The following is a 55,642-nucleotide window of genomic DNA, read 5'->3' as shown; positions in this document are numbered from 1 at the left end:
TGTCGCGCTTCTCGGGCTGCAACCGGGCGCCGAGCCACGCGGTGTCGGATACCGGGAGATCGCCGTCGATCATCACGTCGCGGTGCTCCCGCGTGCCCACCGACTCGCGGCGCGCACCCGACTGAGACTCGGCGATCTCGCCGAGGACGTCTTCGTGGACTTCCCGGCCGGGACGTCGGGGCGAGCCCAGAGCGACGTCGCCTTCCGGGCGGCGGGCGTCGATCGCGACGTCGCATTCGAAGTCGACACGGCCGGAGTCATGCTCGGCCTGGTCGCCGAGGGACTCGCGGTAGCGCTCCTCACTCCGGGGGCGGTTCCCGCGGGTGTGGCCGGGGTGAGCACGGTGCCCGTCGTCGACGGCCCGAGGCGAGCGGAGTACGTCGCCTGGGATCTCGACTCGCCTCGGCGTGTCGCTCGTGCGTTGCTGACGGTGCTCGATGGGGAGGCATCCGTCTGACAACGGCGAAGGGGCGGGCCCGGAGTTCCCTCCGGACCCGCCCCTCGCGGTGATCGGTCGTTACTTGACGTCCTCGTCGACCCAGTCCATCGACTTGGTGACGGCCTTGCGCCACAGGCGCAGCTGACGGTCGCGCTCGTCGCTCTCCATGGAGGGCTCCCAGCGACGGTCTTCCTGCCAGTTTGCGGAGAGCTCGTCCAGGCCGCTCCAGAACCCGACGGCGAGGCCGGCGGCGTAGGCGGCGCCGAGGGCGGTCGTCTCCGCGACGACCGGTCGCACCACCGGCACACCCAGGACATCGGCCTGGAACTGCATCAGAGCGTCATTGGCGACCATGCCGCCGTCGACCTTGAGCTCCGTGAGGTCGACGCCCGCGTCCGCGTTGACCGCGTCGAGCACGTCGCGGGTCTGGAAGGCCACGGCCTCCAGTGCGGCGCGCGCGATGTGGTTCTTGTTCGCGTAGCGGGTGAGGCCCACGATCGCGCCACGCGCATCCGGTCGCCAGTACGGTGCGAACAGGCCCGAGAACGCCGGGACGATGTACACGCCGCCGTTGTCCTCGACCTTGTCGGCCAGTTCCTCGACCTCGGGGGCCGAGGAGATGATGCCGAGCTGGTCGCGCAGCCACTGGATCAGCGATCCGGTGACGGCGATCGAACCCTCGAGCGCGTAGTGCGCCGGAGCGTCGCCGAGCTTGTAGCCGACGGTGGTGAGCAGACCGTTCTTCGAGTGGACGATCTCCTCGCCGGTGTTGAAGATGAGGAAGCAGCCGGTTCCGTAGGTGTTCTTGCTCTCACCTGTCTGGAAGGCGGCCTGTCCGAACGTCGCGGCCTGCTGGTCGCCGAGGATGCCGGCGATCGGCGTCTCGCGAAGCAGCGAGGAGTCCTCCGCCGCACCGTAGACCTCGGAGGAGGAGCGGATCTCCGGCATCATCGAGCGCGGCACGCCGAACGCCTCGAGGATGTCGTCGCGCCACTCGAGCGTCTCGAGGTCCATGAACATCGTGCGCGAGGCGTTCGTGACATCGGTCACGTGCACGCCGCCGTCGACGCCGCCGGTGAGGTTCCACAGCACCCAGCTGTCGGTGGTGCCGAAGATGAGGTCCCCGGCTTCCGCCTTCGCGCGCGCACCCTCGACGTTCTCGAGGATCCACGCGATCTTCGTCCCCGAGAAGTACGTCGCCAGCGGGAGTCCGACGATCGGCTTGAAGCGCTCGACTCCGCCGTCGGCCGCGAGGCGGTCGACGATGTCCTGCGTGCGGGTGTCCTGCCAGACGATCGCGTTGTAGGCGGGCTTGCCGGTCGTCTTGTCCCAGACGACGGCCGTCTCGCGCTGGTTGGTGATGCCCACCGCTGCGATGTCGTGACGGGTGAGGTCGGCGCGGCTCAGTGCGAGGCCGATGACCTCCTGCACGTTGCGCCAGATCTCGGAGGCGTCGTGCTCCACCCAGCCGGCCTTCGGCAGGATCTGCTCGTGCTCCTTCTGGCCCGTCGCGATGATGCTGCCCTTCTTGTCGAAGATGATCGCGCGGCTGGAGGTGGTTCCCTGATCGATGGCGAGGATGTAGTCAGCCATGGTGTGTTCTCCTTTGAAGTGGGATTCGGGTGGCGTCAGGCTGCGAGGCCGAGCAGGGCGGGGGCGGCGAAGGCCGCGATCGCACCACCGATGAGCGGTCCGACGACCGGCACCCACGAGTAGCTCCAGTCGCTCGAGCCCTTGCCCTTGATCGGGAGGATCGCGTGGGCGATACGGGGGCCGAGGTCACGGGCCGGGTTGATCGCGTAGCCGGTCGGCCCACCGAGCGAGGCGCCGATGGCGACCACGAGCAGCGCGACGGGCAGCGCGGTGAGCGGTCCGAGGCCTCCGGGCACGCCGACCTCGATGTCGCCGTAGTCGGCGAATCCGAAGATCACGAACACGAGGACGAACGTACCGATGATCTCCGTGACGAGGTTCCAGCCGTAGGAGCGAATCGCGGGGCCGGTCGAGAAGACGCCGAGCTTGTTGGCGGCCTCCGGCTCCTCATCGAAGTGCTGCTTGTAGGCGAGCCAGACGACGATCGCACCAAGGATCGCACCGAGCAGTTCTGCGGCGGTGGCGACGAGGAACATCGTGAAGGTGATCTTGCCGGCGATCGCCAGGCCGATACCCACGGCCGGGTTGAGGATCGCACCCGAGTACGCCGAGACGATGACACCCGCGAACACCGCGAGGCCCCATCCCCAGTTGACCATCAGGAAGCCGCCGCCGAAGCCCTTGTTCTTCGCGAGGGCGACGTTGGCGACGACACCGCATCCGAGAAGGACCAGCATCGCCGTGCCGACGAACTCCGACAGGAAATAGAGACCGAGATTGACATCAGGCATGTCTTCTTTGACCTTTCTTACGTGTCACGTCATCCCTGCCGTGACACTTCTTGGGTTACGCCGCGGGGAGGCGGCGGTTCCGTCTCGTCAGCCGCGGGTGCGGGACGAGATGTCGAGGCCGTGCCGCTCGTTCAGCAGCTGGCGGGTCTGTTCGAGTTCAGCATCGTGCCTCGAACGGTCCCAGTCCAGTAGGGGAGCGAGCGCGTCGGCGATCTCATCGAGGACCTCGGCATCGGCATGACCGGTGAACGCGATGCTCGTGCGACGCAGGATGACGTCCTGCAGGCGCGCGACGAGCTCGTTCTGCACCATCCACTCGAGCTCCCGGGTCGAGAGGTCGCCGCCGGCGAGCGGGGCGTCCGCTCCCTGCTCGACGTACTCCCAGACCTGGGCGGCGCGGGTGCCGTAGCGGGCGAGGAGCTTCTCGGCGCGGTCTCCGGCGCCCGCGAGGTTCTCCTGGATCCAGATGCGCTTCGACTTCTCGGTGCGCGGGAAGTCGCGGCCGCCTCCGATGGCGCGGCCGGCGGTCGAGACCGTGCGGGTGCGGTTCAGCAGGCCGAGCACGACGTCGGAGAGCGACTCGCCGAGCGCACGGAAGGTCGTCCACTTGCCGCCGACCAGGCTCACGAGCGGGACGGCGCCCTTCTCGTCGACCTCGATGCGGTAGTCGCGCGAGACGAAACCGGGTGCGGTGTCCTCGTGACGGGGGAGCGGACGGATGCCGGAGAACCGGTACACGATCTGCTCACGGTCGACCGCGATCTGCGGGAAGACGTGGTGGATCAGGTCGAAGAAGTAGTCGACCTCCTCCTCGGTGCAGACGGCGACCTCGCGGGGATCCGCGTCGATGTCGGTCGTTCCGACGAGCACCTTGCCCTTGAGCGGGTAGATCAGCACGATACGACCGTCGGAGTGCTCGAAGAAGATCTCGCGTCCACGCGTGGCGGCGAGCAGCTCCGGGTGGTCGAGCACGATGTGCGACCCCTTGGTGCCGCCCATGAATCGCGTGTCGGTGCCGAGGGCGTCGTTCGTCAGGTCGGTCCAGGGGCCGGAGGTGTTGACGACCACGTCGGCCTTCACCGGGAACTCCGTGCCGCTCTCGCGGTCACGGAGGACGATGTTCTCGCCGTCGCGGGCGATCGCCTCGACGTAGTTGAGCGCGTGCGCGCCCGGGTGCGCGGAACGGCCGTCCTGCAGGACGTCGAGGGCCAGGCGCTCCGGGTCGTGCATGGACGCGTCGTAGTACGTGGCGGTGTACTTGATGTTCGGGTCGAGCGCGGGCAGTTCGGCCAGCGAACGCTTGCGGCCGAGGAAGCGGTGGCGCGGCACGCTACCGCCGTCACGGGAGAACGTGTCGTAGATCGTCAGACCGATCTTGATGAGGAACGCACCGCGCTCCTGCGGCTTGCCGCTCTTGTGCGTGAGAAAACGCAGGGGCGCCGAAAGGATGCCCGAGAACGTCGAGTAGATCGGGATCGTCGTCTGCAGCGGCTTCACGTAGTGCGGAGCGATGCGCAGGAGGCCGTTGCGCTCCTCGACCGACTCGCGAACGAGACGGAACTCGCCGTTCTCGAGATAGCGGATGCCGCCGTGGATCATGTGGCTGGACGCCGACGATGCCCCGGAGGCGAAATCGCCGCGTTCGACGAGGACGACGTCGACGCCCTGGAGGGCGAGGTCACGGAATGTCGATATTCCGTTGATGCCGCCGCCGATGAGCAGCACCGTCGTACGTCCGGATTCGCGGAGCGCGCGTACGTCGTCGCGCTCGGCCGATGAGTGTGTCGATTCGATCATTCTCGAGCTCGCTTCCTTGCTTGCCCCCCAGCATCGACCTCTCGTCCGCTGCGCGCAAGCCCAGTGCACATATGTGCAAGGATCGAGGGCAAGGAGGCGGTCTTGGCTGATCACAGTGCACATCCGCGTGACGGGAAGCTGGTCGCCGCGCTCACCGCGGCCCAGCTCTACTACATGCAGGACAAGACGATGGAGGTCATCGCCCGCGAGCTCGGCACCTCCCGCTCGTCGGTATCTCGTCTTCTGAGCTATGCCCGGGAGAGCGGTCTGGTCGACATCCGCATCAACTCGCCTCTCGAGCGGCTCGGCATGCTCGAGCAGCGGATCCGCGATCGTCATCGCATCGTGGCGCACGTCGTTCCCATGCCCGAGATCGTCAGCGAGGTCGAGCGCCTGGAACGGGTGGCGTTGACCGCGGGACGACTGCTGTCGCAGTTCGTCGACTCGAACATGATCATCGGCGTGGCGTGGGGGTCGACCATCAGTGCGGTCAGTCGCGGCCTCACGCAGAAGGAGACGCACAACACGACATTCGTGCAGTTGAACGGTGCGGGCAACACCCAGACCAGCGGTGTCGAGTACTCGAGCGACATCCTCCAGCGCTTCGGCAGCGCGTTCGGTGCGCAGGTGCAGCAGTTCCCGGTGCCGGCGTTCTTCGACGACCCGGCGACGCGCGAGGCGATGTGGCGGGAGCGGAGCACACGGCGTGTGCTCGACCTGCAGTCAAAAATGGACATCGCGGTCTTCAGCCTCGGATCGCCCGCGGCCGAGGTACCGAGCCGGGTGTACGTCGGCGGATACCTCGGGCGCGACGACTATCGGAGCCTGCGCGAGGACCATGCGATCGGAGACGTCGCGACCGTCTTCTTCCGCGCCGACGGCTCCTGGAAGGACATCCGTCTCAATGCGCGGGCGACCGGCCCGACACTCGATCGCCTGCGACGCGTACCCCGACGGGTCTGCGTCGTGTCCGGCATCCCCAAGCTCGCCAGCGTCCGTGCGGCGATCGCCGCGGATCTGATCACCGATGTGGTCCTCGACGAGGGACTGGCGCGCCGCCTGGCGGAGGACTGAGGGTCAGGCTTCGTGCGTCGAGGCCTCAGGGCCGGAGCGGAACTCGCGGATGAGGTGCTGCACGACCTCTCCGAGGTCGCCCTCGGCGGCGTCCGCCACTGCCACCTGCCGCGCATAACTGGCTCCGTCGCGCAGGATCGTGCCGACGCTGCCGAACTCCCGTTCGCATCCGAGCGCTCGTGCCACGGGCGCGAGTTCCTCGAGGGTCTCGGCGAGGTGATCCCGCACGTCGCGCTGCGCGCCGGAGTCGTCGACGATCACCCGCGCGTCGAGTCCGTAGCGGGCCGCGCGCCATTTGTTCTCGCGGTGGAACCAGGAGGGCAGGGCGGGGAGCGGGCGTCCCTCGTCGAGTTCTCGCGAGAAGTGCTCGACGAGGACCTGCACGAGCGAGGCTACCGCGGCGAGTTCGGGGAGCGTCGACATCCCGTCGCAGGCGCGCACCTCGATCGTTCCCCAGCGGGGTGCGGGGCGGATGTCCCACCGGACCTCGGAGGCATCCTTCATCACGCCGGTGCGCACCATGTCGTCCATGTACGACTCGAACTGCGCCCAATCGTGCAGAGGCCAGGGGAGCCCGGCGGTCGGCAGCTGCTGGAACACCAGCGCGCGATTGGAGGCGTACCCGGTGCGCTCTCCGGCCCAGAACGGACTCGATGCCGCGAGTGCCTGCAGGTGGGGGAGGTACGCGGTGAGCGCGTTGATGATCGGGAACACCTTGCGATGGTCATCGACGCCGACGTGCACGTGAATGCCCCAGATCATCATGTTGCGACCCCACCACTGCGTGCGCTCGATCAGCGTGTGGTACCGCGTCTTATCGGTGACCTGCTGGTCGTACCACTGCGCGAACGGGTGGCTGCCGGCCGACAGCAGCTCGATCCCGATCGGGTCGGTGGCCTCGCGCACCGCGGAGATCGCCCGGGCGATGTCGTCGACGGCGTGGGCGACGGACTCGCCGACGCCGCTCGTGACCTCGATCGTGTTGGTGAGGAGCTCACCGGTGACGGTGTGGCGTTCGCTGGCGCTCTGTTCCTCGAGCACAGCGAGGAGTTCGGGCGCTCGTCCGGCCAGATCACCGGACGCCGGATCGGCGAGCATGATCTCCCACTCCAAGCCGACGGTGGAGCGGGCTGAGGGGGCGAACTCGAGCGTCACGTGCACATTCTGGCACGCGGCCGACGCGACACGGCAAAGCCGGAGTCCTCACGTTTCGCGCCCGGGCTCGGCATCTGGCAGAATAGAAGGTCGGACGGCATGCTCGACCCTCTATCCAGCTTCCGTCCTCCTCTTTGAGCTTCCGCCGGATGTGCACCCCACTCTCCAGGCGACCAGTTCGTTTCCTTCCACACAATTCAGGAGAATCGTGGCTGTCAAGATTCGTCTCAAGCGCCTGGGCAAGATCCGTGCGCCGTACTACCGCATCGTCGTCGCCGACTCGCGCACCAAGCGCGATGGTCGCGTGATCGAGGAGATCGGCAAGTACCACCCCACCGAGGAGCCCTCGTTCATCGAGGTCGACTCCGAGCGTGCGCAGTACTGGCTCTCCGTCGGCGCGCAGCCGACCGAGCAGGTCGCCGCGATCCTCAAGATCACGGGCGACTGGGGCAAGTTCAAGGGCGACGCCGACGCGAAGTCGACCCTCAAGGTCGCCGAGCCGAAGGCCGCCTTCGAGGTCGACTCCTCGAAGAAGTCCGTCGTCAAGCCCAAGGCGGAGAAGAAGGTGGAGGCTCCCGCTGAGGAGGCTCCCGCCGCCGACGCCGACGCGGAGGCCGCCGAGGCTCCCGCCGCTGACGCAGAGTAATCCGTCGTGCTCGCCGCCGCGCTCGAACACATCGTCAAGGGGATCGTCGATCACCCGGAAGATGTGCGCATCACCGCATCCACGTCGCCGCGAGGCGATCTCCTCGAGGTGCGCGTGCACCCCGATGACCGTGGACGCGTGATCGGGCGCGGCGGCCGCACCGCCAAGGCACTCCGTACGCTCGTCGCCGCCCTGGCCGACGGCCGTCGCGTGCGCGTCGATGTCGCGGACGACTGACGTGGTGCCGCAGGACACCCCACAGGGCAAGAACCAGCTCCGGGTGGGGCGCCTCGTGAAGGCCCATGGCCTCAAGGGCGGGCTCAAGCTCGAGCTGTACACCGACAACCCGGAGCGTCGCTTCGTCACGGGAGCCGAGTTCACGTTGCAGGTGCCCGAGGCATCTCCGTGGCACGGCAAGACGATCACCGTGCGCGAGTACCGGGTGATGAACGGCAACCCGGTCGCCTTCTTCGACGACGTCGACGACCGCACCGCCGCCGAAGGCCTCGTGCGGGCCATCCTCTGGATCGACCAGGACGTCGACGAGACCGAGGACGACGCGTGGTTCGACCACCAGCTCGTGGGCCTCGATGTCGTCCGTGACGGCGCCGTGGTCGGACGCGTCCAGCGCATCGAGCATTTCCCGGCGCAGGATCTCCTCATCGTCAAGTCCGGTGAGAAGGAGATCATGGTGCCGTTCGTCTCGGCGATCGTTCCGACCGTCGACGTGGCTGCCGGTCGAGTGATCGTCACCCCGCCGCCCGGGCTCTTCGAGGAGCTTCCGGATGCCGACGACGACTCGGCGGCGGCCGAGGAACCGCTCGCAGCCGAGGATTCCCCGGCGGCCGAGTAGCCGCTGAGAGGTCACTCCCGTGCGCATCGACGTCCTCTCCATCTTTCCGTCGTACTTCGACGGTCTCACGCTCTCCCTGCTCGGCAAGGCGCGCGATGCGGGCATCCTCGACCTGAACGTCCACGACCTCCGAGACTGGACGTCGGATCGTCACCGCACCGTCGACGACACCCCGTACGGCGGGGGTGCAGGAATGGTGATGAAGCCGGAGCCCTGGGGGCTCGCGCTCGACGAGGTCGCCGCGGCCACCGAACGTCCGACGATCATCTTCCCTTCGCCGGCTGGTGAGGTCTTCACGCAGGCCACCGCGCGCGATCTCGCGACGCGCGAGCACATCGTCTTCGGCTGCGGCCGGTACGAGGGCATCGACGAGCGGGTCTTCGAGTACGCCGCGGCGCTCGGTGAAGTCCGCCTGATCAGTCTCGGCGACTACGTGCTCAACGGCGGCGAGGTGGCGACGATGGCGATGATCGAGGCCATCGGACGCCTGGTGCCGGGAGTCGTCGGCAATCCCGAGAGCCTGGTCGAGGAATCGCACGAGGACGGCCTGCTGGAGTACCCCTCGTACACGAAGCCGGCGGTCTGGCGGGAGCGCGCCGTTCCGGAGGTGCTCCTCAGCGGGAACCATGCGCGCATCGCGCAGTGGCGCCGTGATCAGCAGTTCGAGCGCACGCGAGCGCGTCGACCGGATCTGCTCGCCGACGACGCCGACTGACGGGGACGGATAGACCTCCTCCTTCTCGGTGATAGCGTCCGAGGATGATCGATCGCGCGCTCGCGGATTCCTTCCAGACCATCGGAGCGGACTACGACCGCTATCGACCGGGCTTCCCGGATGCCGCCGCCGACCTGATCCTGCCGGAGCGGGTCGGGGCGGTGCTGGACCTCGATGCCGGAACCGGCAAGTTCACCGAGCTTCTGATCGGTCGCGCGACCTCCGTCCAGGCAGTCGAGCCGTCCGAACCGATGCTCGACGTGCTGCGGGCGAAGCTGGTCGATGTGACGGCGCATCTCGGCACGGCCGAGAGCATCCCCCTCTCCGACGCCTCCGTCGACGCGGTCACGGTGGCACAGGCGTTCCACTGGTTCGAGCGCGAGGCGGCGTGTGCCGAGATCGCTCGCATTCTGGCGCCCGGTGGTGTCCTGGGGCTGGTCTGGAACCACTCCGATCCCGCCTGCACCTGGGACCGCGCTGCTCACCGCATCGCTCATCCGGCAGTGGGGGTCGAGGATCAGACGACCGGGAGTGCCGTCGAGGATCTTCCCGGCTTCGAGTTCGACTCGCGTGCGGTGATCGCGTGGTCCGAGAACATCTCACGTGATGATTACCTGCGTCGGTGGGGCACGATCAGCAGTGTCCTCGTCGCCGACCGCCGATCGAAGACCGAGATGCTAGCGGCGATCGAAACGGTCCTCGACGACGCCCCCGAGACGAGTGGGCGGGCGGAGCTGGTTCTCCCGCAGCTCACCGAGGCGTACAGGTACCGCCGGACGGCGTGACCGCGAGGACGCTCAGTCGACCCCGAGGAACGATCGGTCGGTCAGCACGATGGGTCCGTCCGCGGTGATCGCGACGGTGTGCTCCGAGTGCGCGCCGCGCGAACCGTCGACGCTGCGCAGAGTCCAGCCGTCGGGGTCGGTCACCAGCTCGTCGGTCGTCGCGAGGAACCAGGGCTCGAGTGCGAGCACGAGTCCGTCGCGGAGCGGGAATCCGCGTCCGGCGCGACCGTCGTTCGCGACGTGGGGGTCGCCGTGCATCGTGCGACCCACTCCGTGCCCGCCGAAGTCCGTGTTGATCGAGTACCCCTCGCCATGGGCGACGGCTGCGACGGATGCCGAGATGTCGCCGATCCGGTTGCCGACGACGGCCGCGGCGATGGCAGCATCCAGTGCGCGCTCCGTCGTCTCGATCAGCCGGAGGTCCTCGTCGCGCGGGGTGCCGACCACGAACGACACGGCGGAGTCGGCCACCCATCCGTCGACGGATACGGCGAAGTCGAGCGAGACGAGATCGCCGTCACGCAACGTGTAGTCGTGGGGGAGCCCGTGAAGCACTGCATCGTTCACCGATGTGCAGATGACCTTCCCGAACGGGCTCGCACCGAAGGACGGGTGGTAGTCGATGTAGCAGGACTCGGCACCGCGCTGACGGATCAGGTCATGGGCGCGACGGTCGATGGAGAGGAGGTTGGTCCCGACCTTCGTGTCGGAGCGCAGCGTGGCCAGCGTCTCCGCGACGAAGCGGCCGGCTGCGCGCATCTCGTCGATCTCGGCAGGGGTGCGCAGTTCGATCATTCGGGGGAGTCCTCTCGTCCTCGTCCATTCTCCCCGATCCGGGCGGACGCGGCGTCGCCGCGCTCACAGCGAACAGCCGTGCGAGCCGCCGCCCACCGGCATACCATCGAAGCATGTGGTTGCGACGGGCGTTCTTCCGCTGGCTCCTGCCGGCGGCCTTCCTCCTGCCCCTGTGGCTCCTCGTCGGAGGGGGAGTGTTCCAGGGCGGATGGGCCATCCTCTGGGTGCTGTTCATCGCGATCCCGTCGGTGTTCCTGGGCCAGCTCCTCCTCACCCTCCTCACTCGTTCGCGTCCATCGGTGCGCACCGACCGTGCCGTGTCGTGGTGGGACGTGGCCGGGTTCACGCTCTGGCACGGTCTCACGATCGCGGTCGGATGCTTTATCCCCGGGGTCTTCCCATGGTTGCTGACCGCCGCGGTGATCGTCGGCCTCGCACTCGTCTGGTTGCAGGGGTGGCAGCTCTGGAGTGAGGCGAAAGGGAGCGGGGCGCGGTTCCGCGAGACGATCGCCTGGTCCTCGTTCCCGGCATCCGATGACGCATCACCGGAGCCTCGCCCGCGCGAGGTCATCGTCGTGCAGGAGAAGGACCCGCTCGGCTGAGACGCGTGTTTTGGCGGCTGCGGTCATCCATGGCAGAATAGATGTTTGTGCCGTGACCGGTTCTGCCTCAGGGGAGCCCGCGGATGCTTCGGCCCCGTACGGTGCACACCCATTCTTGTTCCTTCCACCATGCATGCGACCTGAGGCGAGTGCAGAGAGAGACGATCATGCAGATCCTCGACGCCGTAGACGCGGCTTCCCTCCGTTCGGACATCCCGGACTTCTTCCCCGGTGACACCGTCAAGGTGCACGTCAACATCACCGAGGGCAGCCGCTCGCGTATCCAGGTCTTCCAGGGCGTCGTCATCGGCCGCTCGGGCGACGGCGTGCGCGAGACCTTCACGGTCCGCAAGATCAGCTTCCAGGTCGGCGTCGAGCGTACCTTCCCGGTGCACTCGCCGGTGATCGACCACATCGAGGTCGTCACCCGCGGTGACGTCCGCCGTGCGAAGCTCTACTACCTGCGCCAGCTGCGTGGCAAGAAGGCGAAGATCAAGGAGAAGCGCGACCGCTGAGTCGCCGCATCTCCACAGCACCCCAGGACACGATGTCCTGGGGTGCTTTGTTTCGTCCCCAGTATGCGAACCTTGATACTGCCGCTCGATGGCACGCACGACTGACGAAGGATGCCGATGACCTCTGAACCCTCCGCCGCGCCCGCCACGGGCACGAGGCGGCGCCGTGGACTGCTGGTCTTCCTGCGCGATGTGCTGATCATCATCCTGATCGCCGCGCTCGTCTCGTTCGTGGTCAAGACCTTCATCGTCCGGTCGTTCTACATCCCCTCGGCATCCATGGAGCGCACGCTCATGGTCAACGACCGCATCCTCGTCGATGAGCTCACGCCGCGATGGACGGGATACGAGCGCGGTGACGTGGTGGTGTTCCAGGACCCGGGCGGATGGCTGGGTGACCAGCCGCAGCCGCCGGCATCCCCTCCGCTCGTGCAGGCGATCGACGGCGTGCTGACCTTCATCGGCATCTCCGCCTCCGACTCGCAGGACCATCTCGTCAAGCGCATCATCGGCCTCCCCGGCGATCACGTCGTGTGCTGCAACGCACTCGGCCAGATCACGATCAACGGTGCTCCGATCGACGAGCTCGACTACCTGAACCTCCCCGAAGGGAACACCGCGGCGTCGAACGAACCTTTCGACGTCGTCGTGCCCGAGGACTCGCTGTGGCTGCTCGGCGACAATCGCACTCGGTCGCGGGACTCGCGAGCGCATCAGGAGCTTCCCAGCGGCGGCTTCGTCCCGGTGTCGAATGTCGTGGGGAAGGCCTTCCTGACGACCTGGCCGTTCGGGCGGATCGGGGCGATCGACGGACACCACCAAGCCTTCGACAGCGTTCCGGACGAAGAATGACGGTCGTTTCCCCGACCCTCACGCTCGAGCGGCGCATCCTCGGAGACAGCGCCCTGATCATCTCGCTCGACGAGGTCGGTCGCGGAGCGCTCGCGGGCCCGGTCGCGGTGGGCGCGGCGGTGATGGATGCCGCCGGAGCGCGACGTCGTGTGCCCGAGGGGCTCCGCGACTCCAAGCTCGTCACCGAGCGACGTCGACCCGACGTCGCGGAGCGGGCGACGGCATGGGTACGCGCCTCGTCGGTCGGATGGGCCAGTGCCGCGGAGGTCGACGAGGTCGGCATCATCCGGGCACTGGGTCTGGCCGCCTCCCGTGCCGTCGATGCGGTCGTCGCGCAGGGCACGTCGACCGCGGGGGCGGTCGTGCTGCTCGACGGGAACCATGACTATCTCTCGGCCGTGCATCATTCCGTACTCGACGTGCGTCCGGTGATCAAAGGCGATCGGGACTGCGCTTCCGTCTCGGCGGCATCCGTGATCGCGAAGGTCGCGCGCGACGCGCACATGGCCGACCTCCATGCCGACTACCCGCAGTACCAGTGGGATCGCAACAAGGGATATGCGAGCACCGAGCATCGAGAGGCCATCCGCACGCTCGGGCTCTCCCCGCTGCATCGTGCGTCGTGGGCGATCGCCGATGCTCCCGCCCTGTTCTGAGCGCCCGGTGCGGTGCCGCACGCGTACTCTCGCGACCCTAGGATGGAACCACCATGGATGAGGAAGCCTTCGACGACTACGACCGCGAGCTCGAGCTCGCGCTGTTCCGCGAGTACCGAGACGTGGTCTCGCAGTTCCAGTACGTCGTCGAGACCGAGCGTCGGTTCTACCTGGCGAACGATGTGAACGTCGTGCGTCGCGACACGGAGCACGACTTCTACTTCGAGATCTCGATGAGCGATGTGTGGGTGTGGGACATCTACCGCGCCGATCGCTTCGTGAAGGCCGTGCGTGTGCTGACCTTCAAGGACGTCAACGTCGAGGAGCTGCAGCGCCGGGAGTTCGAACTTCCCCAGGAACTGTCGCTCGACGGCGAGTGAGTCGGAGAAGCGCACCTCTCCTGCACGGCTGACGCCTGAGGCCCGGGTTTCCGCCGTGCGGTGGACGCTCGGAGTCCGCCCCGCCGCGCGGGTGCCACGATCGTCATGCTGTCTGAATGGCAGCGAAGGATGACCTCGGTAGAGCCGGGGAAGAACGGGCGGCGCGGCATCTCGTCGGCGCCGGGTACACACTCCTGGACCGCAACTGGCGTTGCGCACAAGGTGAGATCGACATCGTGGCTCTCCAGGGCGAGGACCTCGTCTTCGTCGAGGTGAAGACGCGGCGGACGATCGACTACGGTCATCCGTTCGAGGCGATCGACGCGCGCAAGAAGCGGCGGATGTGGGGGCTCGCCCACGCCTGGGCCGTCGCGCACCCGCTTCATGCTCGGGGGCGTCGGATCAGGCTCGATGTGGTGGGCATCGTCGGTCACGACCCGTCATCCGGTTCGCTCGAGCACGTGGCGGACCTCGTATGAGCACCACACGCACCTGGGCGGTCGCCATCACAGGGGTGGACGGACACATGGTCGAGGTCGAGGCGGACCTCTCGAACCAGACGCCGGAGTTCAAGATCATCGGGCTGCCCGACAAGTCGCTCGGAGAGGCGGTGCAGCGCGTGCACAACGCATGCAAGAACTCCGGACTCGACCTCCCGCGGCGAAGGATGACGGTGAATCTCTCGCCGGCCAGCCTGCCGAAGCACGGATCGGGCTTCGACCTCGCGGTCGCCGTCGCGACACTCGCTGCGGGGGATGCGATCTCCCCGCGATCGATCCGGGGCACCGTGCACGTCGGCGAGCTCGGTCTCGACGGTCGCGTTCGACCGGTGGCCGGAGTGCTCCCCGCGGTGTTCGCGGCGGCGAGGGCAGGCTTCGAGCGCGTGATCGTGCCCCAGGCCAACGCAGCCGAAGCGCGACTGGTGACCGGGATCGAGGTCCGCGGGGCGCGCTCGCTCGCGGAGGTGGCGGTCTGGCACGGGGCGGATGTCGAGATCCCCGAGGTGCCCGTCGAAGAACCGCCCGCCGTGGAGGAGGAACCGAGCGAGTCGCTCGACCTCGCGGACATCGTGGGGCAGGAGTCGGCGGTCGAGGCGCTCGTGGTCGCCGCAGCGGGCGGGCACCACATGCTCCTCAGCGGTCCCCCTGGCGCCGGCAAGACGATGCTCGCGCGACGTCTCCCCGGAATCCTTCCACCGCTCACCGAAGGCGAAGCACTCGAGGTCGCTTCGATCCGCTCGCTGATGGGTGACCGAGTGGCGTGCCTCGACCGGACCCCACCGATCGAGGCACCGCATCACAGCGCATCGGTCGCCGCGCTGGTCGGCGGCGGATCGCGGGTGGCGCGTCCCGGCGCGATCGTGCGCGCCCATCGCGGCGTGCTGTTCCTCGACGAGGCGGCCGAGTTCTCGAGGGTGGCTCTGGACGCGCTTCGCCAGCCGCTCGAATCCGGCGCGATCGAGGTGATCCGTTCGGGGTTCACCGCACGGTTCCCCGCGCGCTTCCAACTCCTGCTCGCGATGAATCCGTGTCCGTGCGGCAATTACGGCGTGCGCGGCGCGGAATGCACCTGCCCGGCGCAGGCGATCAGACGATATGCGACCCGGCTCTCGGGACCCCTCCGCGACCGTGTCGACATCGAGTTGCGTGTCGCGAGAGTGGCTGCATCGCGCGCGACCGCAGGTGGCCGCTCCGAATTCTCGACGGCCGCCGCTCGACAACGCGTCGCCGATGCGCGGGGTCGTGCCGCCGCGAGGTGGACGGGGACGCCGTGGTCGCGGAACGCCGACATCCCGGGGACGTGGCTCCGGCAGGGGGAGTTCCGCCTGGACTCCGCGGATCGTCAGCCGCTCGATCGCGCACTCGAGCGGGGAGCGCTGACCCTGCGCGGCTACGACAGGGTGTTGCGGTTGGCGTGGACGATGGCCGACCTCGCCGGACTCGCGCGTCCTCGACAGGATGAGATCGGTCGAGCGCTGCTCCTCAAGAGGGGGATGACGCCGTGACCCACGAGATGATCGGCGACCGGGAGGTCGCGCATGCGGCGTCCGCTCTCCGAGCAGGTGAGGCGGGCGTATCGACGGAGGCGATCGCTCGCGCGGCGTGGTCGGTGCTCGCGGAACCGGGCGACGGCGTCGCGGGCTCGCTGATCCGGGAACTCGGTGCCGCAGGTGCCCTCGAGCTTGCCCTCGATGCGCCGAGTCCGGCGGATGGTCGTGTGGACGGCTCCGCACGGGCGCATCGCGCGTTGGCGGAAGGGAGAGCGCGCTGGCGGCCGCGTGCGCAGACCCGTGCGTTGGTCGACGCCTTGCACGGTGCGAGCCAGGTCGGTGCGCGCCTGGTGATCCCCGGCGACCCGGACTGGCCGGATTCGCTGGACGACCTGGGGGAGCACGCTCCACCGGCGCTGTGGGTTCGCGGGGACGCCCGACTCCTGAGGACGACCCCGCGCGTGGCCATCGTCGGCGCTCGCGCGGCGACCGGGTACGGCGAGCACATCGCCGCCGAGATCGCCGGAGATCTCGCCGCGGGCGGTGCGACGGTCGTCTCGGGCGGGGCGTACGGCATCGACGGCGTCGCGCATCGTGCGGCGCTCGGAGTCCGCGGGGCGACCATCGCGTTCCTGGCGGGCGGTGTGGACCGCGCGTATCCCTCCGGACACCAGGAGCTCTTCACCCGAATAGCCGGGCACGGGGCGGTCGTCAGCGAGTTGCCGTGCGGAGCCGCACCGACGAAGTGGCGCTTCCTGGCCCGAAACCGTCTGATCGCGGCACTCGGCCAGGCGACCGTGGTCGTCGAGGCGGGATGGCGGAGCGGCTCCCTCAACACGGCAGGTCACGCGGCGGCGCTGGGGAGACCCCTCGGAGCCGTGCCGGGGCCGGTGACCTCGGCGGCCTCGGCAGGATGCCATCGCCTGCTCCGTGAGTACGACGCACGCTGTGTGACCTGCGCGGCGGAGGTCCGCGAGCTCTGGGGCGACGACACGCAGGAGGCGTCGGCTTCGCGGCGCCAAGATCCGGATCGCACCCGTCTGCTCGACGCTCTCGGAACGCGGACGCCGCTCGACGTCATGGAGATCTGTCGGCGTAGCGGTCTCGCCCCCGAGCGGGTGCGGGCGCTACTCGGTCTGCTCGACCTCGAGGGGATCCTGACACGATCGGATGCGGGGTGGGTGCGCGCGGCGACCCGCTGATCGAGCCGCGGCGGCGAGGTGCGATCTCTCGCACCGTCATCCGGTGCATGCTGGAGCCATGCAGCTCGCCGCCGCCGTCCAGGCCTTCACGGAGTACCTCGAGCGGGTGCGCCGGCTGTCGGCGGCGACGGTGCGCGCCTATCGCTCCGACCTGCGGGACCTGACAGCGTCGGCCGGAGACATCACGATCGGCGACGTCGATCTCGACGTGCTCCGAGACTGGCTGTGGAAAGCGACCCAGCGCGGAGATGCACGCTCGACGTTGGCGCGCCGCGCGGCGGCGGCGCGATCGTTCTTCACCTGGGCGACCGAGCACGAGATCATCGCGCACGATCCGAGTCTCCGCCTGATCGCTCCGAAGCGCGGTCGCACCCTGCCGGTCGTGGCCTCGAAGGACGCGATGAGTTCGCTTCTCGAGCAGCACCGCATCCGCGCGACCGCCGGCGGAGACCCGCTCGCTCTCCGCGACCATGCGATCCTCGAGACGCTCTACGGCTCCGGCATCCGTGTCTCCGAACTCTGCGGACTGGACATCGACGATCTCGACGTCGATCGCCGTACCGCGCGCGTGCTCGGCAAAGGTGCCAAGGAACGAGTCGTGCCCTTCGGGGTGCCCGCCCGTGAGGCGCTGAACGCGTACCTGCGGCGCGCGCGCCCGGCGCTCGTCGCCCGGAGCGATGCCCCCGGTGCCGCCGTCTTCCTCGGCAGCCGCGGCGGGCGAATCGGACCGCGCGCGGTGTACTCGCTGGTGGCAGAAGTGCTCGGCCCTCTCGTGGGGTCGGAGACGGTCGGTCCACATGCACTCCGGCATACGGCGGCGACGCACCTCCTCGACGGCGGCGCCGACCTGCGCGCCGTGCAGGAGATCCTCGGCCACGCCAGCCTGGGTACCACGCAGATCTACACGCACGTCTCCGCCGAGCGACTGACCGCCACCTACCGTCTCGCGCACCCGCGCGCCTGAGCGGGCGTCACGAACCGTCGCAGCACGGCAGAAGGACCGCTCTGGCCGGGGCGCCGAAGAGCAGGAGCGGATTGATGTAGACGCGGTCGAGGCGCACCCCCACGTGCAGGGTGCCGACCATGCTGTGCCCACCCTGCGCGACGACCCCCACGATGTCTCCCGCCACCACGGTGTCGCCGGGATTCAGGGAGGAGGCGAGCGGCTCGAAGGTCGAGACGTATCCGGCGCCGTGGTCGATCGTGAGCAGCGGACGGTCGACGACGGTTCCCCGGAAGGCTACGACGCCGTCCGCGGGTGCACGGACCTCCTGTCCCGGAGCGCCGGCGATGTCGATCCCGCGGTGGCCGGCCCCGTAGGCGTGAGCGGGAGCGCGGTACGGCGCCGTCACGGATCGCGGGCCGTCGAGGGGCCAGCGCCACGCGGCGTCGTTCTCCGACGAGTAGGACCGGACCGAGGGGTCGGGCTCGAGGGCGGCGATCGCAGGATCGTTCGCGCCGAGTGCGAGCGCGATGAGGAGGGCGGCGATCAGGAAGACACGTCCGGGCGGGGTCATGCCGAGAGTCTGCGGGTCGTTCAGGCCGACGAGACGTGAGTCCGAGCGACAGGCCCGGAGGCGGGGGAGAAGTGCGCGATGTCGCCGCCCGTGGAGAGCAGGACAGGCGGTCGTTGTCCTGTATGCTGGAGGGGCACCTCGAAATCGGGGTGACTACGCGTGCCCAGAGCGACTCCGGTCGTGGCATCCACTCCCACAGGTCCTTCCTCGGAAGGCGGTTGTGCGCCGGGCACCAGGAAGTCCGATCGAACGATCGGCGAAAACCTCAACGGCGCACCGCGCCAGAACAAGGAGACGACCATGGCTGTGGTCACCATCCGCCAGCTGCTCGACAGCGGCGTGCACTTCGGACACCAGACCCGTCGGTGGAACCCGAAGGTGAAGCGCTTCATCCTCACCGAGCGCAGCGGCATCCACATCATCGACCTGCAGCAGTCGCTCGGCTACATCGACAAGGCCTACGACTTCGTCAAGGAGACCGTCGCCCACGGTGGCACGATCCTCTTCGTCGGCACCAAGAAGCAGGCGCAGGAGATCCTCGCCGAGCAGGCCACGCGCGTCGGTCAGCCCTTCGTCAACCAGCGCTGGCTCGGTGGACTCCTCACGAACTTCCAGACGATCTCCAAGCGCCTCGCGCGCATGAAGGAGCTCGAGGAGCTCGACTACGAGACCCCGGCGAACAGCGGTTTCACGAAGAAGGAGCTCCTGCTCAAGAAGCGCGAGCTCGACAAGCTGCACAAGTCGCTCGGTGGAATCCGCAACCTCACCAAGACGCCGTCGGCCATCTGGGTCGTCGACGCCAAGCGCGAGCACCTCGCCATCGACGAGGCCAAGAAGCTCGGCATCCCCGTGATCGGCATCCTCGACACGAACGCCGACCCGGACGACTTCCAGTACCCGATCCCCGGCAACGACGACGCGATCCGCTCGGTCTCGCTGCTGACGCGCATCATCGCCGACGCCGCTGCCGAGGGCCTGCAGCAGAAGCACAACCCGGAGACGGGCGACGCCGAGCCTCTCGCCGACTGGGAGAAGGAGCTCCTCGAGACTCCCGCCCAGGAGGTCCAGGAGTCCGCTGACGCCGCTGCCGTCGAGACCGCGGCTGACGAGGCCGCCGTCGTCGAGACGCCCGCCGCCGACGAGACCGCTGCCGACGCGGCCGGTGCCGAGGCTCACGACGAGGCGATCGCCGCCGCTTCCGGTGAGGAGACCGCTGAGGTCGCCGCCGCCGAGGCCGCAGACGCCAAGTAATCCCGCGACCACCACACACATCACGAAGCAAGGAGCCACCACACATGGCCAACTTCACCATCGCTGACCTCAAGGCGCTGCGTGAGCAGCTCGGTACGGGAATGGTCGACACCAAGAAGGCGCTCGAGGAGGCCGACGGAGACGTCGAGAAGGCCACCGAGATCCTGCGTCTCAAGGGTGCGAAGGGCAACGCGAAGCGCGCTGACCGTTCGACCAGCGAGGGACTCGTCGTCGCTCGCGAGCAGGCCGGTGCCGTGACGCTGATCGAGCTCGCGTGCGAGACCGACTTCGTCGCCAAGAACGACCGCTTCATCGCGCTGGCCGACAAGGTCGCCGACGCCGCTGCAGCCGTCAAGGCCGACTCGGTCGAGGCGGCCCTGGCCGCCGACGCGGCGGGTCAGTCCGTCGAGCAGCTGATCTCGGAAGAGGCTGCGATCATCGGCGAGAAGGTCGAACTGCGTCGTGTGCGTACGATCGCCGGCGACAACGTCGAGGTCTACCTGCACCGCACCAGCAAGGACCTGCCGCCGCAGATCGGTGTCGTTGTCGCCTACTCGGGCGACGACGCGGACACCGCTCGCAGCATCGCGCAGCACATCTCGTTCGCCAACCCGTCGTACCTCTCCCGCGAGGACGTTCCGGCTGACGCCGTCGAGAAGGAGCGGGAGATCGTCACCGAGATCTCGCGCAACGAGGGAAAGCCCGAAGCGGCTCTCCCCAAGATCGTCGAAGGCCGCGTCTCCGCGTTCATCAAGCAGGTCGCCCTGCTGGAGCAGGACTACGCCAAGGACAACAAGCTCTCTGTCGCCCAGGTGGCGAAGGACGCCGGTATCACCGTGACGGACTTCGCGCGCTTCAAGGTCGGCGCGTAGCAGAGTCGAAGGGGTTCGGATCGGTGAGATCCGAACCCCTTCTTCATGCCCAGAAGGCACTATCTTGAATCGGGACGAGAGGACAACACCCATGACCGAACGCACCGGACGCCGCCGCGTCCTTCTCAAGCTCTCCGGAGAGGCATTCGGCGCCGGTCAGCTGGGTGTCAACCCGGATGTCGTCGGCCAGATCGCGCGCGACATCGCCGCAGCCGTCGACCGCGTCGAGGTCGCCATCGTCGTGGGCGGGGGCAATTTCTTCCGCGGCGCCGAGCTGAGCCAGCGTGGCATGGACCGGGGGCGCGCCGACTACATGGGCATGCTCGGAACCGTGATGAACGCGCTCGCGCTGCAGGACTTCCTCGAACAGGCCGGGGCGGCGACGCGTGTGCAGTCCGCGATCTCCATGACCCAGGTCGCCGAGCCCTACATCCCGCGCCGGGCGGAGCGTCACCTCGAGAAGGGCCGCGTCGTCATCTTCGGTGCCGGTGCCGGCCTCCCGTACTTCTCCACCGATACGGTCGCCGCTCAGCGCGCGCTCGAGATCGGCGCGGAGGAGGTCCTCGTCGCGAAGAACGGCGTCGACGCCATCTACACGGCCGACCCCAACAAGCACGCGGATGCCGAGCGCATCGAGCGTGTCACGTACAGCGACGCGCTGCAGCGCGGACTGAAGGTCGTCGATTCGACCGCCTTCAGCCTGTGCATGGACAACAACATGAACATGCGCGTCTTCGGCATGGAGCCCGCGGGCAACGTGACGCGCGCCCTTCTCGGTGAGCCGATCGGCACCCTGGTCACCACCTGAGTGTGTGACGCGGCGGAGAAGGCTTCGCCCGATAGAATTTGCAGAACACCCCGACGATAGGAGTCACCGTGATCGCGGACGTCCTCGCTGAAACCACCACCCGCATGGACCGGGCGGTCGAAGCTGCCAAGGAGGACTTCTCCACGGTGCGCACCGGTCGCGCGAACCCCCAGCTCTTCCAGAAGGTCCTCGTCGACTACTACGGAACGCCGACCCCGATCGGTCAGCTGGCCTCGATGGTCAACCAGGAGGCGCGCACCCTCGTCATCACGCCGTACGACAAGTCGGCGCTCAAGGCGATCGAGCAGGCCATCCGCGACATGCCGAACCTCGGGGCGAACCCGACGAACGACGGCAATCTCGTGCGCGTGACGATGCCGGAGCTGACGGCCGACCGTCGCAAGGAGTACGTCAAGCTCGTCAAGTCGAAGGGCGAGGACGCGAAGGTCCACGTCCGCGGCATCCGCCGCAAGGCGAAGGACGACCTCGATGCGCTCAAGAGCGAGGTCGGTGAAGACGAGATCGCGCGTGGCGAGAAGGAGCTCGATGCTCTCACCCGCCAGCACGTCGACCTCATCGACGACGCGCTCAAGCGCAAAGAGGCAGAACTCCTCGAGGTGTGAGGACGGATGTCTGACACGCGAGATTCCGAGGACGGTGCGCCGTTGACCCGCCGCGAGGCGCGGGATGCGACGACGCCGGACTCGGGCATCCCGTTGGCGGACGAGGCGTTCCCCGCCTTCGACGCCTCGCTCATCCCGCCCCGCCCTCCGCTCCCGGACGAGCCGGCCGTGGTGATCCCTGACATGATCGACACGGCGGACCACAACGCCATCCGTGAACAGTGGCGGGCGAAGCGCGACGAGTTCGGCAGTCACGTCTCGCATGCCCGAGACCAGATCGACCAGGCGAACGAGCGGATCAAGCAGCGCACGGGTCGTGACCTCGTGCTCGCGATCCTCATCGGCCTCGCGTTCGGTGCGGCTCTTCTCGGTTCCCTCCTGTTCATCAAGGTGCTCTTCGTTCCGTTCGCCCTGGCGGCTGCGCTGCTCGGGGTCTACGAACTCGCGCGGGCTCTCCGGGCATCCGGCCGCCGGATCGATGTCGTCCCGCAGCTGGTGGCTGCCGGCGCGCTCGTGCTCTCCGGCTATTTCGCGGATATCTGGCTGTGCTGGATCGTGCTGTTCCTCGCCGTGGCATTCGTCATCGTCTGGAGGCTCATCGCGCAGATGTTCGCTCAGGACGGGCGCACCTACGGTGATGTACTCGCGGATGCCGTCATCGGCGGCTTCGTGCAGGTCTACGTTCCCTTCCTCGCAGCCATCGCGCTGATCCTGCTCGGGCAGGAGGGCGGACAGTGGTGGGTGCTCGGCTTCATCGCCATCGCGGTCGCGGCCGACACCGGCGCGTACGCCGCCGGCCTCGCCTTCGGGCGGCATCCGATGGCTCCGCGGATCAGCCCCAAGAAGACCTGGGAGGGTTTCGCCGGTGCGGTCGTCGCCTCGCTGACCGCGGGTGTGCTGCTCGCGATCTACCTTCTCGAACTGCCGTGGTGGGGCGGGCTCATCTTCGGTGCCGCCATCCTGCTGTCGGCGACACTGGGCGATCTCGGTGAGTCGATGCTCAAGCGCGATCTCGGGATCAAGGACATGAGCTCCTGGCTTCCGGGCCACGGCGGACTGCTCGATCGGCTCGACAGCATCCTGCCGTCGACGGTCCCCGCCCTCTGCCTCTACTTCCTCCTCTCTCCCTGGGTGGTGCTGTCATGAACGACCAGAAGACCGAAGAGCAGCAGTCCTCCCGTGCGGCCTTCGCCGTCGCCACGGGGCGCACCAAGGGATATCACCCTGCGGCCGTCGACACCTTTCTCGCCTCGGCGCGCGCCGCCTTCGAGCACGGGGGAGATCTCGGTGCGGCGGATGTCCGCACAGCCTCGTTCCCGCTCGTGAAGGGCGGCTACGTGGTCGGTGACGTCGACGCCGCGCTGAGCCGTGTCGAGGACGCTTTCGCGGCGCGCGAGCGCGATCGTGCCGTGCGTTCCGAGGGCGCGGGCGTCTGGGTCGAGCAGGCACGCGACGAGGCTCAGGTGATCCTCGACCATCTCGCGCGTCCGCGCCGTCACCGCTTCGCCCGCACGGGTGCACTCACCTTCGGATACCGCGTCGACGAGGTCGACCACGTGGCGACGCGCATCGTGCGCTACCTTCGCGACGGCGACGCGTTGAGCGCGGAACAGCTGCGTTCGGCGGCCTTCCGGATGCAGCGCGGCGGTTATCGCGAGGAGCAGGTGGACGCCCTGCTCGACGCGGCGATCGACGTGATCCTCGCCGTCCGCTGACCTTCTCATGGCCGTCCCAGGCAGTCTTGCGTAGACTGTCGACCATCGTGAACTCCCGAAACGACATGACACCTGCACGACGTGACGCCTCGCCGGTACCTGTGGCGACGGCGAATTCCGCGCATCGTGGTACTCGTCGATGGTCGCGTCGCCGCGGTGTGGTCGCGGCGTTCGCATCGCTCGCGGTCGTCGGCTTCGCGGCCGCGATGGTCGCACCGACCGCCGTCGCTCTCGCGGATCCGCCCGAGCAGGAGACGCCGGACAGCGCGTACTCCGTCGCACTCGAAGACACCCAGAATCTGACGGTGACGGTCGAAGGCGCCGAGATCGCTCCGGTCGAGCGCGGATCCTTCGAGGTCTACGTGACGCCGAAGCCGACCCCCACGCCCACGCCGACGACGGCCTCCAAATCGAACTCGGGAGGGACGGCCCCCGCGGCCCCGCTCTTCTACACCGGTGGCGGAGCGCCGGCGGACTGGATGGCTGCCGCGGGAATCGCCGAGGCCGACTGGGGCTACGTCGATTACGTCGTGTCGCGCGAGAGCGGGTGGAACCCGAACGCCACGAACAGCAGTTCGGGTGCCTGCGGCCTCGTGCAGGCTCTGCCCTGCAGCAAGGTGCCGGGCAACGGGTACGACCCGGTCGACAACCTGCGCTGGGCGAGCGGCTACGCGACCGGGCGCTACGGCAGTTGGGCCGGCGCCTACAACTTCTGGATCAACAACCACTGGTGGTGAGCAGGCACGATGCCCCGCTCCCGCAGGCGGCCTCCTTCGCGATCTGAGGCCGACGAGTCCTTCGAACGCCTCCTCGCGGGGTGGAAGCGTACCGAGACCCGTCGCGGTGCGGAGTGGACCGTGCAGCCCGTCTCGGCGATCCAGGCCCAGAAGTCCTACGTGTGCCCCGGGTGCTCTCGCACGATCGAACCGGGCACCGCTCATCTCGTCGCCTGGCGCGCCGATGGAGTCCTCGGCGATGCCGCCGACCTCGCCGCACGCAGGCACTGGCACACACACTGTTGGAGGCAATCGTGACCATCGAGATCCGCGGACCGCTCGAACTGCCCGCGCAGCGGGAGGACATCGAGCTGCGTACGGCCGACGGCCTCACGCTCGTCGGTGAACTCGCGCTCCCCGAAGGGGCCGACCCCGTCGCGACCCTCGTGACTCTTCACCCGCTCCCCACCGCGGGAGGGTTCATGGACTCGCACATCCTGCGCAAGGCCGCGGCGCGCCTCCCTGCCCTCGCGAACCTCGCCGTCCTGCGGTTCAACACGCGGGGGACGACGTCGCCCCGCGGCACGAGCGAAGGGGCGTTCGACGGGGGAGCGGCGGAGCAGTTCGATGTGGCCGCCGCGATGGAGTTCGTCCACGAGCGCGAGCTGCCGCGCCCCTGGCTGCTCGGATGGTCGTTCGGCACGGAGCTGGCCCTCAAATACGGGCGGGATCACGACATCGCGGGCGTCATCCTGCTCTCTCCGCCCCTGCATCGCGCGACGGACGCCGAGGTCGCCGCGTGGGCGCAGTTCGATCGGCCGGTCGTGATCCTCGTCCCCGAGTTCGACGACTACCTCCGGCCCGAGGAGGCGCGTGAGCGCTTCGCCTCGATCCCGCATGCGACGCTGATCGCCGTCGACGGCGGCAAGCACCTCTGGGTGGGGGAGTCGCAGACGCGCCGTGTGCTCACCGAGATCGTGGCCGCCGTCCACCCGGCGGCCCTTCCGCTGCCGACAGAGTGGCCGGCACCGCGCTGAGCGGCGTCAGAGCTCGTTCATGCGGGGGATGAGTACCTGGCGGTAGATGATCAGGATGCTCGCGGCGACGGGGATCGCGATGAGCGCTCCGAGGAGGCCGAGCAGGCTGCCGCCGGCGAGCGCGGCGACCACGACGACCGCACCCGGTACCGACACGGCGCGGCTCATGATGCGCGGAGAGATCACGTACGCCTCGATCTGCATGTAGATCAGGTAGTAGATGCCGGCGGCGATCGCGGTCGCGGGGGATCCGAGACCCGGGATCAGGCAGATGAGCACGATGAGCGTGGAGCCGGTGAGCGTACCCACGAGCGGGATGAGCGAGAAGAAGAACGCGATGACCGCGAGCACGGCAGGGAAGGGCGCCTGGATGATCGAGAGGAAGATCGCGCTCAGCACGCCGTTGATCACGCCGAGCGAGACCTGGCCCATGACGTAGTACCCGACCGAGTCGGTGATCTGGTCGGCCAGGTCGATGAAGCGCTCCCGCTTCGAGGCCGGCGCGAGCTGGTAGACGGCGCGCTTGAGTGAGGGAGTGGATGCCGTGAGGTACACCGTGAGGATCAGCACGATGAAAGCGCCGAACAGGCCGGTGATGATCGAGGTGCCGACCACGATCACGCTCTCGGTTATCGTTCCCCAGTTCTCGAGCAGCCAGTCGGTCGCACGCGTGAACGTGTCGTCGATGAACGAGGGCTGCAGGCCCGGGAAGACATCGCTGATCCAGTCCTTCACGTCGCCGATGTAGGTGCTCTGCAGGAACAGCGTGATGCGCCGGACGAGCTGGCTGATCTGATCGACCAGGATGGGGAGCACCATCAGGACGATGCCCGCGAAGACGCCCAGCACTCCGAGGATGGTGACGAGCACCGCGAGCCAGCGGGGGAGCTTGCGGCGTTCGAGGAATGCGACCACCGGGTCGAGTCCGAGGCTGAGGAACAGCGCGGTGCCGACGTACAGCAGGACGGTGGAGAGGTTCTGCAGGCTTCCGATCAGGAGGATGCCGAGGCCCACTCCGAGCGTCGCCACCAGGGCGGTGCGGAAGGGGTTGTGGATCTTCATCTCGACTCCTCGTGTCGGGGTGCTGCCAGGCTACCGATCGTGCCACGCGCAGCCCGCGCGACGTGCCGTTCCACACCGGGGGAATCACCCTTGTGGGCAACACACAGGTGGTTTCGCTAGTCTGAAATGTCGAGTGTTGCGTCCCGGCCGATCGTGCGGGATGCGTGAGGAGACTATTCGTGCGTTTCGTATGGGCCGTCGTGGCCTTCGTCCTGGCCGCGGCCGTGATCGGTGCCGGCATCGCTCAGCGCACCATCTTCATGGGGCCGGATTCGGTGCAGGAGAAGGTGCAGATCGAAGAGCCTGCGCCGTTCATCCTGCTCGACGGGGATGTGCTGCGTGCCCACCCCGGCGCGCAGACGCTGCTGATCAGCGGCGACGGCGACATCTTCTCCGCTTACGGACGCACGGCCGACATGGAGGCGTGGCTCGCCGACTCCGACTACAACCAGGTGACCGTCGACGACGACGGATCCTTCCAGGTCGAACACATCGCCGCGCCTGCGGCCGAGGATGACGCAGTCGACTCGGGAGACGCCGCGACGGAGGAGCCGACCGCCGAGGACGACCCCGCTGCAGACAGCGGACGCAACCCCGTCGGATCCGACCTGTGGCTGAACTCCTTCAGCGACACCGACTCGCTGTCGCTCGACAATCTCCGTCTCCCCGAGGGAGTCAGCGTGCTCGTCGCCTACGACGGGACCGAGAACGCGCCCGACGACATCGTGGCGTCCTGGCCGCTCGACACGTCCACCCCGGCCGCAGGTCCGCTCATGGCAGGCGGGGGTGTGCTGTTGCTGGTGGGGCTGATCCTCTACGTGCTCGGCATCCGTCATCAGCGTCGCGGTCGCGGTCCGCGTCGCAAGGGCCCGGGTCCGCTCCCGGTGACCGAACCCATCGACCTCGCTTCCCTGCCCGCGGGCGAACGCGCAGCGATAGAGAGCGGAGCGACCCCGGCGAAGCCGCAGGCCACCGACGACGACGTCCAGGACGCCGAGATCGTCGATGAGCCCGATGCGCCCGCAGACGAGAAGACCGACGAGAAGACCGGCGAGAAGACGGACGAGAAGACCGAGGGGAAGTCGACGATGAAGGCCGCAGATCCCGCTCGCCGGCGTCGCCGTCTCCTCGTCGTACCGATCCTCGGGCTCACCGCGGTGCTCGCGGCTGGTTGCTCGTCCGATTCGTGGCCGCAACTGGGCGCTCCCGAGGCGACACCGTCGCCCACTCCGACGGTGATCGCCCCCGAGAACCAGAAGCCGCCGGCCGTCACCGAGGGTCAGGCCGAACGCATCCTCGGCGAGATCTCCACCACACTCGTCGAAGCCGACACGAACCGCGATCTCGATCTCGCCAAGACGCGGCTCGACGGACCGGCGCTGACGGCTCGCACGACGGATTACGCCCTGCGCACCGCGATCGCCGATTCTCCCGTTCCCGCCGCGATCCCCACCGACGACGTGGAGGTCGTGCTCCCCGAGGCGACCGATCGTTGGCCCCGTACGACGCTCCTGCTCTCCAAGAGCGCGGACGACGAGACCGTCCCGCCCGTGCTGCTCACCATGACGCAGCAGGATCCGTGGTCGAACTACAAGGTGACGAACATCGCGGAGATGTCGGCGGACGCGGTGTTCCCGGACGTCGCCGCCGCCTGGCTCGGCACCGCGCTGGTCCCGGATGACTCCGCCTTCCTCAGCATCGCTCCCGGCGAACTCGCCGCCGCGTTCGCGGACGTCGTCGACACGGGGGAGAAGAGCGCCTCCAACGGGCTCTTCGACGATCTCTCGCAGAAGCTCGCGACCTCGATCCGCGACAGTCGGCAGACGGTGGTCCAGAACCTCATCGACAACGGTGCGGCCGAGACGTCCGAGGTCAGTTTCGACATGGCGCCGACCGACACCCCCGCCGTCTCGATGACGACCCTCGACAGCGGAGCGATCGTCGGCATCACGCTGACCGACGCCGAGACCGTGAAGCCGACGTCCGCCGACGCCGTCATCCGCTTCGGGGACAACGCGAAGGCCAATGCTCTCACCGGCGTCTCGGAGTCCGCGAAGGGCGTCGTGACGACCTATGAGTTCCAGCTCTTCTTCTCGGTCCCCGCGCAGGGATCCACCGAGCAGATCAAACTCCTGGCATCGCGTCAGGATCTCGTCTCCGTAGAGGTGATCAAGTGACCGAGTTGTCTCCTGCGGCGCTGCGTGGTGCCGTCGACCTGTCGAGCCTGCGCAACCGGCCGGCCGCTCCCGCGCCCGGCGCCCCGGCGGCGCCCGCCGCGGGCACCCCCTTCGCCGATCTCGTGATCGATGCGACCGACGAGACGTTCGGGCAGGTGCTCGAGCTGTCGCGCACGGTGCCCGTCGTCGTCGACCTCTGGGCAGAGTGGTGCGGGCCGTGCAAGCAGCTCAGCCCCATCATCGAGAAGGTCACCCGCGAGCTGGGCGGGCGTGTGCTGCTGGCGAAGGTCGACGTCGATGCGAATCCGCAGCTGGCGCAGAGCTTCCGCGCGCAGTCCATCCCGATGGTCGTCGCCCTGATCGCCGGACAGCCCGTGCCGATGTTCAACGGCGCCGTTCCCGAGGAGCAGGTGCGCGCAGTCTTCGCGCAGCTGCTGCAGCTCGCCGCGCAGAACGGCGTGACCGGTTCGCTGGCGGTCGACGGCGCGCCGGTCGGCGAGGAGGCTGCGGCTCCCGAGGAGCCCGCGCTGCCGCCACTTCACGCCGAGGCCTTCGCTGCGATCGAGGCGGGCGACTACGCCGCCGCGATCGTCGCGTACGAGAAGGCGCTCGCGGAGAACCCCCGCGACGAGGACGCGATCGCCGGGCTCGGACAGGTGCGGTTGCTCGATCGCGTGCAGTCGCTCGATCTGCAGACCGCTCGTGCCGCCGCTGCGGCGGCACCGCTCGACATCGCGGCACAGTTCGACGTCGCCGACCTCGATCTCGCGGGCGGGCACGTCGACGATGCCTTCGGACGTCTCCTCGATCTGTTCGCACAGCTCCCGTCGGATGAGCGCACACCGGTTCGCGAGCGTCTCGTCGAGCTCTTCGGACTCATCGGTGCCGGCGACCCTCGCGTCGTCTCGGCGCGGAACCGCCTGACCTCGCTCCTCTTCTGATCACCGCTTCCGGCTCGGGTCGCCCTAGCCGCGGGTGACGCTCGGAACGTGGGGGTCGGTCTGGTACCGGAGCCACAGCGTCGACAGCGCCGGGAGGGTGATCGTCGCCGTCGCCGGACCGCCGTCCTCCACGTGCGCGACGACGACACCGAGATTGCCCGATCCGCGGCCTCCGAACGCCGAGGCATCCGTGTTGAGGATCTCCTCCCACACGCCTTCACGGGGGAGTTCGAGGCGGTAGCCGACGTGCTCGATGCCGGAGAAGTTGCTGATCACGACGACGCGTCCGCCGTGACCGTCGCGGCGCTCGAACGCGATCACGGTCGGATCCCAGCTCGGTGCTCCCAGACGTGAGAACGACGAGGCATCGCTGTCGCGGGCCCACAGCGGTGCCTGCACGCGATACGCCGCGTTGAGAGACGCGACGAAGTCCTGCAGCTGGGCGTGGGACGGCTGATCGAGCAGCCACCAGTCCAACTCACGTGACTCCGACCATTCGGCGAGCTGACCGAACTCCTGGCCCATGAAGAGCAGCTTCTTGCCGGGGTGGCCCCACATGTAGCCGAGGTAGGCGCGCACGTTGGCGAGCTTGTGCCAGTGGTCGCCGGGCATCTTGGTCACGAGGCTGCCCTTGCCGTGGACGACCTCGTCATGGCTGATGGGCAGCAGGTAGTTCTCGCCGAAGGCGTACACGAACGAGAACGTCATCTCGCCTTCGTGGTGCGCGCGGTACATCGGGTCGCGGGCGATGTACTGGAGCGAGTCGTTCATCCAGCCCATGTTCCACTTGAAGCCGAATCCGAGGCCGGCATGGTCGGTCGGTGCGGTCACTCCGGGGAAGCTCGTCGACTCCTCGGCGATCATCATGATCCCGGGGTGCAGCCGATACGACGTCGCGTTGACCTCCTGCAGGAACCGGATGGCCTCGAGGTTCTCGCGACCTCCGTGGATGTTCGGCTCCCACTCGCCCTCGTTGCGCGAGTAGTCGAGGTAGAGCATCGATGCGACGGCGTCGACGCGGAGGCCGTCGACGTGGAACTCGTCGAGCCAATACAGCGCGTTGGCCACGAGGAATCCTCGCACCTCGGGGCGGCCGTAGTCGAAGATGAGGGTTCCCCAGTCCTGGTGCTCGCCACGACGCGGGTCCGGGTGCTCGTAGAGGGGCTGGCCGTCGAAGCGGGCCAGCGCGAAGGCATCCTTCGGGAAGTGCCCCGGAACCCAGTCCATGATCACGCCGACGCCCGCCTGGTGCAGACGATCGATGAGATACCGCAGATCGTCGGGCGTCCCGAACCGGCTGGTGGGCGCGTAGTAGCCGCTCACCTGATAGCCCCACGACCCGCCGAACGGATGCTCGGCCACCGGCATGAACTCGACGTGGGTGAACCCCGTCGTCGTCACGTGCTCGATCAACGGCTCGGCGAGGTCCCGATACCCGAGACCGCCCCGCCAGGAGCCGATGTGGACCTCGTAGACGGAGAGAGGCTGCGCGACGGCATGCGTGGCGGCGCGTCGGGTCATCCATGCACCGTCGCTCCAGACATACGACGATGCCGTGACGACCGACGCCGTGTCCGGCGGCACCTCGGCCCACTGCGCCATCGGGTCGGCCTTGAGGATCCACTCGCCGGAGCGCGTACGGATCTGGTACTTGTAGCGGGTGCCGACCGCGAGATCGGGCACGAACAGCTCCCAGACGCCGCTGGCGCCCATGGAGCGCATGGCGTGGGACTCTCCGCTCCATCCGTTGTGGTCGCCGATCACGCGTACCGCCGTGGCGTTGGGCGCCCACACGGCGAACGCGACACCCGTCTCTCCGTCGACGTCGCCGGGATGCGCCCCGAGCACGTGCCAGAGGCGTTCGTGCCGGCCCTCGGCGATCAGATGGATGTCGACGTCGCCGAGGGTGGGCGCGTGGCGATAGGGGTCACCGACGACGGTCTCCTCGTCGTCTCCATAGGCCGTCGCGAGACGGTAGGGCACGGGCGGGCCGTCGTGCTGCGCCTCCCAGATCCCGTGAGCGACGTGGGCGAGGTCGAGTCGCTGGCCGTTGCCGAAGACAGCGGCGACCGACGAGGCGAGCGGTCGGCGCGCACGGATCACCGTGACGGTGCGGTCGGCGCCATCGTTGTGCGGGTGGGCGCCGAGGACGGCGTGCGGGTCGTGGTGGGTGCCCGAGGACACCGCCTGCCACTCGGCGGATGCCGTCAGGTCGTCGATGGAAGTCATGGGCGGTGCCTCACCTTCAGGATGTGCACGGGCTCGGCGAAGGCGTCGAGGCGCACGTAGTTGTGATCCGACCAGGTCCACACCGCTCCCGTGAGCAGATCCTCGACCTCGAACTGCTCACCGAGGGGGACCCCCCAGCGCGAGGTGTCGAGGTGCACGGTGGTCTCGCGGACGGAATGCGGGTCGACGTTGGCGACGACGATCAGCGTGTCGGGGGAGCCGTTTCCGGTGAAAGCAGCATCCAGGTGCTTGCTGTAGACCAGCACGTGGTCGTCGTCGCTCCAGTGCACGTCGAAGTTGCGGAGCTGACGCAGCGCGGGATGCTGTCGGCGGATCTCGTTCAGTCGGCGCAACAGCGGAGCCAGGGACTCGCCGCGGGCCTCGGCGCCCTCCCAATCGCGGAACTTGAACTCGTACTTCTCGTTGTCGATGTTCTCCTCGGACCCGGGACGGGCGACGTTCTCGAGGAGCTCGTAACCGGCGTACACGCCCCACAGCGGTGCGGCGGTCGCGGCGATGCAGGCTCGTACCCGGTATGCCGCGCGCCCGCCGAACTGCAGGTACTCGGTGAGGATGTCGTGCGTGTTCACGAAGAGGTTGGGGCGCATGTAGTCGCTGGTCTCGTGCGACACCGAGGTCAGGAACTCCTCGAGCTCGGCCTTGGTGTTGCGCCACGTGAAGTAGCTGTAGCTCTGCTGGAAGCCCACGGCGGCGAGCGCGCGCATGACGGCGGGGCGGGTGAAGGCCTCGGCCAAGAAGATGACGTCGGGGTCCTGGGCGTTCACGGTCGCGATGAGCCACTCCCAGAACTGCAGGGGCTTGGTGTGCGGATTGTCGACCCGGAAGATCTTCACGCCCTGCGCGACCCAGTGCTGCACGATCCGGAGCATCTCGGCGTAGATGCCCGCCGGGTCGTTGTCGAAGTTCAGCGGGTAGATGTCCTGGTACTTCTTCGGCGGGTTCTCGGCGTACGCGATCGTGCCGTCGGGCAGCGTGGTGAACCATTCGGGGTGCGCGGAGACCCACGGGTGATCGGGAGACGCCTGGAGGGCGAGATCGAGCGCGACCTCGAGCCCCTCCTTCTTCGCCGCGCGGACGAATGCACGGAAGTCGGCGGCGGTGCCGAGCTCGGGATGGATGGCGTCGTGCCCTCCCTCGGCCGCGCCGATCGCGTAGGGCGACCCCGGGTCGCCGGGCTCGGTGGTCAGCGTGTTGTTGCGTCCCTTGCGATTCGTCGTACCGATGGGATGGATCGGCACGAGGTAGAGCACATCGAAGCCCATGGCCGCGACACCGGGCAGCCGCTTCGTCGCGCTGCGGAACGTGCCGCTCTTCACCGTTCCGTCCTTGAGGCGCTTGGCGCCTTCGGAGCGGGGGAAGAACTCGTACCAGGACGCGACGCCGGCGGCGGTGCGGTCGACCACGAGCCGATGGTCCGGCGTCGCGGAACGGAGGGTGGTGACGGGTCGATCGGCGAACGCGCGCGCGAGGTCGGCATCCGTCGACAGCGCCGAGGTCGTTGCGGCATCCCCGGTGGCGAGGGAGGCCGCCGCTGCGGTCAGCCGCTTGCGCTCCGCCGCCGGACGATCGCGCTCCGTCGCTGCGCGCTGGAGTATCTCGGCGCCGAGCGCCGCCATCACCGGGACGTCGACCCCGGCGGCGACCTTGAGCTCCGCGGCGTGCGCCCACGTCGCGAAATCGTCGGAGAACGCCTCGAAACGGTACGTCCACGATCCCTGGGCATCGAGCGCGATCTCCGCCGCCCAGGTGTCGGTGCCGTCCTGACGGGGAGCGAGTCGGTGCAGGCTCTCGGCACCGTCCGGTGCGGTGAGCCGGAGATGGACTCCGATGATGTCGTGACCCTCACGGAACGAGACCACGCTGAACGGGACGACCTCGCCGACGAACGCCTTGGGCGGGAACCCACCGGGAACGGAGGGCTGCACGTTCGTGAGCGGGAGTCGTCCGGTGGTCACCCCTTCGGCGATCGGTTCGTCCGTGCGGGGACGCAGGGGGATCTGGGCGGGGCTCCGAAGAGCCGAGGGAGAACTTCCGACGCGTGCAGCCACATCCCGAATGTACCGCTCCGGTCAGACCTCCGATACCGGGTGGACAAGCGCGTCGCGACCCGACATCATTCGACCAGGAAAAGTCGCATCGACGTGCCGGCGACGGGGAGCACGTCACCGGGCGCGAACACCTCGCGGCCGTCCGACGGACGCTCGTCCGCGCTGGACCAGAGCGACACGAAGCGGGTGGCGCCCTCGATCTCCTCGGGCAGCCGTACGTCGATCGGGGACTCGGTGCCGTGCACGATCAGGAGGATGCGATTCGCGTCCTCGGCATCCGGAGTGGATGCCGCGACGTACTGGAGCGTGCGGTTGCCCGGATCCGTCCATTGATCGCTCTCCATCGTCTCGCCGTTCTGGTCGAACCAGTCCATCACCGAGGCGTTCGGGATGTGCTCGCCGAGGCGCGCGTACCGGCTCGGGCGCAGTGCGGGGTTCTGCGAGCGCAGCTCGATCAGGCGTACGACGTGCGCCTGCAGGTCGAGCTGCCACGGTTCGTAGTCCCAGGCCAGCCACGTGAGTGCGGAGTCCTGTGCGTAGGCATTGTTGTTGCCCCGCTGCGTGCGACCGACCTCATCGCCCGCGGTGAGCATGGGGATACCGGCCGAGAGCAGCAGCGTGCCGAGGAGATTGCGCATCGCCTTGCGGCGGGCGGAGAGGATCGCGGCATCGTCGGTCGGTCCCTCGACACCGTGGTTGAAGGCGCGGTTCGTGTCCGCGCCGTCGCGATTGTGCTCGCCGTTGGCCTCGTTGTGCTTGACGTCGTACGAGACGAGGTCGTGCAGAGTGAAGCCGTCGTGGGCGGTCACGAAGTTGACGCTCGCGAGCGGCCCGCGCTTCTCGTCGAACGTGTTCGACGATCCGGCGAGTCGCGTCGCGAATCCGCCGATGCCGACCGGCGCCGACGCCCGACGCGCGTAGTCGATGTCGCTCAGCCAGAAGTTGCGGACGCGGTCGCGGTAGCGGTCGTTCCACTCGTGCCACCCGGCCGGGAAGTTGCCGGTCTGCCATCCGCCGAGCCCCACGTCCCACGGCTCGGCGATCAGTTTGGTGTCGCGCAGCACCGGATCGTTCGCGATCGCCGTCAGGAGCGGATGCTCGGGGGAGTAGGTGTGGTCCGCGTCGCGGGCGATCGACGTCGCGAGGTCGAAGCGGAACCCGTCGATCTGCATCTCCTGCGCCCAGTAGCGCAGGGAGTCGAGCACGAGGCGTGCACCGGCATCCGTCGACGTGTTCAGGGTGTTGCCGCAACCGGTCGTGTCGATGTACGCGCCGCTCGCGTCCTGGCGGTAGTAGTTCGCGTTGTCGAGACCGCGCAGGCTGGAGCGGGGCCCGCCGATGCCCTCCTCGGAGGTGTGGTTGTAGACGACGTCGAGGATGACTTCGAGCCCGGCTTCGTGGAGCAGACGCACCATCCCCTTGAACTCCGCGAGGACCGCTTCGGGTCCCTCCTTGCGTGCATCCTCCGAGGCGTAGGCGGTGTGCGGGGTGAAGAAGTTCAGCGTGTTGTAGCCCCAGTAGTTCGTGAGCCCGCGCTCGAGCAGGCGCGGCTCCGGGACGAACGCGTGCACGGGGAGGAGTTCGATCGAGGTGATCCCGAGCGTGTGGAAGTACTCGATCATCGCCGGGTGGGCGAGCCCGGCGTAGGTGCCGTGGAGGGCGGGCGGCACATCGGGCTGTCGCTTGGTGAGGCCCTTAAGGTGGCCCTCGTAGATGATCGTGCGGTCGAGCGGGACACGCGGCTTGCGGGAGTCCCCCCAGTCGAAACCGTCGACGATCACGACCGACCGCCACTCCTCGTACCCGCCGCCCTGGGCGAGGCCGCGGGAGTAGGGATCGAGGAGCAGCGTCTCGGGGTTGAACGTATTGCCCGGTCCGTGCGGGCCACCGACGCGGATCGCGTACCGGGTTCCGGGCTGGAGGAGCGGTGTCGTGACCTCCCACACACCGCCCGGGAGGCGCTCGAGGGAGACCTGGTCGGTCGCCCAGTCGAGATCGGTGGCGTCGAACACCACGAGTTCGACGGAGGACGCATTCTGCGACCAGACGCGCAGCGTGCCGACCCCGTCGTGCAAACGCACGCCGAGATCGTCGAGGGTGGTGCCGCCGGGCGCGGCGAAGACTCGGGTCTCGGGCATGAATACACCCTAGAGTGCTGTGCTCGGGTGTCGGACCAGTGAGAACCGGGTTCCGCGCGCCGATGCACGTCGGAATGGGGGAGAGTGGAGAGATGCACTATCTCGACCACGCCGCGACGACTCCGCTGCGCCCGGAGGCGCGCGATGCCTGGCTCGCCGCGAGCGAGACGATCGGCAATGCATCGTCGACGCACGGCGCCGGACAGGATGCCCGTCGGCTCCTCGAGGAGTCGCGTGAACGGGTGGCCGAGGTGCTCGACGCCGACCCGATCGAGATCGTCTTCACCTCGGGCGGGACCGAGTCGATCAATCTCGCGCTCCAGGGGAGCTGGCGCGCCCGCGCGCAGGGACGCGACGCGATCGTCCTGCCCGACGGTGAGCATCACGCGACCATGGACACCGTGGAATCCCTCCAGAGCGAGGGGGCGGTCGTGCGCCCCGTCGCCCTGACCTCGGCGGCGCTCATCGATCCGGGGCGTTTCGCCGCGGCACTCCCCGGAGCCGCCCTCGCCACCGCGCTGGTCGCGAACAACGAAGCGGGCACGGTGAACCCCGCCGCAGAGCTGGCCTCCTCTGCGGCGGAGGCCGGCGTGCCCCTGCACCTGGATGCCGTCGCCGCGCTCGGCCATCTGCCGCTGTCGTTCCGGCGACTCCGCGGTGACGCCGGAACGGGAGTCGGGCTCGTGGCCCTCAGCCTCGCCGGGCACAAGATCGGAGCGCCGGTCGGCGTCGGTGCTCTGATCGTCGCCCGGACCGCGCGCATGGCTCCGTTGCTCCGAGGCGGGGCGCAGCAGCGCGGCCTCCGCGCCGGTACCCAGGACGTCCCGGGCGCCGCCGCCTTCGCCACGGCTCTCGAGCTCGCCGAGCGTGAGCGTCCTGCCGAAGCGATCCGACTCGGCGCGCTGCGGGACCGGTTGGTCGCCGGCATCCGAGCGCGGGTGCCCGAGGCCGTGCTGCTCGGCGACCCGGTCGATCGGCTCCCGGGCAACGCGCACCTCCTCTTTCCCGGGGCGGTGGGGGAGAGTCTGCTCTTCCTGCTCGACACCGCGGGCGTCGCCGCCTCGACCGGGTCCGCGTGTCAGGCGGGGGTCGCGGAGCCCTCGCACGTGGTGCGGGCGATGGGGCGGAGCGAGCAGGATGCGCGGAGCGTCCTGCGGTTCAGCCTGGGACGAACGTCGACGGACGACGACGTCACCGCCGTCGTGGAGGTGATCGGAGACGCCTTTCTCCGCGCATCCGGCTCCGGCACAGCCGCACGCTCGTAGACTGGATCCATGCGAATCCTGGCGGCGATGAGTGGCGGAGTGGACTCCGCCGTTGCCGCGGCGCGCGCGGTCGAGGCCGGCCACGAGGTCGTGGGGGTGCATCTCGCGCTCTCGCGTGCCGGTGGCACTCTCCGCACCGGCAGCCGCGGATGTTGCACGATCGAGGACGCCATGGACGCGCGCCGCGCGGCGGACCGGCTCGGCATCCCCTTCTACGTGTGGGACTTCTCGGAGCGGTTCCGCGACGACGTGATCGATGACTTCATCTCGGAGTACCAGGCGGGTCGCACCCCCAACCCGTGCATGCGCTGCAACGAGAAGATCAAGTTCGCGGCACTGTTGGAGCGGGCGATCGAACTGGGCTTCGATGCGGTCTGCACGGGGCACTACGCCACACTCGTGGACGGCGAGGGCGGGCTCGAGCTGCATCGCGCATCCGACAACGCGAAGGATCAGTCCTATGTGCTGGGAGTGCTCACGGCCGAGCAGCTCGCGCACACGTACTTCCCGCTGGGGACGACGCCGTCCAAGGCTCTGGTGCGCGCGGAGGCCGCGGAGCGCGGCCTGAGCGTCGCGCAGAAGCCCGACAGCCATGACATCTGCTTCATCCCCGACGGCGACACGCGCGGCTGGCTGGCCGAGAAGGTCGGCACCGCGACCGGCGAGATCGTCGACCGCAGCGGCGCCGTCGTCGGATCGCACGAGGGTGCGCACGGCTATACGGTCGGACAGCGCAGAGGCCTGAAGCTCGGCATCCCGGCCGCCGACGGCAAGCCGCGCTTCGTGCTCGAGGTCCGTCCCGTGTCGAACACGGTCGTCGTCGGTCCCAAGGAGGCGCTCGCGATCCGCGAGATCTCGGGCGTGAGATTCAGCTGGGCGGGGGCCGCGCCGACGGCATCCGACTTCGACTGCCACGTGCAGATCCGCGCCCACGCCGAGCCGGTCGAGGCGACCGCTTCCGTCGATGCAGACGGCGTGCGGGTGGTGCCGGTCGTGCCGCTCGACGGCGTCGCCCCCGGACAGACCGCGGTGCTCTACGTCGGTACGCGCGTGCTCGGCCAGTTCACCATCGACCGGACGGTCTCGGCGGTTCCGGTCGACGCCTGAGCGGAACCGCCGAATGTCGGTGCCCGCTCGTAGACTTGCCGGGTGCCCGACATCATCTCGCTCGAAGACGCCCGCACCGAGGCCGAGGAGCTGACCACCCGCATCCTCGAAGCGAAGGATGCCTACTACGGTCGCGATACCTCGCTGGTCGACGACGCGACCTACGACGGGTGGATGCATCGGCTCGAAGAACTCGAGCGTCTGCATCCCGAGCTGCAGGGTCAGGATTCGCCCACGCAGATGGTCGGCGCGGCCGAGACGACCGGGCTCGCGACGATCGAGCACGCCGAGCGCATGCTCAGCCTCGACAACGTGTTCTCCCTCGACGAGCTCTGCGAGTGGGCGGCGAAGACCCGCGCCTCCGCCGGTCGTGATGTCGCGTGGCTCACCGAGCTGAAGATCGACGGCCTCGCGATCAATCTCCGCTACGAGAACGGCGTCCTCACTTCCGCGGCCACGCGCGGCGACGGACGGGTCGGCGAGATCGTGACCGAGAATGCGCTGCGGCTGCCGGAGATCCCCGAGCGCCTCGACGGCGAAGGGCATCCCACGATCGTCGAGGTGCGCGGCGAGGTCTTCATCCCGGTGGCCGCGTTCGAGCGACTCAACGCGGCGCAGGCGTCCTTCCGGGAACGCGCCTACTCCGATGCGCTCGCGCGCTGGGAGGCCCGCACCGGTGCGAAGCGCCCGTTCGACGAGGAGAAGGCGCGTACGGCGGCCGCTCGTCGTTTCCCCTCGTTCGCCAACCCCCGCAATGCCGCCAGTGGCGGGCTGCGCCAGCAGATCGACAAGAAGGACGGCCTCGAGCTCGAGGCGGGACTGCTGCGCATCGAATCCCTCGCTCTCTACGTGCACGGCATCGGCGCCTGGCAGAACCCGCCGGTCGCGGCTCAGAGCGAGGTGTACGAGCTCCTCTCGACCTGGGGCCTCCCGACGAGCCCGCACACGAAGGTCTGCGCGAGCATCGACGAGGTCACCGACTTCGTGGAGTACTTCGGCGAGCATCGTCACGACATCGAACACGAGCTCGACGGCATCGTGGTCAAGGTCGACGAGCTCGAACTCCACGACGAGCTCGGCGCGACGAGTCGGGCGCCCCGGTGGGCGATCGCCTACAAGTACCCGCCCGAGGAGGTGCAGACGAAGCTGCTCGACATCGTCGTCTCGGTCGGGCGCACCGGGCGCGCCACACCCTTCGCGGTGATGGCTCCGGCGCAGGTGGCGGGTTCCGTCGTGCGCCAGGCCACGCTGCACAACAAGGACGTGGTCAAGGCGAAGGGCGTGCTGATCGGAGACACGGTCGTGCTCCGCAAGGCCGGCGACGTGATCCCCGAGGTGCTGGGCCCGGTCGTCGAGCGTCGCGACGGGTCGGAGCGCGAGTTCGTGATGCCGGAGGTCTGCCCCGAGTGCGGCACGGAGCTGCGGGCGATGAAGGAGGGCGACATCGATCTGCGTTGCCCCAACGCCCGCTCGTGCCCCGCCCAGGTGCGCGGTCGTGTCGAGCACATCGGTTCGCGTGGTGCGCTCGATGTCGAGGCGCTCGGTGAGGTGACGGCGGCCGCGCTCACTCAGCCGACGTCACCGGCGGAGCCGCCGCTGGTGACCGAGGCCGGTCTGTTCGACCTGTCGTTGGAGCAGCTGGTCCCGATCGAGCTGTTCGTGCGCGACGCCGAGACCGGCCTGCCCAAGCAGGACGACGACGGCATCGTCAAGACCCGTGCGCCGTTCCGTCGCAACCCGACGGCAGCCGAGAAGAAGTCGGGTGTCGAAGGTCCTCAACCGTCGTCCCAAGCAGTGACGCTGCTGGCGGAGCTGGAGAAGGCGAAGACCAAGGAACTCTGGCGTCTGCTGGTCTCGCTCAACATCCGTCACGTCGGACCGGTCGCGGCGCGCGCACTGGCCCAGTGGTTCGGCTCGCTCGATGCGATCCGTGGGGCGTCTCGCGAGGAGCTGGCGGCCGTCGAAGGAGTGGGCGGGATTATCGCCGACTCCCTTCTGGCATGGTTCGACGTGGATTGGCACGTCGCGATCGTCGATCAGTGGGCGGCGGCGGGAGTGCAATGGGCGACTCCCGGACACCCCGGCCCCGGAGCCGCCGTCTCGGCCGGAGGCGTGCTCGAGGGGCTGACGATCGTGGCCACGGGTTCGCTCGACGGGTACACGCGTGAAGGCGCCCAGGAGGCGATCATCCAGGCCGGCGGAAAAGCGGCCTCGAGCGTCTCGAAGAAGACCGACTTCGTCGCCGCAGGACCGGGGGCCGGATCCAAGCTTGGCAAGGCCGAGGAACTCGGCATCCGCATCCTCGACGCCGCGCAGTTCCACCTGCTGGTGACGGAGGGACCCGACGCGCTCGGCGAGGTGTCTTCGGCGGAATGAGGCGTTACGGTCCGCTCATCGTCGCTGAGGGCGCGCTCGTCGTGGGTGACCCGGGGCGCGGCCACCTCCGCCTCACGGAAGACGTCGTCGTGCACCGGCACGGGGCCGGAGCAGGCCGGGTGTTCGCGTGGGAGCACCTCTCGTCGGTGCGGCTCGACGTTCCGACGACGGGATTCCGTTACCCGGGGCTGGCAAGCACGATCGGGCTGGGAATTCTCGCTGCGGCGGCGCAGGAGGATGTCGGTATCGGACCGGATGACGGCTCGGTGGAGCTCATCGTCCGCGGAGAGGCGCAGCGCCTCGATCTCGGACGCCACCACGTCGGAGGGTACTGGCGCCCGACGGTCGTCGGCGCTCAACTGCTGCTCGACCAGTTGATCGGTCACCCCGAGCAGCGCCTTCTGCTGGCGCGACCCGAGGTTCTGGTCGATCTCGCGGCGAAGCTCGCGCGGCGCGAGGCCGGCTAGCTCCGCCGCGAGCGCTCAGTTCTTGTGCCGCGGCTTGCGGAACGGCTTCTCCTCGCGGTCGCCACGCGGCGGACGGCTGTCGTCGTTGCGGCGCGGACGATCGTCACGGTCGCGCCGGTCGAAGCGAGCGCCGCCCTCACGCGGCCCGCCGCGTCGCGCACCCGGACCACGATCCGGCTTGATCTCGATGAGCTGGCCCGAGATGCGTGTGCTGCTCAGCTTCTCGAGAACGGCCGGGTCGAGGTTCGCGGGAAGCTCGACGATCGAGAAGTCGGGGCGGATGTTGATCGCCCCGAAGTCGTCGCGTCCGAGGCCGCCCTCGTTCGCCAGCGCGCCGACGATCTGTCGCGGCTCGACACGGTGGCGCCGGCCGACCTCGATGCGGTAGGCGGCGTAGTCGCCACGCCCGCGGCGCTCGGTGCGGGGCTCGCGGGTGTCGCGTGCGTTGCGTTCGCGCGGCGGGCGGTTGTCGGCGGCGACGGCCTTCGCGAGAGGGTCGTCCGCCGGGTCGAGCAGCAGGGGAGTGTCCCCCTGCGCGACGATCGCGAGGGCCGCGGCGACATCACCCTCGGGGACGTCGTGGTTGCGGACGTAGTGGGCGACCACATCGCGGAACGACTCGATCCGGGCGGCGTCTCCGAGAGCGGCGGTGATCGCGTCGTCGAATCGGGTGAGGCGCGTGGTGTTGACGTCTTCCGTGGTCGGGAGCTGCATCTGCGTCGGCTCCTGACGCGTCGCCTTCTCGATGTGCTTGAGGAGGTAGCGCTCACGCGGAGTGATGAAGCTGATCGCGTCACCGGTGCGACCAGCACGGCCGGTGCGACCGATGCGGTGCACGTACGATTCCGTGTCGGTCGGGATGTCGAAGTTGATGACGTGGCTGATGCGCTCGACGTCGAGGCCGCGGGCGGCGACATCGGTGGCGACGAGGATGTCGAGCTTGCCGTCCTTGAGCTGGTTGACGCTGCGCTCGCGCTGCACCTGCGGCACGTCGCCGTTGATCGCCGCGGCCGAGTACCCGCGCGCACGCAGCTTCTCGGCGAGCGTCTCGGTCTCGTTCTTGGTGCGGACGAAGACGATCATGCCGTCGAAGTTCTCGACCTCGAGGATGCGGGTCAGCGCATCGACCTTCTGCGCATAGGACACCACCAGGTATCGCTGGGTGATGTTCGTGCCGGTCGCGGTCTTCGACTTGATGCTGATCTCTTCGGGATCGCGCAGGTACTTCTGCGCCAGACGGCGGATCTGCGGCGGCATCGTGGCGGAGAAGAGGGCGACCTGCTTCTCCTCGGGCGTCTGCGCGAGGATCTGCTCGACGTCTTCCGCGAAGCCCATCTTGAGCATCTCATCGGCCTCGTCGAGCACGAGGTACTGCAGCTCGGAGAGGTCGAGCGTGCCCTTGGCGAGGTGGTCCATGATGCGGCCGGGGGTGCCGACCACCACGTGCACGCCGCGGCGGAGAGCCGACAACTGGACGCCGTAGCCCTGGCCGCCGTAGACGGGCAGCACGTGGACGCCCTTCATCTTCGAGGCGTACGACTCGAACGCCTCGCACACCTGGAGCGCGAGTTCGCGGGTCGGGGCGAGCACGAGGGCCTGCGGCGTCTTCTGCGAGACGTCGAGACGCTCGAGGACGGGCAGCGCGAAGGCCGCGGTCTTTCCCGTGCCGGTCTGCGCCATGCCGACGACGTCGCGACCCGCGAGGAGCGTCGGGATGGTGGCCGCCTGGATGGGCGACGGGGTCTCGTAGCCGAGGTCACGGATGGCTTTGAGGACGGGCCCGGTGATGCCGAGATCCTCGAATCCGGGGGTCGCGGGGGAGTCCTCGGGGGCGTCGGTCAGCACTGCATCTTCAGGGGTCACTTCCCAAGGGTAGCGCCCCGAGGGTGCTGCGCGCCTGTGAGGGCGTCCTCAGGAACCGCTGGTGAGTGCGAGAAGACGCTCCTTGACCTGCCGCCGGAGCACCTTTCCGATGAGGGATTTCGGCAGTTCGTCGACCACGAACAGCCGGCGCGGAACCTTATAAGGGGTGAGGATCCCCCGCACGAACTCGCGGATCGCTTCGACGTCGACATCGACACCGCCGTCGACGACGATCGCTGCGGCGACCTCTTCGCCGGAGTGCGCGCTCGGAAGGCCGACGACCGCGGCATCGACGATCTGCGGATGCTGGCGCAGCGCGTTCTCGACCTCGGTGGGGGCGACGTTGAACCCGCCGGTGATGATGAGTTCCTTGATCCGGTCGACGATCCGCACGAAGCCCGCCTCATCGATCGTGACGATGTCACCCGTGCGATACCAGCCGTCGGCGAAGACGGCATCCGTCTCCTCCGGCTTGCCGTAATAGCCCGAGAAGACCTGCGGACCGCGCACGACGAGCTCGCCCGCCGATCCGGCCGGGACATCGACCGTCGGATTCTCGGGATCGACCACGCGGCACTCGGTACCGGGCAGCGGGAGACCGACGGTGCCGGGCACGCGGTTGTCGGCGACGGGGTTGGCCATGAGCACGGGGGAGCACTCGCTGAGTCCGTATCCCTCGACGAGGAAACCGTGCGTCGCCGCCTCGAAGGGTACGACGAGTTCGTGGGGCAGCGCCATGGCGCCGGAGATCGCGACCTCGATGCCGTCGAGCGAGACGCCCTTCTGGTTCGCCGCCGTGAGCAGGCGATCGGCGATCGGCGGCACGAGGGGCAGGAACGTGGCGGGCTGTTTCTTCATCGCGTCGAGCACGAGATCGGGATCGAACTTGGGGAAGAGCACGAGGCGCGCACCCATCGACATCGCGAACGTGAGGCACAGCGTGAGGCCGTAGGCGTGGAACATCGGGAGGACGGCGTAGACGACGCATCCCTTGCCGCGCTGGATCGACGGGACCCACGCCTTGGCCTGCGCGGCATTGGCCAGGAGGTTGCGATGGGTCAGCGAGGCGCCCTTGGGGGTGCCGGTCGTGCCCGACGTGTACTGGATGATGGCGAGGTCGTCCGTCGAGGGGCGCGGATGCGACTCGGGGATCGGGTCGTGGGAGACGAGCGACTCCCAGGTCACCGTTCCACGGACGCGGGTGGTGAGCGCCGCGCGGGATTCCCGAGCCTTCGCCACGGGAAGGCGAAGCGCGACTCGGGTGAGGAACGGCATCGCCGTGGTCACGTCGACCGAGACGAGGGTCGACACCGCGAGATCGGACGGGAACTCCTGCACGGTCGAGACGACCTTGTTCCAGACGATCGCATGCTTCGCGCCGTGGTCCTCGAACTGCTTCCGCAGCTCGCGGGGCGTGTACAGCGGATTGTGCTCGACGACGACCGCTCCGAGCCGCAGGACGGCATAGAACGCGACGATGTGCTGAGGGCAGTTCGGCAGCACGATCGCGACGGGGTCGCCCGCGCGCACGCCGAGATCGCGGAGTCCGCCGGCGACACGGTCGATCGCGTCCTGCAACTCGGCGTACGTGGTCTCGCGGCCGAAGAACTGCAGAGCCGGTGCATCGGGATAGTCCCGCACCGACTCGGCGACGATGTCGATCAGGGATCCCGAGACGGGAGCGAGGTCTTCCGGGACGCCGTCTGCGTAGCTGGCGACCCACGGGCGAGGAGGCTGGAACGTACTCACGCGCCCCAGCATAGGGGGAGGGATCGAACGCGCGGAGGCGGCTGTGGAGGAAGCCGCTGACTAGACTTGCAGGCGTGTCTGAAATCACCCCCGAACTCGTGCGCCATCTCGGTGTGCTCGCACGCATCCAGCTGAACGACGACGAGGTGTCGCGGCTCACGGGCCAGCTCGACGCGATCGTCGACAACATCGCGAAGGTGTCGGAGGTCGCGACCGCCGACGTCGTCGCGACGAGCCACCCGATCCCGCTGAGCAACGTCTTCCGTCCCGACGTCGTCGGGCAGACGCTGACGCACGAGCAGGTGCTGCAGAACGCTCCGGATGCCGCCGACGGCCGCTTCCGCGTCACCGCGATCCTGGGAGAAGAGCAGTGAGCGACATCATCCGCCTGGACGCCTCCGACCTCGCGGCGAAGCTCGCCGCCGGGGAGGTGTCGAGCGTCGAAGCGACGCAGGCGCACCTCGACCGCATCGCCGCCGTGGACGGCGACGTCCACGCCTTCCTGCACGTGAACGCGGGGGCGCTCGAGGCCGCTGCGGCCATCGACGCGCGCCGCGCCGCGGGGGAGGAACTGGGTCCGCTCGCCGGTGTACCGCTCGCGATCAAGGACGTGCTGGTCACGACCGATCAGCCCACCACCAGCGGCTCGCGCATCCTCGAGGGATACCGCTCGCCGTACGACGCGACGGTCGTCGCGCGCTCGCGCGCCGCGGGTCTCGTGCCCCTCGGCAAGACCAACATGGACGAGTTCGCGATGGGCTCGTCGACCGAGCACTCGGCTTACGGACCCACCCACAACCCGTGGGACCTGGAGCGCATCCCGGGCGGTTCCGGCGGTGGGTCGGCTGCAGCCGTCGCCGCCTTCGAGGCCCCGATCGCCCTCGGCTCGGACACCGGCGGATCGATCCGCCAGCCCGCGCACGTGACCGGCACGGTCGGCGTGAAGCCGACCTATGGCGGGGTCAGCCGTTACGGGGCGATCGCTCTGGCGTCCAGCCTCGACCAGGTCGGTCCCGTCTCGCGCACCGTCCTCGACTCCGGACTCCTGCACGATGTCATCGCCGGTCACGACCCGAAGGACTCGACGTCGCTGAAGGACGCCTGGCCGTCGTTCGCCGACGCCGCCCGCGAGGGCGCGCGCGGCGACGTGCTCAAGGGCCTCAAGGTCGGTGTCATCCGCGAACTGCCCGACAGCGGCTTCCAGCCGGGTGTCGCGGCATCCTTCCGCGCCTCGCTCGCGCTCATGGAGGCGCAGGGAGCCGAGATCGTCGAGATCGGCGCACCGCACTTCGAATACGGTGTGGCGGCGTACTACCTGATCCTCCCCGCGGAGGCGTCGAGCAACCTCGCGAAGTTCGACTCGGTGCGCTTCGGCCTGCGGGTCACTCCGGACGGGAACCCGACCGTCGAGGACGTGATGTCCGCGACGCGCGACGCCGGTTTCGGCGACGAGGTCAAGCGCCGCATCATCCTCGGCACCTACGCGCTGTCGGCGGGTTACTACGACGCGTACTACGGCAGTGCCCAGAAGGTGCGCACGCTCATCCAGCAGGACTTCGCCGCCGCCTTCGCGGAGGTCGACGTGATCGCGACGCCGTCGGCGCCGACGACCGCGTTCAAACTCGGCGAGAAGATCGACGACCCGCTGCAGATGTATCTCAACGACATCACGACGATTCCCGTGAACCTCGCGGGTGTGCCGGGGATCTCGATCCCGAGCGGCCTGGCGGACGACGACGGTCTCCCCGTCGGCATCCAGTTCATCGCTCCGGCGCGTGAGGACGCCCGCCTCTACCGTGTGGGAGCCGCACTCGAGACGCTCCTCGTCGATTCGTGGGGCGCCCCGCTGCTCACCCGCGCACCCCAGCTCGCAGGAGGGAACCGCTGATGGCCGCCGCCAAGCTCATGGACTTCGACAAGGCCCTCGAACTGTTCGAGCCCGTGCTCGGATTCGAGGTGCACGTCGAGCTGAACACGAACACGAAGATGTTCTCGGACGCGCCGAACCCGGCGAACGAGGCGTATCACGCCGCGGAGCCGAACACGCTGATCGCGCCGGTCGACCTCGGTCTCCCCGGCTCACTGCCCGTCGTGAACGAGACGGCGATCCGGTCGTCGATCAGCCTCGGGCTCGCCCTGGGCTGCTCGATCGCGGAGTCGAGCCGTTTCGCGCGCAAGAACTACTTCTACCCCGACCTCGGGAAGAACTATCAGATCTCGCAGTACGACGAGCCGATCGCGTACGAGGGGTCGGTCGAGGTCGAGCTCGAGGACGGCACGCTCATCACGATCCCGATCGAGCGCGCGCACATGGAGGAGGACGCCGGCAAGCTGACCCACATGGGCGGCGCGACCGGTCGTATCCAGGGTGCGGAGTACTCGCTGGTCGACTACAACCGCGCGGGCGTGCCGCTGGTCGAGATCGTGACGAAGGTCATCACCGGCACGGAGCACCGCGCTCCCGAGGTCGCCAAGGCCTACGTCGCTGCGATCCGCGACATCGTGCGTGGACTCGGCATCTCCGAAGCCCGTCTCGAGCGGGGCAACCTGCGCTGCGACGCGAACGTCTCCCTGCGACGCCGGGGCGAGGAGAAGCTCGGCACCCGCACGGAGACCAAGAACGTCAACTCCATGCGCTCGGTCGAGCGTGCGGTGCGGTACGAGATCCAGCGCCAGGCGCAGATCCTCGCCGACGGCGGCTCCATCACGCAGGAGACCCGCCACTGGCACGAGGACACCGGAACCACGTCTCCGGGTCGTCCGAAGTCGGATGCCGATGACTACCGCTACTTCCCGGAGCCGGATCTCCTCCCCGTCGAGCCGGCCGCTGCACTGATCGAGGAGCTGCGGGCGGCACTGCCCGAGCAGCCCGTCGCGCGGCGTCGTCGTCTGATGACCGAGTGGGGCTTCACCGATCTCGAGTTCCAGGACGTGCGCAACGGCGGCATCCTCGACGAGGTCGAGGCGACGATCGCGGCCGGGGCCGCGCCCGCGGCCGCTCGTAAGTGGTGGACCGGCGAGATCGCCCGTCTCGCCAACGCCCAGGAGAAGGATGCCGCTGCCCTGGTGAGCCCGCAGAACGTCGCCGCCCTGCAGAAGCTGGTCGACGCGGGAACGCTGACGGACAAGCTCGCCCGTCAGGTGCTCGAGGGCGTCATCGCCGGCGAGGGAACGCCGCAGGAGGTCGTCGACGCCCGTGGCCTCGCGGTCGTCTCGGACGACGGCGCGCTGATCGCGGCGATCGACGATGCGTTCGCCGCACAGCCGGACGTGCTGGCGAAGATCAAGGATGGCAAGGTGCAGGCCGCCGGTGCCGTGATCGGTGCGGTCATGAAGGCGATGAAGGGTCAGGCGGACGCCGCGCGCGTGCGCGAACTGATCCTCGAGCGCGCCGCGCAGTAGGTCCTGTTCTCCCTCGGGCCGGTGTCGGTGGTCCGAGGGAGAATGTTCTCATGGGGCACGGAGACGGCAGAGGGCGCATGGTGTCGTCGGCGGGAGCCGACGACGCTGGAACGCGCATCCTGCACGTCGACATGGATGCCTTCTACGCGGCGGTCGAGGTGCTCGACGATCCGGGTCTTCGTGGACTCCCGATCATCATCGGAGCGCCCGATGGGCGGTCGGTCGTCTCGAGCGCGTCGTACGAGGCGCGTCGCTACGGGGTGCGCTCGGCCATGCCGGTCTCCCAGGCGATCAGGCTCTGCCCCTCGGCGCGGATCGTGATGCCGCACTTCCACCGGTATCAAGAGGTCTCCCGTCAGGTGATGGCGATCTTCGAGTCGTTCACGCCGCTGGTCGAGCCGCTGTCCGTCGACGAGGCGTTCCTCGATGTGCAGGGTGTGCGCCGGTTGTGGGGGAGCCCGGGGGCGATCGCCCGGCTCGTGCGCGAGCGCGTGGCGGACGAGGTCGGTATCACGTGCAGCGTCGGCGTCGCGGCGACCAAGCACGTCGCGAAGATGGCATCGACGATCGCGAAACCCGACGGAATGCTCGTCGTCCCGGCGGCACGCACGCTCGAGTTCCTCTCGCCGCGGCCGGTCCGCGCGATGTGGGGTGTCGGCCCGAAGGCTGCGGAGGCGCTCGAGGCGCGTGGCATCCGGACCATCGGCGACATCCGTGAGTCCTCTCCGGAGATGCTCGACCGCGCCGTCGGCTCGGCGCTGAGCGCCCGTCTGGCGCAGCTCGCCCGCGGAGAAGACGCCCGAGCCGTCGACACCGAGCGTGTGGAGAAGAGCATCGGACACGAGGAGACGTTCGAGCACGACATCCTCGATCGTCCGTTCCTGCGAGCGGAACTGTTGCGGCTCGCGGACCGCGTCGCCGCCCGTCTTCGCCGTGCGCAGTGGGAGGCGGCGACGGTCTCGATCAAGATCCGCTTCGACGACTTCCGCACCGTGAACCGCTCTCAGACGCTGTCGGAACCCACCGCGGTCGGACAGCGCATCGGCGAGGCCGCTCAGGCGCTGTTCGAGCAGATCGACCGTCGTGACCCGATCAGGCTCGTCGGAGTGCGTGCCGAGAAGCTGCAGCCGGCGGGCGGCGGTGGGATGGGGCTGTGGGACGACGACGAGGACTGGAGGCGGGTCGAGGGAGCGGTCGACGATGCCGTGGCTCGCTTCGGGACTGCGACCATCACGCGCGCGCGACACATCGGGCGCGGCGAAGGGCGCGGTGCTGCACAGCATCCTCGGGCGCACGGCGTGGATTGACGCTCCGCAACCCCTTGCGGTCGACTAGCGTGGTCCCATGCCGAACATTGCACTGGAACTCGGAAAGCAGGCCGCGTCCATCGGGGTCAAGAGCGCATACGGAGAGCCGCAGGACGTCGACGGCGTCAGCATCACTCCCGTCGCCTTCACCTACTCGGGCTTCGGCGGGGGAAGCGGCGACGGCGCGGAAGGCGGTGGCGGCGGCGGAGTCTCCGTTCCCGTCGGCGTCTACGTGCGTCGCGAGGAGGGGCTGCGTTTCGAGCCCAACATCGTCACGCTGCTGGCCGTGGCGGTACCGTTCGTCTGGGTCGCAGGCCGAGCTCTCTCACGCATCATCCGTGCCCTCAAGAAGTGACGATCCTGTCGCTGCGGCGCTCGATCGCGCGGCGGGGCTGATCTGCGACGATCTCCGCGCGTTGGCCGCGTCGAACCCGGTCGTCCTCATCGACGGCTGCAGCGGCGCGGGGAAGTCCACTCTCGCGGCGAGGGTCGCGGAAGAGTGGCCGCTCGTCGGTCGTGTGCAGGTCATCGCCCTCGATTCGCTCTATCCCGGATGGGACGGCCTCGATGGGGGAGTCGAGCGGGCGCTGGAGGGAATCCTCCGGCCGCACGGGCGCGGGAAACTCGGCGCATGGCAGCGTTGGGATTGGGAACGCGCTACCGAGGCGGAGACGCATGCGGTCGATCCTGCGCTCGGAGTGATCGTCGAGGGCAGCGGACTGTTGACACCGGCCACGGCAGCCCTGGGCGATGTGCGGGTGTGGCTCGAGGCTGCGGAGCCGGTGCGCAAGCGCAGGGCGCTGACGCGCGACGGCGAGACCTACCGTCCGCACTGGGATCGTTGGGCGGCGCAGGAGCGCGCGCACATCGCGCGTGACGACCCCCGGTCGTTGGCGACGCGGATCATCGACATTCCGTGACTGGCGGGCGCGTCAGTCGCCCATCTCCGCATCGATGAGGAGCTCGAGTCGGTACCCGATCCAGTCGTAGATCCCGAAATGCGGATCCTCGGGGTCGTGGTCGTCGTCCTCGATGATCCCGAGGCGGGTGGCGAGGACCAGGCGGATCGCGTTCAGAGTGCGCAACCACGCATCGACCTCGCCGCGCGGGACCTCGAGGGTGTGGGAGCGGAGCATGTCGTCATCGGTCATCGACGCGCGGAAGGACTGGAACGGGGCGAGTGCGCGGCGGACCACGTCGGCATCTGCGAGGCGGCGCTCGAGCAGATCGTCCCGGGTGGCCTCGGCGAAATCGCGTGACGCGTGCTCATCGTCGGGATAGGGGTTCGGTGCGAGACGATCGAGGGCCTCGTCGTTCGCATCCGCGGACGACAGCAGCGTCGTGTACTCGTCGACGACCTCGTCCAGTCGCACGCCCTCGAGGGTGACGAGGGTGATCTCGACGGCAGCGGCGCTCACTGCGGGTCCTTCCGCACGGTCGCCCAGAGGCCGTACTCGTGCATGGCCTGAGCGTGGACCTCCATGGTCTCGCGGGGCCCCGTCGCGACGATCGCGTGCCCGTCGTGGTGCACGGCGAGCATCAGCGACGTCGCGCGATCGATCGAGTAGCCGAAGTACGTGCGGAACACCCGTACGACGTAGCTCATGAGGTTGACCGGATCGTTCCAGACGACGACCTGCCAGGGCTCGAGCGGCGCGGCGCGGAGATCGATGTCCTCCACGACGTCCGGGACCACCGCAGGCGTGCTCATGCCCATCCCAGATCGTGGAGCTGCGCGTCGTCGAGGCCGTAGAAATGCGCGATCTCGTGCACGAGTGTGGTGTGGAGCTCGTCGCGGAGCTCCCCCTCGTCCTCGCACACGGCGAGGTGGGGTTCGCGGTAGACGACGATCCGGTCGGGGAGTTCGCCCATCCCGTACTGGGTGCGCTCGGTCAGGGCGAGCCCGTCGTACAGGCCGAGGAGGTCGAGGCTGCCGTCCTCCGGGCGGTCCTCGACGACGAACACGACGTTGTCGAGTCCGTCGACCATGTCGTCGGGCAGCCGATCGAGCTCGTCGACGACGAGGGTCTCGAAGGTCGCGGCATCCATTTCCATCGTGTTCAGCCTAGGGGCCGCGCAGGATCAATGCAGGAAGACGAGGAGCCCGGCGACCGCGATGAAGAGGATGCCGAAGACGGTGTTGAGGGTGCGCTGGCCCTTCGCCGTGCGCGTGAAGCGTCGGAACGGCCGGGCGGCTGCGGCGAAGAAGCCCCACATCACGAGGACGTCCACGACGATGACCGTGGCCAGGAGGATCAGGTATTGAGGCAGTTGGGGTTCGTCGAGGCGGATGAACTGGGGGATGAAGGCGAGGAAGAACACGATCGCCTTGGGGTTGAGCAGGTTGACCCAGAAACCCCGACGGATCATGGACCAGTGACCCTCGTGCGCATCGACCAGGTCGAGTGCGTCGTCGGCGACGGGGGCCGTGGGCTTCGCGAGGATCAGCCGCAGGCCGAGGTAGACGAGGTAGGCGGCACCCGCGTAACGGATGCCGTTGAACAGCAGTTCAGACCGAGAGACCAGCAGCCCGACTCCGGCCGCCACCACGACCACGTGCACCACGAGGGCGAGCTGCTGCCCGATGATGCCCCAGATCGATCGACGCCAGCCCTGGGAGAGGGCGTTCGACATCGTATTGATGGCGCCGGCGCCCGGGGTGAAGCTGATCACCACGGATGCCGTCAGAAGCGAGAACCAGACCGCGAGTGACACCTCGTCAGTCTAGGGGCGCGACTCGGAGCGAGATCCCGCAAAGCGAAAGGCCCGAGTCCGGGGACTCGGGCCTTTCGTATGGGGTGAGTAACGGGACTCGAACCCGCGACATCCGGCACCACAAGCCAGCGCTCTACCAGCTGAGCTATACCCACCATGTGCCTACCGGAGCAGGCAACCAGACGAGTCTATTACATGTTTGGGGTGAACTCCGACACGGTGCGCTGAGCGATGGTCTTCGCGTCGTCGCTCGAGGGGCCGGGCTCGTCGACGAAGACCGCCTCCCGGTAGTAGCGGAGCTCACGGATGGACTCGAGGATGTCTGCGAGCGCGCGGTGCCCGCCGTCTTTGGACGGAGCCTGGAAGAAGACTCGCGGGTACCACCGGCGCGAGAGCTCCTTGATGCTGGACACATCGACGTTGCGGTAGTGCAGCCACTGATCGATTGTCGGCATGTACTTCGCGAGGAACATGCGATCGGTGCCGATCGTGTTGCCGGCGAGGGGCGCCTTGCGCTCGACGGGGACGAAGCGACGGATGTACGCGAGGGTCTGCGCCTCAGCCTCTTCGAGCGTCACTCCGAGGGGGATCTCCTCGATCAGGCCCGACTTCTCGTGCATCTTGGTCACGAAGTCGTTCATGTTCTCGAGCGAGGCGGCGCTCGGGCGGATCACGATCTGGAATCCGGGATCGACGGGTTGGAGTTCGAAGTCCGTGATGACGACGGCGATCTCGACGAGTTCATCGATCGAGAGATCGAGCCCCGTCATCTCACAGTCGATCCATACGAGACGATCGTTCTCCGACGCAGATACCATGCCGTCATACTATCGACGGCTCCGACATCGGAGCGCGAGCACGGTACGGTAGTGCTATTCGCCTCCGTAGCTCAGCGGAAGAGCAGCGGCCTTCTAATCCGCCGGTCGCAGGTTCGAATCCTGCCGGGGGCACGACTGCGTCATCGGTTCACGAGTAACGCAGCGCGGATACCGCGTCGTCGACCCGCCAGAACTCGCCGATCAGTCGGAACGCACCGGTCTCGAGGTGGAGACGCTCGGCGCGATAGCGCAGACCGAGCGGATCGGTCGCGACGCGAAGGTGGCCGAGGACTCGACCGGACGCATTGTCCTGCACACGCCACAACTGATCGGCGGCTCGGATCAGGTGTTCACGCGTCGAGGCGATGCGGGGCGTCGTCCAGGGCTGTGCGGTGGTGGGTGCGATCAGTGTGTCGTTCATGAGTTCTCCTCTCACCTCGAACGTATGACCGACCACCGACATTCGGATCGACGGCCTGGGGCACTCTTCCTGCACGCTGACCGGGGATTCCCGTTCGTCCACCAACCGCGTGATCCGCGTCCCGCAGTGCCATCTGCCTGGCGCAGTCTGGAGCGAGCCGAGCGGAAGACTCGGGAGCGAAGGAGAACGAGATGATGGATACCGTGACGATCGTCGGCAGGGTGGCGACCGACCCCAACCAGGCGCAGACGGGCGGAGGCGTCGCCGTGACGAACTTCCGTCTCGCGAGCACCCATCGCCGATTCGATCAGTCGGCCCAGGCCTGGGTCGATTCCGGAACGAACTGGTACTCCGTCGCCGCGTATCGGCAGCTCGGCGAGCATGCGAAGGCCTCGCTGCGCTCCGGCGACAGCGTGATCGTCACCGGGCGTCTGCGGATCCGCAACTGGGAGAGCAACGGCAAGAGCGGCACGAGCGTCGACATCGACGCCGATGCGATCGGGCACGACCTCCGGTGGGGGACGACGGCCTACCTCCGTTCGAGCCGCACGACGCCGACCAGTGAGGCGCCGGCCGCGGCGAACGATACGCACGGAGACATTCGCGGCGACGAGGAGTCCGCGCCGCTCGCGCTCGACACGGCATGGGCCGAGACGGACACCCCCGCGGTGGACGAGGAAGCGACGGCGCCGGCACTCTACTGAGCCCGCGCGCGGCAGCGACTCCCGCCGTGTCGTGTGACGGCGATCGTCGGCACGTCCCCGTAGACTCGGGGCGTGCTTCGACGATCGGTCCTCCCCGTCATACGCGCGGTCGTCGGTGCGTCCGTCGCTGCGGCCGCTGTTCTCGTGCTCGCGGGCTGCGTGGGCGACCCCGACCCCGCGCCCACGTCTTCGGCTCCGTCGCCCTCGGCGACCGACGCCCCCGTGGAAGTAGCCTTCGTGCCCGACGGCTCCGCCGACGACAACCTCCCGATCTTCACTCAGACCGCACAGGGCGTGTGGGATTCGGAGCAGCGCGCCGAGGGGCGAGCGTACGTCGACGCGCTCGTGGGCGTCGGCTTCGACAAAGCGGCGATGCAGGTCACCAACGACCAGTCGACCGTGGGGAACGCGGCCGAGAGTCTGCAGTTCTCGGTGCGCTGGGGCGACACCGAGTGCCTCATCGGCCAGGTCGGTCCGTCGACGGGCCAGCTGGTGACGCAGGTGATGCCGCAACTCGCCGAGGGGCGATGCCTCATCGGCACCACGCGCGCGATCGACTGGTGACCCGCACTCCAGCCGGTAGGCTGGAGTGTCGATCAGACGCCGACAGAAGGAGCGATTCCCGGTGGCAGAGTACATCTACTCGATGGTCCGTGCGCGCAAGGCGGTGGGCGAGAAGCTCATCCTCGATGACGTCACGATGGCCTTCCTCCCCGGAGCGAAGATCGGCATGGTCGGCCCGAACGGTGCCGGTAAGTCGACGATCCTCAAGATCATGGCCGGCCTCGACACGCCCTCCAACGGCGAGGCGAAGCTCTCGCCGGGGTTCAGCGTCGGCATCCTGATGCAGGAGCCGGAGCTCGACGAATCCAAGACGGTGATCGAGAACATCCAGGACGGCATCGCCATCAAGGCGAAGGTCGACCGTTTCAACGAGATCTCGGCGCTGATGGCCGATCCCGACGCCGACTTCGACGCCCTCCTCGCCGAGATGGGCACCCTGCAGGAGGAGATCGACGCAGCCGACGGATGGGACCTCGACTCCCAGCTCGACCAGGCGATGGATGCGCTCCGCACCCCGCCGGCCGATGCGGCGATCGCTCCGCTCTCCGGTGGTGAGAAGCGCCGCGTGGCTCTCGCCAAGCTGCTGCTGCAGAAGCCGGATCTGCTGCTGCTCGACGAGCCCACCAACCACCTCGATGCCGAGAGCGTGCTCTGGCTCGAGCAGCACCTGCAGGCGTACAAGGGCGCGGTCATCGCGATCACCCACGACCGGTACTTCCTCGACCACGTCGCCGAGTGGATCGCAGAGGTCGACCGTGGTCGCCTGATCGGCTACGAGGGCAACTACTCGACCTACCTCGAGAAGAAGGGCGAGCGCCTCGAGATCCAGGGCAAGAAGGACGCCAAGCTCGCGAAGCGCCTCAAGGAGGAGCTCGAGTGGGTCCGCTCC

At 68.5% G+C, this 55,642-nt stretch carries 58 protein-coding genes and 2 tRNA genes (2 of these 60 running past the window's edge); 41 read left to right on the top strand and 19 right to left on the bottom strand.

Features of this window, described 5'->3' with window-relative positions; all coding sequences use genetic code 11:
- A protein-coding gene (locus ACI2JZ_RS03095; RefSeq protein WP_404596478.1) for a LysR family transcriptional regulator crosses the window boundary here: on the top strand, positions 1-457 show its 3' portion. It extends 425 nt beyond the left edge of the window; the window shows 457 of its 882 coding nt (coding positions 426-882); the start codon falls outside the window, past its left edge; the stop codon is at positions 455-457.
- Between the two features lie 60 nt (positions 458-517).
- Here ACI2JZ_RS03095 and glpK read toward each other — a convergent pair whose 3' ends face one another.
- The 3 genes from glpK to ACI2JZ_RS03080 form a co-directional block, all read right to left on the bottom strand.
- Entirely contained in the window at positions 518-2,032 is a 1,515-nt protein-coding gene (gene glpK / locus ACI2JZ_RS03090) for a glycerol kinase GlpK (protein WP_404596477.1), read from the bottom strand.
- A 35-nt stretch (positions 2,033-2,067) separates the two neighbouring features.
- Positions 2,068-2,823 (bottom strand): MIP/aquaporin family protein, encoded by a 756-nt coding sequence (locus tag ACI2JZ_RS03085; RefSeq protein ID WP_247622605.1) that lies wholly within the window; start codon positions 2,821-2,823, stop codon positions 2,068-2,070.
- 87 nt (positions 2,824-2,910) lie between these two features.
- Positions 2,911-4,620 (bottom strand): glycerol-3-phosphate dehydrogenase/oxidase, encoded by a 1,710-nt coding sequence (locus ACI2JZ_RS03080; protein WP_404596476.1) that lies wholly within the window; start codon positions 4,618-4,620, stop codon positions 2,911-2,913.
- Positions 4,621-4,794: 174 nt separating this feature from the next.
- Here ACI2JZ_RS03080 and ACI2JZ_RS03075 point away from each other — a divergent pair, with 174 nt between their 5' ends.
- Positions 4,795-5,694: a sugar-binding domain-containing protein gene (locus ACI2JZ_RS03075; protein WP_336641850.1), complete on the top strand. Its 900-nt coding sequence runs from the start codon at positions 4,795-4,797 to the stop codon at positions 5,692-5,694.
- 3 nt (positions 5,695-5,697) lie between these two features.
- Here the strand turns inward: ACI2JZ_RS03075 and ACI2JZ_RS03070 are convergent, their stop codons facing one another.
- Complete coding sequence (locus ACI2JZ_RS03070) at positions 5,698-6,849, bottom strand: glutamate--cysteine ligase (RefSeq protein ID WP_404596475.1); 1,152 nt, start codon at positions 6,847-6,849, stop codon at positions 5,698-5,700.
- A 208-nt stretch (positions 6,850-7,057) separates the two neighbouring features.
- Between ACI2JZ_RS03070 and rpsP the strand changes: the two genes are divergently transcribed.
- Genes rpsP through ACI2JZ_RS03045 form a run of 5 tightly spaced genes read left to right on the top strand, consistent with a single transcriptional unit; the run spans position 7,058 to position 9,848 of the window.
- Positions 7,058-7,495, top strand: coding sequence for a 30S ribosomal protein S16 (gene rpsP / locus ACI2JZ_RS03065; protein WP_247622602.1), 438 nt, complete (start codon positions 7,058-7,060; stop codon positions 7,493-7,495).
- 6 nt (positions 7,496-7,501) lie between these two features.
- Positions 7,502-7,732 (top strand): RNA-binding protein, encoded by a 231-nt coding sequence (locus ACI2JZ_RS03060; RefSeq protein WP_247622601.1) that lies wholly within the window; start codon positions 7,502-7,504, stop codon positions 7,730-7,732.
- Complete coding sequence (rimM, locus tag ACI2JZ_RS03055; protein ID WP_336640448.1) at positions 7,716-8,348, top strand: ribosome maturation factor RimM; 633 nt, start codon at positions 7,716-7,718, stop codon at positions 8,346-8,348. The genes ACI2JZ_RS03060 and rimM overlap by 17 nt, the downstream gene beginning before the upstream one ends.
- Before the next feature lie 19 nt (positions 8,349-8,367).
- On the top strand, positions 8,368-9,063 hold the full coding sequence (trmD, locus tag ACI2JZ_RS03050) for a tRNA (guanosine(37)-N1)-methyltransferase TrmD (RefSeq protein ID WP_247956083.1): 696 nt from the start codon (positions 8,368-8,370) through the stop codon (positions 9,061-9,063).
- 44 nt (positions 9,064-9,107) lie between these two features.
- A complete protein-coding gene (locus ACI2JZ_RS03045) occupies positions 9,108-9,848 on the top strand; it encodes a class I SAM-dependent methyltransferase (protein WP_404596474.1) in 741 nt (246 codons plus the stop codon).
- Positions 9,849-9,860: 12 nt separating this feature from the next.
- On the opposite strand, the gene map is transcribed toward ACI2JZ_RS03045, so the two are convergent.
- A complete protein-coding gene (map, locus tag ACI2JZ_RS03040) occupies positions 9,861-10,643 on the bottom strand; it encodes a type I methionyl aminopeptidase (RefSeq protein ID WP_247622597.1) in 783 nt (260 codons plus the stop codon).
- A 113-nt stretch (positions 10,644-10,756) separates the two neighbouring features.
- On the opposite strand from map, the gene ACI2JZ_RS03035 reads away from it, so the two are divergent.
- The 9 genes from ACI2JZ_RS03035 (at position 10,757) to ACI2JZ_RS02995 (ending at position 17,804) form a co-directional block, all read left to right on the top strand.
- Positions 10,757-11,245 (top strand): MFS transporter permease, encoded by a 489-nt coding sequence (locus ACI2JZ_RS03035; protein ID WP_404596473.1) that lies wholly within the window; start codon positions 10,757-10,759, stop codon positions 11,243-11,245.
- Between the two features lie 167 nt (positions 11,246-11,412).
- Positions 11,413-11,760, top strand: a complete 348-nt coding sequence (gene rplS, locus ACI2JZ_RS03030; RefSeq protein ID WP_247622595.1) for a 50S ribosomal protein L19 — start codon at positions 11,413-11,415, stop codon at positions 11,758-11,760.
- A gap of 117 nt (positions 11,761-11,877) precedes the next feature.
- Positions 11,878-12,612 carry a signal peptidase I gene (gene lepB / locus ACI2JZ_RS03025; protein WP_247622594.1) on the top strand — a complete coding sequence of 245 codons (735 nt, stop codon included), beginning with the start codon at positions 11,878-11,880 and terminating at the stop codon, positions 12,610-12,612.
- Positions 12,609-13,268 (top strand): ribonuclease HII, encoded by a 660-nt coding sequence (locus tag ACI2JZ_RS03020; RefSeq protein ID WP_247622593.1) that lies wholly within the window; start codon positions 12,609-12,611, stop codon positions 13,266-13,268. The genes lepB and ACI2JZ_RS03020 overlap by 4 nt, the downstream gene beginning before the upstream one ends.
- 53 nt (positions 13,269-13,321) lie before the next feature.
- Entirely contained in the window at positions 13,322-13,648 is a 327-nt protein-coding gene (locus tag ACI2JZ_RS03015; protein WP_247622592.1) for a DUF2469 family protein, read from the top strand.
- A gap of 116 nt (positions 13,649-13,764) precedes the next feature.
- The gene (locus ACI2JZ_RS03010; protein WP_247622591.1) at positions 13,765-14,127 is read left to right on the top strand and encodes a YraN family protein; all 363 of its coding nucleotides are present in this window, start codon (positions 13,765-13,767) and stop codon (positions 14,125-14,127) included.
- Positions 14,124-15,653 (top strand): YifB family Mg chelatase-like AAA ATPase, encoded by a 1,530-nt coding sequence (locus ACI2JZ_RS03005; protein ID WP_247632302.1) that lies wholly within the window; start codon positions 14,124-14,126, stop codon positions 15,651-15,653. Before ACI2JZ_RS03010 ends, ACI2JZ_RS03005 begins: the two co-directional genes overlap by 4 nt.
- The gene (dprA, locus tag ACI2JZ_RS03000) at positions 15,650-16,840 is read left to right on the top strand and encodes a DNA-processing protein DprA (protein ID WP_404596472.1); all 1,191 of its coding nucleotides are present in this window, start codon (positions 15,650-15,652) and stop codon (positions 16,838-16,840) included. Before ACI2JZ_RS03005 ends, dprA begins: the two co-directional genes overlap by 4 nt.
- Positions 16,841-16,898: 58 nt before the next feature.
- Complete coding sequence (locus ACI2JZ_RS02995; RefSeq protein ID WP_404596471.1) at positions 16,899-17,804, top strand: tyrosine recombinase XerC; 906 nt, start codon at positions 16,899-16,901, stop codon at positions 17,802-17,804.
- Between the two features lie 7 nt (positions 17,805-17,811).
- On the opposite strand, the gene ACI2JZ_RS02990 is transcribed toward ACI2JZ_RS02995, so the two are convergent.
- On the bottom strand, positions 17,812-18,357 hold the full coding sequence (locus tag ACI2JZ_RS02990) for a murein hydrolase activator EnvC family protein (RefSeq protein ID WP_404596470.1): 546 nt from the start codon (positions 18,355-18,357) through the stop codon (positions 17,812-17,814).
- 300 nt (positions 18,358-18,657) lie between these two features.
- Here ACI2JZ_RS02990 and rpsB point away from each other — a divergent pair, with 300 nt between their 5' ends.
- From rpsB to ACI2JZ_RS02945, 9 genes are all read left to right on the top strand, one after another.
- Complete coding sequence (gene rpsB / locus ACI2JZ_RS02985) at positions 18,658-19,608, top strand: 30S ribosomal protein S2 (RefSeq protein ID WP_247622586.1); 951 nt, start codon at positions 18,658-18,660, stop codon at positions 19,606-19,608.
- A 44-nt stretch (positions 19,609-19,652) separates the two neighbouring features.
- Complete coding sequence (tsf, locus tag ACI2JZ_RS02980; RefSeq protein ID WP_247622585.1) at positions 19,653-20,480, top strand: translation elongation factor Ts; 828 nt, start codon at positions 19,653-19,655, stop codon at positions 20,478-20,480.
- A 91-nt stretch (positions 20,481-20,571) separates the two neighbouring features.
- Positions 20,572-21,288, top strand: coding sequence for a UMP kinase (gene pyrH, locus ACI2JZ_RS02975; protein ID WP_247622584.1), 717 nt, complete (start codon positions 20,572-20,574; stop codon positions 21,286-21,288).
- Between the two features lie 68 nt (positions 21,289-21,356).
- Positions 21,357-21,911: a ribosome recycling factor gene (gene frr / locus ACI2JZ_RS02970; protein WP_247622583.1), complete on the top strand. Its 555-nt coding sequence runs from the start codon at positions 21,357-21,359 to the stop codon at positions 21,909-21,911.
- A gap of 6 nt (positions 21,912-21,917) precedes the next feature.
- A complete protein-coding gene (locus ACI2JZ_RS02965; protein ID WP_404596469.1) occupies positions 21,918-23,057 on the top strand; it encodes a phosphatidate cytidylyltransferase in 1,140 nt (379 codons plus the stop codon).
- Positions 23,054-23,626, top strand: coding sequence for a DivIVA domain-containing protein (locus ACI2JZ_RS02960; protein WP_247632297.1), 573 nt, complete (start codon positions 23,054-23,056; stop codon positions 23,624-23,626). Before ACI2JZ_RS02965 ends, ACI2JZ_RS02960 begins: the two co-directional genes overlap by 4 nt.
- Positions 23,627-23,784: 158 nt before the next feature.
- Positions 23,785-24,363, top strand: coding sequence for a transglycosylase SLT domain-containing protein (locus ACI2JZ_RS02955; protein WP_247632296.1), 579 nt, complete (start codon positions 23,785-23,787; stop codon positions 24,361-24,363).
- A 9-nt stretch (positions 24,364-24,372) separates the two neighbouring features.
- The gene (locus ACI2JZ_RS02950; RefSeq protein ID WP_247956090.1) at positions 24,373-24,660 is read left to right on the top strand and encodes a hypothetical protein; all 288 of its coding nucleotides are present in this window, start codon (positions 24,373-24,375) and stop codon (positions 24,658-24,660) included.
- Positions 24,661-24,662: 2 nt separating this feature from the next.
- The gene (locus ACI2JZ_RS02945; protein ID WP_404596774.1) at positions 24,663-25,379 is read left to right on the top strand and encodes an alpha/beta hydrolase; all 717 of its coding nucleotides are present in this window, start codon (positions 24,663-24,665) and stop codon (positions 25,377-25,379) included.
- Positions 25,380-25,385: 6 nt separating this feature from the next.
- Here ACI2JZ_RS02945 and ACI2JZ_RS02940 read toward each other — a convergent pair whose 3' ends face one another.
- Positions 25,386-26,441, bottom strand: a complete 1,056-nt coding sequence (locus ACI2JZ_RS02940; RefSeq protein ID WP_247622578.1) for an AI-2E family transporter — start codon at positions 26,439-26,441, stop codon at positions 25,386-25,388.
- A gap of 179 nt (positions 26,442-26,620) precedes the next feature.
- On the opposite strand from ACI2JZ_RS02940, the gene ACI2JZ_RS02935 reads away from it, so the two are divergent.
- The gene (locus tag ACI2JZ_RS02935; RefSeq protein WP_404596468.1) at positions 26,621-28,618 is read left to right on the top strand and encodes a glycosyl transferase; all 1,998 of its coding nucleotides are present in this window, start codon (positions 26,621-26,623) and stop codon (positions 28,616-28,618) included.
- Complete coding sequence (locus tag ACI2JZ_RS02930) at positions 28,615-29,559, top strand: tetratricopeptide repeat protein (protein WP_404596467.1); 945 nt, start codon at positions 28,615-28,617, stop codon at positions 29,557-29,559. The genes ACI2JZ_RS02935 and ACI2JZ_RS02930 overlap by 4 nt, the downstream gene beginning before the upstream one ends.
- A gap of 24 nt (positions 29,560-29,583) precedes the next feature.
- Here ACI2JZ_RS02930 and glgB read toward each other — a convergent pair whose 3' ends face one another.
- The 3 genes from glgB to glgX all read right to left on the bottom strand — a co-directional run bounded on the left by glgB (position 29,584) and on the right by glgX (position 35,995).
- On the bottom strand, positions 29,584-31,788 hold the full coding sequence (glgB, locus tag ACI2JZ_RS02925; protein ID WP_404596466.1) for a 1,4-alpha-glucan branching protein GlgB: 2,205 nt from the start codon (positions 31,786-31,788) through the stop codon (positions 29,584-29,586).
- The gene (locus tag ACI2JZ_RS02920) at positions 31,785-33,776 is read right to left on the bottom strand and encodes an alpha-1,4-glucan--maltose-1-phosphate maltosyltransferase (RefSeq protein WP_404596773.1); all 1,992 of its coding nucleotides are present in this window, start codon (positions 33,774-33,776) and stop codon (positions 31,785-31,787) included. The genes glgB and ACI2JZ_RS02920 overlap by 4 nt, the downstream gene beginning before the upstream one ends.
- A 146-nt stretch (positions 33,777-33,922) precedes the next feature.
- The gene (glgX, locus tag ACI2JZ_RS02915; RefSeq protein WP_404596465.1) at positions 33,923-35,995 is read right to left on the bottom strand and encodes a glycogen debranching protein GlgX; all 2,073 of its coding nucleotides are present in this window, start codon (positions 35,993-35,995) and stop codon (positions 33,923-33,925) included.
- Positions 35,996-36,087: 92 nt separating this feature from the next.
- Here glgX and ACI2JZ_RS02910 point away from each other — a divergent pair, with 92 nt between their 5' ends.
- Genes ACI2JZ_RS02910 through ACI2JZ_RS02895 form a run of 4 tightly spaced genes read left to right on the top strand, consistent with a single transcriptional unit; the run spans position 36,088 to position 41,210 of the window.
- On the top strand, positions 36,088-37,260 hold the full coding sequence (locus tag ACI2JZ_RS02910) for a cysteine desulfurase family protein (RefSeq protein WP_404596464.1): 1,173 nt from the start codon (positions 36,088-36,090) through the stop codon (positions 37,258-37,260).
- Positions 37,261-37,269: 9 nt separating this feature from the next.
- A complete protein-coding gene (mnmA, locus tag ACI2JZ_RS02905; RefSeq protein WP_404596463.1) occupies positions 37,270-38,367 on the top strand; it encodes a tRNA 2-thiouridine(34) synthase MnmA in 1,098 nt (365 codons plus the stop codon).
- Positions 38,368-38,409: 42 nt separating this feature from the next.
- On the top strand, positions 38,410-40,743 hold the full coding sequence (ligA, locus tag ACI2JZ_RS02900) for an NAD-dependent DNA ligase LigA (protein ID WP_404596462.1): 2,334 nt from the start codon (positions 38,410-38,412) through the stop codon (positions 40,741-40,743).
- A complete protein-coding gene (locus ACI2JZ_RS02895) occupies positions 40,740-41,210 on the top strand; it encodes a hypothetical protein (RefSeq protein WP_247622570.1) in 471 nt (156 codons plus the stop codon). Before ligA ends, ACI2JZ_RS02895 begins: the two co-directional genes overlap by 4 nt.
- A 15-nt stretch (positions 41,211-41,225) precedes the next feature.
- On the opposite strand, the gene ACI2JZ_RS02890 is transcribed toward ACI2JZ_RS02895, so the two are convergent.
- Together ACI2JZ_RS02890 and ACI2JZ_RS02885 are read right to left on the bottom strand one after the other, a co-directional pair.
- Positions 41,226-43,073: a DEAD/DEAH box helicase gene (locus ACI2JZ_RS02890; protein ID WP_372491552.1), complete on the bottom strand. Its 1,848-nt coding sequence runs from the start codon at positions 43,071-43,073 to the stop codon at positions 41,226-41,228.
- Between the two features lie 48 nt (positions 43,074-43,121).
- A complete protein-coding gene (locus tag ACI2JZ_RS02885) occupies positions 43,122-44,834 on the bottom strand; it encodes a long-chain-fatty-acid--CoA ligase (protein ID WP_404596461.1) in 1,713 nt (570 codons plus the stop codon).
- Between the two features lie 62 nt (positions 44,835-44,896).
- Here ACI2JZ_RS02885 and gatC point away from each other — a divergent pair, with 62 nt between their 5' ends.
- From gatC to ACI2JZ_RS02855, 6 genes are read left to right on the top strand one after another with little or no spacing between them, the layout of a single operon-like run.
- Positions 44,897-45,196: an Asp-tRNA(Asn)/Glu-tRNA(Gln) amidotransferase subunit GatC gene (gene gatC, locus ACI2JZ_RS02880; RefSeq protein ID WP_029259178.1), complete on the top strand. Its 300-nt coding sequence runs from the start codon at positions 44,897-44,899 to the stop codon at positions 45,194-45,196.
- Positions 45,193-46,710: an Asp-tRNA(Asn)/Glu-tRNA(Gln) amidotransferase subunit GatA gene (gene gatA, locus ACI2JZ_RS02875; RefSeq protein WP_336640426.1), complete on the top strand. Its 1,518-nt coding sequence runs from the start codon at positions 45,193-45,195 to the stop codon at positions 46,708-46,710. Before gatC ends, gatA begins: the two co-directional genes overlap by 4 nt.
- A complete protein-coding gene (gene gatB, locus ACI2JZ_RS02870; RefSeq protein WP_247622567.1) occupies positions 46,710-48,224 on the top strand; it encodes an Asp-tRNA(Asn)/Glu-tRNA(Gln) amidotransferase subunit GatB in 1,515 nt (504 codons plus the stop codon). The genes gatA and gatB overlap by 1 nt, the downstream gene beginning before the upstream one ends.
- Positions 48,225-48,274: 50 nt before the next feature.
- On the top strand, positions 48,275-49,531 hold the full coding sequence (dinB, locus tag ACI2JZ_RS02865; protein ID WP_404596460.1) for a DNA polymerase IV: 1,257 nt from the start codon (positions 48,275-48,277) through the stop codon (positions 49,529-49,531).
- A 37-nt stretch (positions 49,532-49,568) separates the two neighbouring features.
- Positions 49,569-49,886: a hypothetical protein gene (locus ACI2JZ_RS02860; RefSeq protein WP_404596459.1), complete on the top strand. Its 318-nt coding sequence runs from the start codon at positions 49,569-49,571 to the stop codon at positions 49,884-49,886.
- The gene (locus ACI2JZ_RS02855; RefSeq protein WP_404596458.1) at positions 49,870-50,451 is read left to right on the top strand and encodes a hypothetical protein; all 582 of its coding nucleotides are present in this window, start codon (positions 49,870-49,872) and stop codon (positions 50,449-50,451) included. The genes ACI2JZ_RS02860 and ACI2JZ_RS02855 overlap by 17 nt, the downstream gene beginning before the upstream one ends.
- A gap of 12 nt (positions 50,452-50,463) precedes the next feature.
- Here ACI2JZ_RS02855 and ACI2JZ_RS02850 read toward each other — a convergent pair whose 3' ends face one another.
- The 6 genes from ACI2JZ_RS02850 to orn all read right to left on the bottom strand — a co-directional run bounded on the left by ACI2JZ_RS02850 (position 50,464) and on the right by orn (position 53,064).
- Complete coding sequence (locus tag ACI2JZ_RS02850; RefSeq protein ID WP_404596457.1) at positions 50,464-50,949, bottom strand: DUF2017 family protein; 486 nt, start codon at positions 50,947-50,949, stop codon at positions 50,464-50,466.
- The gene (gene clpS / locus ACI2JZ_RS02845) at positions 50,946-51,242 is read right to left on the bottom strand and encodes an ATP-dependent Clp protease adapter ClpS (protein ID WP_404596456.1); all 297 of its coding nucleotides are present in this window, start codon (positions 51,240-51,242) and stop codon (positions 50,946-50,948) included. Before clpS ends, ACI2JZ_RS02850 begins: the two co-directional genes overlap by 4 nt.
- Entirely contained in the window at positions 51,239-51,586 is a 348-nt protein-coding gene (locus tag ACI2JZ_RS02840) for a metallopeptidase family protein (RefSeq protein WP_247956105.1), read from the bottom strand. Before ACI2JZ_RS02840 ends, clpS begins: the two co-directional genes overlap by 4 nt.
- A 27-nt stretch (positions 51,587-51,613) precedes the next feature.
- Positions 51,614-52,246: a LysE family transporter gene (locus ACI2JZ_RS02835; protein ID WP_404596455.1), complete on the bottom strand. Its 633-nt coding sequence runs from the start codon at positions 52,244-52,246 to the stop codon at positions 51,614-51,616.
- Between the two features lie 79 nt (positions 52,247-52,325).
- Positions 52,326-52,401: transfer RNA gene (locus ACI2JZ_RS02830), tRNA-His, on the bottom strand.
- Between the two features lie 36 nt (positions 52,402-52,437).
- Positions 52,438-53,064, bottom strand: a complete 627-nt coding sequence (gene orn, locus ACI2JZ_RS02825) for an oligoribonuclease (protein WP_247622559.1) — start codon at positions 53,062-53,064, stop codon at positions 52,438-52,440.
- 60 nt (positions 53,065-53,124) lie between these two features.
- Here orn and ACI2JZ_RS02820 point away from each other — a divergent pair.
- A tRNA-Arg gene (locus tag ACI2JZ_RS02820) sits at positions 53,125-53,196 on the top strand.
- Positions 53,197-53,212: 16 nt separating this feature from the next.
- On the opposite strand, the gene ACI2JZ_RS02815 is transcribed toward ACI2JZ_RS02820, so the two are convergent.
- Positions 53,213-53,485, bottom strand: a complete 273-nt coding sequence (locus tag ACI2JZ_RS02815; RefSeq protein WP_247622558.1) for a hypothetical protein — start codon at positions 53,483-53,485, stop codon at positions 53,213-53,215.
- A 191-nt stretch (positions 53,486-53,676) separates the two neighbouring features.
- Between ACI2JZ_RS02815 and ACI2JZ_RS02810 the strand changes: the two genes are divergently transcribed.
- The 3 genes from ACI2JZ_RS02810 to ettA form a co-directional block, all read left to right on the top strand.
- The gene (locus tag ACI2JZ_RS02810) at positions 53,677-54,189 is read left to right on the top strand and encodes a single-stranded DNA-binding protein (protein WP_404596454.1); all 513 of its coding nucleotides are present in this window, start codon (positions 53,677-53,679) and stop codon (positions 54,187-54,189) included.
- A gap of 72 nt (positions 54,190-54,261) precedes the next feature.
- Positions 54,262-54,753, top strand: coding sequence for a DUF6993 domain-containing protein (locus ACI2JZ_RS02805; RefSeq protein WP_404596453.1), 492 nt, complete (start codon positions 54,262-54,264; stop codon positions 54,751-54,753).
- A 61-nt stretch (positions 54,754-54,814) separates the two neighbouring features.
- A protein-coding gene (gene ettA, locus ACI2JZ_RS02800) for an energy-dependent translational throttle protein EttA (RefSeq protein WP_247622555.1) crosses the window boundary here: on the top strand, positions 54,815-55,642 show its 5' portion. 852 nt of this gene lie beyond the right edge of the window; 828 of the gene's 1,680 nt are visible here — the first part of the coding sequence; it begins with the start codon at positions 54,815-54,817; its stop codon lies off the right edge, out of view.

The organism is Microbacterium sp. NPDC087868, from assembly GCF_044900755.1.
In the GTDB taxonomy this organism is placed as follows: Bacteria; Actinomycetota; Actinomycetes; order Actinomycetales; family Microbacteriaceae; genus Microbacterium; species Microbacterium galbinum.
Note: the sequence above shows the minus strand (reverse complement) of the source record. Positions and strands in the feature narration are given on the sequence as shown.

Coding starts and splice junctions, on each gene's coding strand:
- ACI2JZ_RS02940 (WP_247622578.1), bottom strand. CDS start 26,441: ATGAAGATCCACAACCCCTTCCGCACCGCCCTGGTGGCGACGCTCGGA.
- ACI2JZ_RS03085 (WP_247622605.1), bottom strand. CDS start 2,823: ATGCCTGATGTCAATCTCGGTCTCTATTTCCTGTCGGAGTTCGTCGGC.
- ACI2JZ_RS03020 (WP_247622593.1), top strand. CDS start 12,609: ATGACGGTCGTTTCCCCGACCCTCACGCTCGAGCGGCGCATCCTCGGA.
- gatB (WP_247622567.1), top strand. CDS start 46,710: ATGGCCGCCGCCAAGCTCATGGACTTCGACAAGGCCCTCGAACTGTTC.
- glgX (WP_404596465.1), bottom strand. CDS start 35,995: ATGCCCGAGACCCGAGTCTTCGCCGCGCCCGGCGGCACCACCCTCGAC.
- ACI2JZ_RS02910 (WP_404596464.1), top strand. CDS start 36,088: ATGCACTATCTCGACCACGCCGCGACGACTCCGCTGCGCCCGGAGGCG.
- ACI2JZ_RS02895 (WP_247622570.1), top strand. CDS start 40,740: ATGAGGCGTTACGGTCCGCTCATCGTCGCTGAGGGCGCGCTCGTCGTG.
- ACI2JZ_RS02810 (WP_404596454.1), top strand. CDS start 53,677: ATGATGGATACCGTGACGATCGTCGGCAGGGTGGCGACCGACCCCAAC.
- ACI2JZ_RS02840 (WP_247956105.1), bottom strand. CDS start 51,586: ATGGAAATGGATGCCGCGACCTTCGAGACCCTCGTCGTCGACGAGCTC.
- ACI2JZ_RS02960 (WP_247632297.1), top strand. CDS start 23,054: ATGAACGACCAGAAGACCGAAGAGCAGCAGTCCTCCCGTGCGGCCTTC.
- ACI2JZ_RS03080 (WP_404596476.1), bottom strand. CDS start 4,620: ATGATCGAATCGACACACTCATCGGCCGAGCGCGACGACGTACGCGCG.
- ACI2JZ_RS03045 (WP_404596474.1), top strand. CDS start 9,108: ATGATCGATCGCGCGCTCGCGGATTCCTTCCAGACCATCGGAGCGGAC.
- orn (WP_247622559.1), bottom strand. CDS start 53,064: ATGGTATCTGCGTCGGAGAACGATCGTCTCGTATGGATCGACTGTGAG.
- ACI2JZ_RS03035 (WP_404596473.1), top strand. CDS start 10,757: ATGTGGTTGCGACGGGCGTTCTTCCGCTGGCTCCTGCCGGCGGCCTTC.
- ACI2JZ_RS02965 (WP_404596469.1), top strand. CDS start 21,918: ATGTCTGACACGCGAGATTCCGAGGACGGTGCGCCGTTGACCCGCCGC.
- lepB (WP_247622594.1), top strand. CDS start 11,878: ATGACCTCTGAACCCTCCGCCGCGCCCGCCACGGGCACGAGGCGGCGC.
- rimM (WP_336640448.1), top strand. CDS start 7,716: ATGTCGCGGACGACTGACGTGGTGCCGCAGGACACCCCACAGGGCAAG.
- ACI2JZ_RS03010 (WP_247622591.1), top strand. CDS start 13,765: ATGGCAGCGAAGGATGACCTCGGTAGAGCCGGGGAAGAACGGGCGGCG.
- map (WP_247622597.1), bottom strand. CDS start 10,643: ATGATCGAACTGCGCACCCCTGCCGAGATCGACGAGATGCGCGCAGCC.
- glpK (WP_404596477.1), bottom strand. CDS start 2,032: ATGGCTGACTACATCCTCGCCATCGATCAGGGAACCACCTCCAGCCGC.
- pyrH (WP_247622584.1), top strand. CDS start 20,572: ATGACCGAACGCACCGGACGCCGCCGCGTCCTTCTCAAGCTCTCCGGA.
- ACI2JZ_RS02950 (WP_247956090.1), top strand. CDS start 24,373: ATGCCCCGCTCCCGCAGGCGGCCTCCTTCGCGATCTGAGGCCGACGAG.
- ACI2JZ_RS03075 (WP_336641850.1), top strand. CDS start 4,795: ATGCAGGACAAGACGATGGAGGTCATCGCCCGCGAGCTCGGCACCTCC.
- ACI2JZ_RS02860 (WP_404596459.1), top strand. CDS start 49,569: ATGCCGAACATTGCACTGGAACTCGGAAAGCAGGCCGCGTCCATCGGG.
- mnmA (WP_404596463.1), top strand. CDS start 37,270: ATGCGAATCCTGGCGGCGATGAGTGGCGGAGTGGACTCCGCCGTTGCC.
- rpsB (WP_247622586.1), top strand. CDS start 18,658: ATGGCTGTGGTCACCATCCGCCAGCTGCTCGACAGCGGCGTGCACTTC.
- ACI2JZ_RS02815 (WP_247622558.1), bottom strand. CDS start 53,485: ATGAACGACACACTGATCGCACCCACCACCGCACAGCCCTGGACGACG.
- rplS (WP_247622595.1), top strand. CDS start 11,413: ATGCAGATCCTCGACGCCGTAGACGCGGCTTCCCTCCGTTCGGACATC.
- ACI2JZ_RS02995 (WP_404596471.1), top strand. CDS start 16,899: ATGCAGCTCGCCGCCGCCGTCCAGGCCTTCACGGAGTACCTCGAGCGG.
- clpS (WP_404596456.1), bottom strand. CDS start 51,242: ATGAGCACGCCTGCGGTGGTCCCGGACGTCGTGGAGGACATCGATCTC.
- ACI2JZ_RS02990 (WP_404596470.1), bottom strand. CDS start 18,357: ATGACCCCGCCCGGACGTGTCTTCCTGATCGCCGCCCTCCTCATCGCG.
- ACI2JZ_RS03015 (WP_247622592.1), top strand. CDS start 13,322: ATGGATGAGGAAGCCTTCGACGACTACGACCGCGAGCTCGAGCTCGCG.
- dinB (WP_404596460.1), top strand. CDS start 48,275: ATGGGGCACGGAGACGGCAGAGGGCGCATGGTGTCGTCGGCGGGAGCC.
- glgB (WP_404596466.1), bottom strand. CDS start 31,788: ATGACTTCCATCGACGACCTGACGGCATCCGCCGAGTGGCAGGCGGTG.
- tsf (WP_247622585.1), top strand. CDS start 19,653: ATGGCCAACTTCACCATCGCTGACCTCAAGGCGCTGCGTGAGCAGCTC.
- ACI2JZ_RS02885 (WP_404596461.1), bottom strand. CDS start 44,834: ATGCTGGGGCGCGTGAGTACGTTCCAGCCTCCTCGCCCGTGGGTCGCC.
- ACI2JZ_RS03005 (WP_247632302.1), top strand. CDS start 14,124: ATGAGCACCACACGCACCTGGGCGGTCGCCATCACAGGGGTGGACGGA.